Source organism: Mycobacterium genavense ATCC 51234, assembly GCF_000526915.1.
Classification (GTDB): Bacteria; Actinomycetota; Actinomycetes; order Mycobacteriales; family Mycobacteriaceae; genus Mycobacterium; species Mycobacterium genavense.
The window spans coordinates 57,672-102,323 of record NZ_JAGZ01000014.1; the positions used below are offsets into that span (position 1 = coordinate 57,672).

33 protein-coding genes and 12 pseudogenes (1 of these 45 cut by a window edge) are annotated in these 44,652 nt (G+C 65.8%); 25 read left to right on the forward strand and 20 right to left on the reverse strand.

The annotated features are described in order from the left end of the window. The 4 genes and pseudogenes from eccCa to T428_RS31420 form a co-directional block, all read left to right on the forward strand. Positions 1–1,076 (forward strand): annotated as a pseudogene (gene eccCa, locus T428_RS30265) (type VII secretion protein EccCa); it begins 2,922 nt to the left of the window's first position. A gap of 179 nt (positions 1,077–1,255) precedes the next feature. Then, positions 1,256–1,561: a PE domain-containing protein gene (locus tag T428_RS0122260; protein ID WP_211243999.1), complete on the forward strand. Its 306-nt coding sequence runs from the start codon at positions 1,256–1,258 to the stop codon at positions 1,559–1,561. A 6-nt stretch (positions 1,562–1,567) separates the two neighbouring features. Next, positions 1,568–2,368: a PPE domain-containing protein gene (locus T428_RS30270; protein ID WP_051465327.1), complete on the forward strand. Its 801-nt coding sequence runs from the start codon at positions 1,568–1,570 to the stop codon at positions 2,366–2,368. Between the two features lie 3 nt (positions 2,369–2,371). Further along, positions 2,372–2,776, forward strand: coding sequence for a hypothetical protein (locus T428_RS31420; protein WP_051465328.1), 405 nt, complete (start codon positions 2,372–2,374; stop codon positions 2,774–2,776). A gap of 32 nt (positions 2,777–2,808) precedes the next feature. Here T428_RS31420 and T428_RS30275 read toward each other — a convergent pair. Then, positions 2,809–3,114: pseudogene (locus tag T428_RS30275) on the reverse strand (wyosine base formation domain-containing protein); the annotation flags it as partial. Positions 3,115–3,120: 6 nt separating this feature from the next. Next, a pseudogene (locus tag T428_RS32405) lies at positions 3,121–4,039 on the reverse strand (MFS transporter); the annotation flags it as partial. A 143-nt stretch (positions 4,040–4,182) separates the two neighbouring features. Between T428_RS32405 and T428_RS0122280 the strand changes: the two are divergent. Beyond that, positions 4,183–4,788: a YqgE/AlgH family protein gene (locus tag T428_RS0122280; protein WP_036468684.1), complete on the forward strand. Its 606-nt coding sequence runs from the start codon at positions 4,183–4,185 to the stop codon at positions 4,786–4,788. Here the strand turns inward: T428_RS0122280 and T428_RS0122285 are convergent. The 3 genes from T428_RS0122285 to T428_RS0122295 all read right to left on the reverse strand — a co-directional run bounded on the left by T428_RS0122285 (position 4,785) and on the right by T428_RS0122295 (position 7,326). Further along, complete coding sequence (locus tag T428_RS0122285; protein WP_025738197.1) at positions 4,785–5,798, reverse strand: bile acid:sodium symporter family protein; 1,014 nt, start codon at positions 5,796–5,798, stop codon at positions 4,785–4,787. The genes T428_RS0122280 and T428_RS0122285 overlap by 4 nt on opposite strands. Before the next feature lie 38 nt (positions 5,799–5,836). Beyond that, positions 5,837–6,178 (reverse strand): hypothetical protein, encoded by a 342-nt coding sequence (locus tag T428_RS0122290; protein WP_025738198.1) that lies wholly within the window; start codon positions 6,176–6,178, stop codon positions 5,837–5,839. A gap of 68 nt (positions 6,179–6,246) precedes the next feature. Continuing rightward, complete coding sequence (locus tag T428_RS0122295) at positions 6,247–7,326, reverse strand: LpqN/LpqT family lipoprotein (protein WP_025738199.1); 1,080 nt, start codon at positions 7,324–7,326, stop codon at positions 6,247–6,249. A gap of 188 nt (positions 7,327–7,514) precedes the next feature. Here T428_RS0122295 and leuS point away from each other — a divergent pair, with 188 nt between their 5' ends. Next, positions 7,515–10,421, forward strand: coding sequence for a leucine--tRNA ligase (gene leuS / locus T428_RS0122300; protein WP_025738200.1), 2,907 nt, complete (start codon positions 7,515–7,517; stop codon positions 10,419–10,421). Between the two features lie 6 nt (positions 10,422–10,427). Here leuS and T428_RS0122305 read toward each other — a convergent pair whose 3' ends face one another. From T428_RS0122305 to T428_RS30295, 12 genes and pseudogenes are all read right to left on the reverse strand, one after another. Continuing rightward, a complete protein-coding gene (locus T428_RS0122305; RefSeq protein WP_025738201.1) occupies positions 10,428–11,099 on the reverse strand; it encodes an SDR family oxidoreductase in 672 nt (223 codons plus the stop codon). Between the two features lie 47 nt (positions 11,100–11,146). Beyond that, positions 11,147–11,653, reverse strand: a complete 507-nt coding sequence (locus T428_RS0122310) for a MarR family winged helix-turn-helix transcriptional regulator (protein WP_025738202.1) — start codon at positions 11,651–11,653, stop codon at positions 11,147–11,149. Positions 11,654–11,716: 63 nt separating this feature from the next. Then, positions 11,717–12,466: an amino acid ABC transporter ATP-binding protein gene (locus tag T428_RS0122315; protein ID WP_025738203.1), complete on the reverse strand. Its 750-nt coding sequence runs from the start codon at positions 12,464–12,466 to the stop codon at positions 11,717–11,719. Then, entirely contained in the window at positions 12,463–14,271 is a 1,809-nt protein-coding gene (locus tag T428_RS0122320; RefSeq protein WP_025738204.1) for an ABC transporter substrate-binding protein/permease, read from the reverse strand. Before T428_RS0122320 ends, T428_RS0122315 begins: the two co-directional genes overlap by 4 nt. Before the next feature lie 49 nt (positions 14,272–14,320). Beyond that, positions 14,321–15,062, reverse strand: a pseudogene (locus T428_RS30280) (GntR family transcriptional regulator). A 113-nt stretch (positions 15,063–15,175) separates the two neighbouring features. Beyond that, a pseudogene (locus T428_RS30285) lies at positions 15,176–15,983 on the reverse strand (LLM class F420-dependent oxidoreductase). A 26-nt stretch (positions 15,984–16,009) separates the two neighbouring features. Beyond that, positions 16,010–16,705, reverse strand: a pseudogene (locus tag T428_RS0122340) (alpha/beta fold hydrolase); the annotation flags it as partial. Positions 16,706–16,773: 68 nt separating this feature from the next. Next, positions 16,774–17,943 carry a sulfotransferase family protein gene (locus T428_RS0122345; protein WP_025738208.1) on the reverse strand — a complete coding sequence of 390 codons (1,170 nt, stop codon included), beginning with the start codon at positions 17,941–17,943 and terminating at the stop codon, positions 16,774–16,776. After that, a pseudogene (locus T428_RS30290) lies at positions 17,940–19,057 on the reverse strand (LLM class flavin-dependent oxidoreductase). Before T428_RS30290 ends, T428_RS0122345 begins: the two are co-directional and overlap by 4 nt. Before the next feature lie 223 nt (positions 19,058–19,280). Further along, complete coding sequence (locus tag T428_RS0122355) at positions 19,281–20,387, reverse strand: inositol-3-phosphate synthase (RefSeq protein ID WP_025738209.1); 1,107 nt, start codon at positions 20,385–20,387, stop codon at positions 19,281–19,283. 49 nt (positions 20,388–20,436) lie between these two features. Next, on the reverse strand, positions 20,437–20,979 hold the full coding sequence (locus T428_RS0122360) for a PadR family transcriptional regulator (RefSeq protein WP_025738210.1): 543 nt from the start codon (positions 20,977–20,979) through the stop codon (positions 20,437–20,439). A 290-nt stretch (positions 20,980–21,269) separates the two neighbouring features. Then, positions 21,270–21,981, reverse strand: a pseudogene (locus T428_RS30295) (DUF1707 SHOCT-like domain-containing protein). Between the two features lie 99 nt (positions 21,982–22,080). On the opposite strand from T428_RS30295, the gene T428_RS0122370 reads away from it, so the two are divergent. The 10 genes from T428_RS0122370 to T428_RS30300 all read left to right on the forward strand — a co-directional run bounded on the left by T428_RS0122370 (position 22,081) and on the right by T428_RS30300 (position 32,942). Continuing rightward, positions 22,081–22,506, forward strand: a complete 426-nt coding sequence (locus tag T428_RS0122370) for a DUF5318 domain-containing protein (RefSeq protein ID WP_025738211.1) — start codon at positions 22,081–22,083, stop codon at positions 22,504–22,506. 103 nt (positions 22,507–22,609) lie between these two features. Continuing rightward, the gene (locus T428_RS0122375) at positions 22,610–25,066 is read left to right on the forward strand and encodes a transglycosylase domain-containing protein (RefSeq protein WP_036468705.1); all 2,457 of its coding nucleotides are present in this window, start codon (positions 22,610–22,612) and stop codon (positions 25,064–25,066) included. Then, positions 25,063–26,715, forward strand: coding sequence for a glycosyltransferase family 87 protein (locus tag T428_RS0122380; RefSeq protein WP_025738213.1), 1,653 nt, complete (start codon positions 25,063–25,065; stop codon positions 26,713–26,715). Before T428_RS0122375 ends, T428_RS0122380 begins: the two co-directional genes overlap by 4 nt. Then, a complete protein-coding gene (locus T428_RS0122385; protein WP_025738214.1) occupies positions 26,712–27,353 on the forward strand; it encodes a DJ-1/PfpI family protein in 642 nt (213 codons plus the stop codon). Before T428_RS0122380 ends, T428_RS0122385 begins: the two co-directional genes overlap by 4 nt. A 261-nt stretch (positions 27,354–27,614) precedes the next feature. Next, on the forward strand, positions 27,615–27,905 hold the full coding sequence (gene rpsF, locus T428_RS0122390) for a 30S ribosomal protein S6 (protein WP_025738215.1): 291 nt from the start codon (positions 27,615–27,617) through the stop codon (positions 27,903–27,905). Between the two features lie 114 nt (positions 27,906–28,019). Further along, positions 28,020–28,541, forward strand: coding sequence for a single-stranded DNA-binding protein (locus T428_RS0122395; protein ID WP_025738216.1), 522 nt, complete (start codon positions 28,020–28,022; stop codon positions 28,539–28,541). A 52-nt stretch (positions 28,542–28,593) separates the two neighbouring features. Further along, positions 28,594–28,848 carry a 30S ribosomal protein S18 gene (gene rpsR / locus T428_RS0122400; protein ID WP_025738217.1) on the forward strand — a complete coding sequence of 85 codons (255 nt, stop codon included), beginning with the start codon at positions 28,594–28,596 and terminating at the stop codon, positions 28,846–28,848. 42 nt (positions 28,849–28,890) lie between these two features. Then, positions 28,891–29,349, forward strand: coding sequence for a 50S ribosomal protein L9 (rplI, locus tag T428_RS0122405; protein ID WP_025738218.1), 459 nt, complete (start codon positions 28,891–28,893; stop codon positions 29,347–29,349). 535 nt (positions 29,350–29,884) lie between these two features. Beyond that, complete coding sequence (gene dnaB, locus T428_RS0122410) at positions 29,885–32,266, forward strand: replicative DNA helicase (RefSeq protein WP_025738219.1); 2,382 nt, start codon at positions 29,885–29,887, stop codon at positions 32,264–32,266. Positions 32,267–32,624: 358 nt separating this feature from the next. Beyond that, entirely contained in the window at positions 32,625–32,942 is a 318-nt protein-coding gene (locus T428_RS30300) for a DUF4262 domain-containing protein (protein WP_342666366.1), read from the forward strand. Positions 32,943–32,972: 30 nt separating this feature from the next. Here the strand turns inward: T428_RS30300 and T428_RS0122420 are convergent, their stop codons facing one another. From T428_RS0122420 to T428_RS30310, 3 genes and pseudogenes are all read right to left on the reverse strand, one after another. Then, entirely contained in the window at positions 32,973–33,437 is a 465-nt protein-coding gene (locus tag T428_RS0122420; RefSeq protein WP_025738220.1) for a hypothetical protein, read from the reverse strand. Between the two features lie 10 nt (positions 33,438–33,447). Beyond that, positions 33,448–36,356 (reverse strand): annotated as a pseudogene (locus tag T428_RS33770) (MMPL/RND family transporter). Further along, positions 36,353–36,797, reverse strand: a pseudogene (locus tag T428_RS30310) (MmpS family transport accessory protein). Before T428_RS30310 ends, T428_RS33770 begins: the two co-directional pseudogenes overlap by 4 nt. Positions 36,798–36,919: 122 nt before the next feature. On the opposite strand from T428_RS30310, the gene T428_RS30315 reads away from it, so the two are divergent. The 9 genes and pseudogenes from T428_RS30315 to T428_RS35075 all read left to right on the forward strand — a co-directional run. Beyond that, positions 36,920–37,753, forward strand: coding sequence for a TetR family transcriptional regulator (locus tag T428_RS30315; RefSeq protein ID WP_084298841.1), 834 nt, complete (start codon positions 36,920–36,922; stop codon positions 37,751–37,753). 148 nt (positions 37,754–37,901) lie between these two features. Next, positions 37,902–38,762 (forward strand): annotated as a pseudogene (locus tag T428_RS30320) (acyl-CoA thioesterase). Between the two features lie 289 nt (positions 38,763–39,051). After that, positions 39,052–40,125 (forward strand): calcium/proton exchanger, encoded by a 1,074-nt coding sequence (gene cax / locus T428_RS30325; RefSeq protein WP_036468689.1) that lies wholly within the window; start codon positions 39,052–39,054, stop codon positions 40,123–40,125. Between the two features lie 68 nt (positions 40,126–40,193). Next, positions 40,194–41,186, forward strand: coding sequence for a glycoside hydrolase family 6 protein (locus T428_RS0122455; RefSeq protein ID WP_051465329.1), 993 nt, complete (start codon positions 40,194–40,196; stop codon positions 41,184–41,186). Positions 41,187–41,297: 111 nt separating this feature from the next. Continuing rightward, positions 41,298–42,176, forward strand: a complete 879-nt coding sequence (locus T428_RS0122460; RefSeq protein WP_025738223.1) for a formylglycine-generating enzyme family protein — start codon at positions 41,298–41,300, stop codon at positions 42,174–42,176. A gap of 232 nt (positions 42,177–42,408) precedes the next feature. Beyond that, positions 42,409–43,112, forward strand: a pseudogene (locus T428_RS30330) (GntR family transcriptional regulator). Between the two features lie 62 nt (positions 43,113–43,174). Next, positions 43,175–44,158 carry a sulfatase-like hydrolase/transferase gene (locus T428_RS30335; protein WP_245605038.1) on the forward strand — a complete coding sequence of 328 codons (984 nt, stop codon included), beginning with the start codon at positions 43,175–43,177 and terminating at the stop codon, positions 44,156–44,158. An 81-nt stretch (positions 44,159–44,239) separates the two neighbouring features. After that, positions 44,240–44,413: a hypothetical protein gene (locus T428_RS35070; RefSeq protein WP_245605039.1), complete on the forward strand. Its 174-nt coding sequence runs from the start codon at positions 44,240–44,242 to the stop codon at positions 44,411–44,413. A 126-nt stretch (positions 44,414–44,539) separates the two neighbouring features. Then, a partial coding sequence (locus tag T428_RS35075; protein WP_245605041.1) for a hypothetical protein occupies positions 44,540–44,652 on the forward strand: 113 nt, incomplete at its 3' end.

Below are 44,652 nucleotides of genomic sequence, written 5' to 3' on the forward strand. Positions count from 1 at the left end.
TCGCGACCAGCGCCACGGCGTGGCTGGTGGGGCAGAAGCAGGCGTTGGTCAACGTGTCGAATGCGCGAATCCAGCTGCGGCTGAGCAACCCGGACGAGACCCAGATGGGCGAGGGTCTCGAACGGCGCAAGGCCGCCCGCAACACGCTGGACCGGCCCGGGTTCGGCGTCACCCGGGAGGGTCACGAGCTGCTGGTCGGGGTCCCGGAGATCATTTCGGCCAGCGGCGAACGGGTGCCTACCCGCCAGCTCGGCGCGGTCATCGCCGAGATGACCGGCGTCGGCCGGCTGGAGAAGTTGGCGCGCCTGCCCGAGCAGGTTCAGCTCGCCCAGATCATCGCCGCGTTCGCGGAGACCGAGGTGGCGTCGGACCCGTTCAATGTGCCCTTCGCTATCGGCGAAAGCGCTTTGCAGCCAACGTATTTGCCGACCCGAACGGTGCCGAGCATGCTGGTGCTGGGCCGGCACCTGTGCGGCAAGACGACCACGCTGGCTGCCTTCGGGCAGGCGGTGATGAGCCGGTTCGGTCCCGAGCAGGCGCAGATCACGACCATCGATCCCAAGACGTCGCTGATCGGCAAGATTCGGGGACCCCACGTGCGCGCGTACGCCTACACCGCCGACGACATCGACACCGTGCTCGAGGAGTTGGCGGCGATCATGCGTGACCGGCTGCCAACCCTGGGGGCTCAGCCAGGAGGAGTTGCTGAGCCGGCGCACCTGGGAGGGTCCGCACCATTTCGTGTTGATCGACGACGAGCAGGAACTGCGTCCGCACGGTGCGATCGGCAAGGCCGCCGCGAGCGCTCCGCTGTGGGGGTTGATCAAGCGCAGTCGCGAGATCGGCCTGCACGTGATCGCGTCGCGGTTACCCGGAAACTGGGCCGGGGTTCCGTGACGAATCCATTCCTGCAGAAAATGACGAGTTCGCGCGCGCCGACCCTATTTATGGACAACGACCCGGCGACGGTAAAAGTGTTCGCCCGAGTCAGTGCCCAGCAACTGCCGCCCGGGCGCGGCTTGCTCGTCACCACCGACGGCGCGATCGAAGGCGTGCTGGTAGGCACGCCGGAATAGGCCGATCCGCGGCGTCGGCCGAGGTTGCGGAAAAGGTGATATCGACCGCTGCCAGCAACCACCCTAGAATCGGGCCATTCCGCGATCTTTCCGCGGACACAATTTGCCTGGTGGGGAGCCAGCCAAAGGGGGTATCCCCCCCGCGGATGAACCGGGCATTTAGCAAACGGAGGGTCACAATGAGCGGGCTGTTTGAAATGGTGCCGGGCGCCGTCGACTTGTCGTCGGTGACGGAAGGAGCGATCAGCGAGGAGATGGCGGCCACCACCGCCGCCTGGTCGGCGGCCCTGACCGGCGTGCTGCCGATGGCCCCGGACGCCGACTCCGCGGAATTCGCCGCCGCGCTGAACGCAACCGGTGCCGCCTACCTGGCGACCGCGGCCGAGCACGCGGGGCAGCGCGCCGCCTTCTCGGGCGCCCAGGGCCTTGCGTCCGCGACCGGCGTCGTCACCGATGGACTTAACGCGGCCGCGAGCGCGCTCTAACCGACAATGGCCGATCCCAGGTGGACAGGTCCTCCCGAGATCGTCGCCCAGATCTTCGAGGCCGGCAATCCGGCGTCGGTGCTTGCCAACAATGCGGTGTGGGTCGCCGAGACGACGAATCACGAAGTGGCGGCGGGCTTTTCAAACGTCAACGCTTTGGCCACGGCGGCGCATTGGCAGGGCGCGGGCGCGATTGCCTCGATGATCACCAGCACCGGCCTGAACGCCGGACTGCAGACCCTGGTGGGCTGGACCGCGGAGAAGATCGGCGTCACGACGGCGGCAGTGGAGGGCTTCACGATCGCCAGATCGTCGGTGGTCCCGTCGCTGATCTCGCAGACCAACCGGGATGAGTGGACGGTCCTGAACGCCACCAACTTCTTCGGTCAAAATACCCCTGGGATCGTCGAGCGAAACACCGAATACTTTGGCGAGCATTGGCCGCACAACTCGACCATCGGTTGGGCCTACGCCGCGACCCTGGCCACGCTCACAGCGGCGTTGGCTGTTCCCCCACCCGTCGCACCGATGGGCGCCTCGCCGGCCGGGCCGGCCGCGGCCGCCTCGGCCGTGGGGCAGGCGGCGGCGCAAGCCGGTATGAACGGTGCGACGCAGGTGGGTAGCCAAGCCACGCAGGGTGCGGGCCAGGCAGCGGCCGCACCCGCCGAGGGCGGCAGCCAGCTCAGTTCACTGATGCAGCAGCCGCTACAGATGATTTCCGGGCTCACCGAGCCACTCCAGCAGGTCGTCAAGGCCCCGATGGACGCTTTCCAGGGGATGGCCAGCATGCCGCAGGGCCTGCTTTAGTCCATGGCGGGAGCGTTCTCGTCGGCCGGTGCGGGCAACGCCGGTGCGGCCGGTGCGGCCGCCGAGCCCGCGATGCTGGCCGGGGCCACCGGTCCGCTCGGCGGGGCGGCTGGAGGCGGCGGCGTGGGCGGGGCCGGTGGCTTCCCGGGCGCCGGCCTGACCAGCTACACCCGTCCCACCAGCAGCTTCGAGCCGGAGGTCGGCGGCAGGCCGACCAGCCTGCGGGCCGGGGTGCTCAATGCTTCCGAGCTGCGCGGCCCCGCCTCGCCGACCACCACCGCGGTGGGCTGTGCGCCCATGCCGATGTCGTCGGCCGGCATGCTGGCGCAGGGCAAGGAGGGCCAGATCGACAAGGACGTCACCCGCGCGCGTGTCGTCGTGGGCGGCCAGCCGACCGACGAGACCTAGCGGCGGCGTCCTCTTCTCTTATCGATCTTCTCTTATCGATCGGGGCCCGGCGGGCCGGCGAAGGCCTGCGCGATCTCGAGCCAACGCTGCGCGTCGGGACCCTGCGCGGTGAGGTCGAGGGCGCGAAGGGGACGGCGGTGAGTCACCAGGAAGCAGAAGTCCTCGGCGGCGCCGGTAACCGGTTGGGCCGCATCGGCCGGGCCCCAGGACCAGACGTCGCCGCCGGGTGCGCGCAGCTGGACTGCAAACGGCTCGGACGGCGGGGTCAATTCGTTGGCCACGAACACGTAATCGCGCGTGCGCACCCCCAGGTGCGCGATCGAGCGCAGCCGATCGGTGGGCCAGCCCCACCGGCGCACCGTCGGGGGTGTCAGCAGGGTGGCCAGGAAGGACCCCAGGCCCGACGCGGCGAAGAACACCAGCGCAATCCCCAGGCCGCCCACCGCCGGGTTCTGCGCGTGGTGTGCCAGCAGCAGGATCACCAGCGAGTTGATGCCCACCACCATCCGGTGCGACGCCAATCCGGACAGGGCGGCCGCGACCGTCGGCGTGGACACCACCGTGCGCCCCGTGCAACCATCCGGTGATCACCGCGTAGATCGCCGACCCGTGGATGGCGCGCTGGGTGTCGTCCGGCCCGAGTACCCGGGGGCCGAACCGCAGCGACAGCAGCAACGCGACGGACACCGGAATCAGCGTCATGAAGATGATGATCGACGCGCCCCGATCGCTGCCGCCCACGAAAAAACGTGGAATCAGCATGAAGTTGGCGTCGAAGAACGCCGCGATGGCGCCCGAGGCGGTGGCGAGCGAATTCATCGCCACCACCTGTTCGCGCGGCACCACGTGCGGCAGTGACGCCGACAGCCCGGAGGCCACGAACCTGGAAAAGCCGTTGAACAGCAGCGCCCCCAGCAGCAGCGACATCTCGCCGGCGCGCACTGCGAGAATCGTGCCGATCACCATGATCAGGACCAGGCGGAACGAGTTGGCGCCGACCAGCACCCACCGGCGGTCCCACCGGTCCATCAGCGCCCCGGCGAACGGTCCCAGCAGCGAATAGGGCAGGAACAGCACCGCGAACGCGAACGCGATCGACAGGGGGTCGGCCGCCCGGTCCGGATTGAACAGCAGCGCGCCGGCCACCGTCGCCTGGAAGAGCCCGTCCCCGAATTGACTCGCCATGCGCAGCGCTACCACCCGCCGGAAATCCGGCATGGCGCGCACCGACTGCCACAGCTCGATGGGTGCGCGCGAGGGCATCCGGGTTTGGAACACAGAACCGACTTCCATGAGGTGGCTGGACAGAGATCGTCGCACTCGACGCCGCTGTAATAACAGTACAAATACTTACCTGCGGCGTTTGTTTGTGCTGAGCGATGCTACGGGAGTGCGATGATGGACTGATGCCCCAGCCAGAAGATCCCGAGGACTACGTCGCACCCGCTGCGCAGCGGGTGCGGGCGGGTACTTTGCTGCTGGCCAATACCGACCTGCTCGAACCGACGTTTCGGCGCAGCGTCATCTACATTGTCGAGCACAACGACGGCGGCACGCTGGGCGTGGTGCTCAACCGGTCCAGCGAGACCGCGGTCTACAACGTGTTGCCGCAGTGGGCCAAACTCGCCGCCAAGCCGAAGACGATGTTCATCGGTGGGCCGGTAAAGCGCGACGCCGCGCTGTGCCTGGCCGCCTTGCGGATCGGCGCCGACCCGCAGGGGGTGCCGGGTTTGCGACATGTCGCGGGGCGGATCGTGATGGTCGACCTCGACGCCGAGCCCGACCTGATCGCACCGATGATCGAGGGCGTCCGGATCTACGCGGGGTACTCGGGTTGGACCATCGGTCAGCTCGAAGGCGAGATCGAACGCGACGATTGGATTGTGTTGTCCGCGTTGCCATCTGACGTTCTGATCGGGGCGAAGGAAGACCTGTGGGGGCAGGTTCTGCGTCGTCAGCCACTGCCGTTGTCGCTGCTGGCGACCCACCCGATCGACGTCAGCCGAAACTAGCTCTCCTCCCCTACCTCCGAGCGCACCGGCGGCAACGCCGTTTTGTCGGCTTCACGCCCCAGTCTGCTGGCGATCACCGCGCACACCACCAGCTGGATCTGGTGGAAGATCATCAGCGGCAACATGGTCAGGCCCACGATGTTGTCGGGGAAGAACACCAGCGCCATCGGCAGCCCGGATGCCAGACTCTTCTTCGACCCGCAGAACAGCAGCACGATCGCATCCGCGCGGTCCAGCCGTGCCAGTCGGCCGACCACGGTCGTGGCGACCAGCACGACGGCCAGCAGTGCCACCGCGACCAGGGACACCAGGATCAGTCGCCACAAGTCGACACTGACCCAGATGCCCTGCACCACGTCCATTGAGAAGGCCGTGTACACGACCAGCAGGATGGATCCCCGGTCGACGATCTTGAGCACCGCGGCGTAACGACTGACGAACCCCGCGATCCATGGCCGCGCCAGCTGACCGGCAGCGAACGGCAGCAACAGCTGCACCACGATGTCGCGGATCGAATGGGCATCCACGCGGACGACCCCGCTGGTGTTCATCAGCAACACCACCAGCAATGGCGTCAGCACAATGCCGAGAATGTTCGACAACGAGGCACTGACGGTGGCGGCCGAAACATGGCCCCGCGCAATCGAAGTAAAGGCGATCGACGACTGCACCGTGGACGGGACCAGGCAGAGGAACAGCACTCCGTTGTAAAGATCGGTCGTCAGCACCGAGGGTACCAACACCCGTGCGGCCAGCCCCAGCAGCGGGAAGAACAGGAAGGTCATCGACAGCACGAGCAGGTGCAATTTCCATTGCCGGACGCCGTGCCAGGCCTGCTGTGGTGACAGCCGCGCGCCGTACAGGAAGAACAGCAGCGCGATCGCGGACTCCGCGGCGTCCGAAGCCGCGTGCGCGGCGTCGCCGTGGGCGGGGAAGAGCGAGGCGATCGCCACGGTCGAGGCCAGGGCCAGCAGAAACGGATCAAAGATCGTCGGCAAGCGCCTCAGCATGGTGGCCTACCGCACCACTTCGTGTCGGTGACTTTTCGTCAGTGGCAGGACTGTGTGGAGGCGCTGCACTCGCCGGCGCAACTGGGTGCCGCCGCTTGCTGGCGCAGCGCGAAGCGCGCGCTCTGCCACGAGCCTGCGGCCAGCGTGCCGAGGGCGCCGGCCACGCAGACGATCAGCACCACGAGCGCGGTGTGCGCGGATGCGGCCAGTGCCACCACACCGCCGGCGGTCAGCATCACCGCGGCCGCCAGCTGGGTCGGCGCCATGGCGCGCAACGCCAATTGAGTGCCGTCGACGGCGTGGTTATGCGACAGCGACCAAGTCCCGAACCCGGCGGAAGCCACCGCCGCACACATGCACAAGACCCCAGCGATCAGCATTGCCTCACAATACGAGGCCGGTTGTGGATCCGCGCGCCGGGCTCCACAACCCTTATGCCAACACCGAATCAGCGCGCGCCGAGGTTGCTGAAGTTCGGCAGCGGGGGCAGCCCCGGCACCAGGGCCAGCAGGTTGGGCGCCGGCTGGGAAGGCAGTTGTCCCGGCACAGCCGTCTGCGCGGGAAGCCGGGTCGGCGCGGCGACCGGTGCCGGCGACGCGACCGCGGCGGGTGCGGGTGTGGTTGCCGGGGCCGGGAGCCCGACGGGTGCGGCGGTCGGGGCGGGCGCGGCGGGAGCCGGGGTGGCGGAACCGGGGGCGGTCACCCGGAAGCCGTTGATGATCGCGTCGGTGGCGGGTGCGTCGGCGACCGCCACCGCCCGGTCGGTGGTGACCGACAGCGACACCAGGTACGTGTCGTGGCCGGAGGTGGCGAGGATGTGACGGCGTGAGGTGTTCAGCGTCATGTCGCCTTCGCGGTAGGTGCCCTCGATCACCGACGACGGGAAGCCGTCGAAGTCAGCCATCGACGCGTTCGTGGACTGCCAGGCCAGCAGTTTCTGGCTGTCGACGTAGCCGTGCGAGATGGCTTCCCTGGGATCGAACGTACCGACCAGCTTGTAGACCACGACCTGCGCGTTTGACGTGTAGACGCTGCTTCCTTGCCGGTCGGCGATCACCGCGAACGCGTCCGGGACATTGGGGTCGGGCACCTGGGTCCAGCGCGGCGGCACCGGCAGCATGATATCCAGCGCCTTGAATCCCTGGGGCTTTTGCGGCTCGAGCTTGACGCCCTTCGACTTGAAGTAGTCGCGCAGCGTCCCGGAGGCCGCTGGCGTCACCGACGGCGGCTGTGCCGGCGCGACCGCGGCGGCGTTGGGCGTCGCGGCCGGAGCGGCGTTGGGCGCCGAGGCGAGGCTCGGCGGCGCGAACGGATTCGCCGACGGCGGGGTGGGGACAAACCGGCTTCTGGTCGTGCCCGGCGCGGCCGGCGGGTAGTACTGCTGCGCCGGCACCGGAACGATCGGACTGGGCGGGACGGGAGCCACGGGCTCAGCCGAAGCCGTAGCACCCGAAAATAGGGCGAACCCGATCACACCGGCGGCAAAACCGCCGACGACTACGCGCCCGGGGGCGGCGATCTGAGTCATCTCTGTCGGTCCTTCCGAATGGCTGGTCCACCAGCATCCGTCGTATAGTGGCTGACTGTAACCAGAGGCCAAACGCGCTGGACAGGGCCGAAATAGAGCTGGGATGAACCTCTGATCTCTGCGCAACGCAACCTTTATCAACCTGTGGCCGACAGGCCCGCCGGGGCGTCCCTATATACGCTGTTTGGGTGACCCAATCGCCGACCGCCTCGTCTCGGAGCAACCCCACGGGTGCCCAGACCGAGTCCGACGCGCCGCCGTTCCGTTACACCGCGGAGCTCGCCGGCCGCATTGAGGGCACCTGGCAGGACAACTGGGCACGGCTCGGGACGTTCAACGTGCCCAACCCGGTGGGGTCGTTGGCCCCGGCCGATGGTGCACCGGTGCCCGACGACAAGCTGTTCGTCCAGGACATGTTCCCCTACCCGTCGGGCGAGGGGCTGCACGTCGGACATCCCCTCGGCTACATCGCGACCGACGTCTACGCTCGCTACTTTCGCATGATCGGCCGTAACGTGCTGCACGCCTTGGGATTTGACGCGTTCGGTCTGCCCGCCGAGCAGTACGCGGTGCAAACCGGCACCCATCCGCGCACTCGGACCGAGGCCAACATCGTCAACTTCCGCCGGCAGCTGGGCCGGCTGGGCCTGGGGCACGACAGCCGGCGTACCTTCTCCACCACCGACGTCGACTTCTACAAGTGGACGCAATGGATCTTCCTGCAGATCTACAACGCGTGGTTCGACACCGCCGCGGGCAAGGCCCGCCCGATCGCCGAGTTGATCGCCGAATTCGATTCCGGTGCACGTCGTCTCGACGACGGCCGGGACTGGGCGACCTTGTCGGCGGGGGAGCGCGCCGACGTGATCGACGGCCACCGGCTGGTGTACCGCGCCGACTCGATGGTGAACTGGTGTCCCGGGCTGGGCACCGTGCTGGCCAACGAAGAGGTCACCTCCGACAGGCGAAGTGATCGCGGCAACTTTCCGGTGTTCCGGAAACGGTTGCGGCAGTGGATGATGCGCATCACCGCGTACTCCGACCGACTGCTCGACGAGCTGGACGTGCTGGACTGGCCGGACCAGGTCAAGACCATGCAGCGCAACTGGATCGGCCGTTCCACCGGCGCCGAGGCGTTGTTCTCGGCGACGACCTCCAGCGGGGAGAGCGTCGACATCGACGTGTTCACCACCCGGCCCGACACCTTGTTCGGCGCAACGTATCTGGTGCTGGCACCCGAACACGAGCGGGTGGACGACCTGGTCGCCGCCGCCTGGCCGGACGGGGTGGACGCCACGTGGACCTACGGCGCCGCCACCCCCCGCGAAGCCGTCGCGGCGTACCGGCGCGCGATCGGCGCGAAGTCCGACCTCGAGCGCCAGGAAAACAAAGAGAAGACCGGCGTCTTTCTGGGCAGCTACGCGACCAATCCGGCCAACGGAAAACCGGTGCCAATCTTTATCGCCGACTACGTGTTGGTGGGCTACGGCACCAGCGCGATCATGGCGGTGCCGGGCCACGACCAGCGCGACTGGGACTTCGCCACCGCGTTCCACCTGCCGATCGTGGAAGTCATTGCTGGCGGCGATGTTTCGGAGTCTGCCTACGCCGGCGACGGTGTGCTGGTGAACTCGGGATATCTCGACGGAATGGATGTCGCGGCCGCCAAGGAGGCCATCACCGCCCGCCTGGAGGCCGAGGGCCGTGGCCGGGCGCGGATCGAATTCAAGTTGCGCGATTGGCTTTTCGCCCGCCAGCGGTACTGGGGCGAACCGTTCCCCATCGTCTACGACAGCGACGGCCGCCCCCACGCACTGAGCGAGGCCGCGCTACCGGTGGAGCTGCCGGACATCGCCGACTATTCACCGGTGCTGTTCGATCCGGACGACGCCGACAGCGAGCCGTCGCCGCCACTGGGCAAGGCCACCGACTGGGTGCACGTCGAGCTGGATTTGGGCGACGGACTGAAGCCCTACAGCCGCGACACCAATGTGATGCCGCAGTGGGCCGGCAGCTCATGGTACGAGTTGCGCTACACCGATCCGCATAACTCGGAACGGTTCTGCGCCAGGGAAAACGAGGCATATTGGATGGGTCCGCGGCCGGCCGAGCACGGTCCGCAGGACCCCGGCGGCGTGGACCTGTACGTCGGGGGAGCCGAGCACGCGGTGCTGCACCTGCTGTATGCCAGGTTCTGGCACAAGGTTCTCTACGACCTGGGCCACGTCAGTTCGCGGGAGCCCTACCGTCGTCTGGTCAACCAGGGCTACATCCAGGCGTTCGCCTACACCGACGCGCGCGGTTCCTACGTCGCGGCCGACGAGGTGACCGAACGCGGCGACAAATTCTTCTATCCCGAACCCGACGGCGAGATCGAAGTCTTTCAGGAATTCGGCAAAATCGGTAAGAGCCTGAAGAATTCGATCTCCCCCGACACCATCTGCGACGAATACGGCGCGGACACCCTGCGGGTGTACGAGATGTCGATGGGCCCGCTGGAGGCGTCCCGGCCTTGGGCGACCAAGGACGTCATCGGCGCCCACCGTTTCTTGCAGCGGGTGTGGCGGCTGGTGGTCGACGAGAGCACCGGCGAATCCCGGGTGGCCGACGTGGGCGAGCAGCTGGACGCTGAAACGCTGCGCGTCCTGCACCGCACAATCGCGGGAGTCTCGGAAGACTATGCGGCCCTTCGCAATAACACCGCGACCGCCAAGCTGATCCAGTACACCAACCACCTCACGAAGGAGCACCGCGACGCGGTGCCCCGCGCGGCGGTCGAACCGCTGGTGCTGATGCTGGCACCGCTGGCCCCGCACCTGGCCGAGGAGTTGTGGTCGCGGTTGGGGCACACGACGTCGTTGGCGCACGGCCCGTTCCCGGTGGCCGACTCGGCCTACCTTGTCGACGACACCGTGGAGTACCCGGTGCAGGTCAACGGCAAGGTGCGCGGACGGGTGGTGGTAGCCGCCAACGCTGACGACGACACCCTCAAGGCAGCGGCGCTGGCCGATGACAAGGTCCAGGCCTTCCTGGCCGGGGCCACCCCCCGCAAGGTGATCGTGGTGGCCGGCCGGCTGGTGAATCTGGTGGTCTGACGCCGGCTATCGCCGGCCGGGCCGCAGCACCACCTCGTGGACGTGGCCGTCGGGCGGTGTGGCCACCGCCTGGGCGACCGCGGCGGCGACGGATTCGGGCCGCAGGAAGTTGGCGGCGTCGTAGTCACCACCCTCGAACGCGACGAGTTCGCGCTGCATCTGGGTGTCGGTACGGCCCGGGAATATCGTGGTGACCCGCAGGCTCGGTTCATCAATGCGCAGCGAGTCGGCGAACGCGCGCAAGGCGAACTTGCTGGCCGAGTAGGACGCCATGCCCGGCGAAACCGCGCGCCCCGCACCGGAATTGATGAACACCACCTGACCGCGTGCGCTGCGCAGCGCGGGCAACAGTTCCAGCGTAAGAGCCACCGCCCCAAAGACATTCACGCTGAAGGTGGCTCGCCATTCGTCGACGTGCGACTCGGCGACCCGGCCCGGAAGGGACACTCCCGCGTTGTGCACCAGCACATCGAGCTCGTCGACGATTTCGCAGGCGGCCTCGATCTCGTCGACGTCGGTCAGGTCAAATGGGAACGTGGTGGCACCGAGGCGCTCCGCGACGGCGTCGAGCCGGGCGGAGGGTCGACCGGCCAGCAGCAGCGTATGCGTCGGGGCCAGCGCGGTGGCAATGGCGGAGCCGATGCCTCCGCCGGCACCGGTGATGAGCGCGGTTGGCATCTGATCAGTCTACGGACATCACCAATACTGTTGAAAAACAGGTACTTTCACGCGCGCTTGCGCGCGGGCGATTCTCCTCCGGCGGGCCCCGAGGTCGGCTCACCCGATGCCAGGCGCTCCAGCGGCGCCAACGCTTTGGTGAGCATGTTCAGGTCGGACTCGTCGAGTTGGCTGAGCATCGCGGCCAGGGCCGCGTGCCGGTTGGCCAGCGACTCGGCGTGCACGGCGCGCCCGCGCGGGGTGATGTCGACCAGCACGGCCCGCAGGTCGGACGGGTCGCGGGACCGCTTCACCAGCCCGACCTTCTCCAGCCGTCGGATCGCCACCGTCGTGGTGGGGGTCCGCACCCGTTCGTGGGCGGCCAGGTCCGTCATCCGGATCGGTCCTTGATCGAGCAGGGTGACCAAAATCGACAGCTGCGCCAAGGTCAAATCGCCTGCCACCACTCCGCTGGGGTCGCCTCGGCGCAGGATCGAAAACAGCTTGGACAGCGCACGGTGCAAACCTTCCGCAAGCTCGGTTACCTCGGCCGCGGTGGAATCGCTATCCGCCATAAGTCGGCAGTCTAACCCGATATGGGTGTCGTACAAGGTAGCTAAGCCACTATTTTTAGCCCGTCAAAGTACTTGGGACAGGAATCGCTGCAGGCGCTCAGTCGTCGCGGCTTCGAATATCTGCCCAGGTGGCCCGGATTCCACCACCTTGCCTTGATCCATGAACACCACGGTGTCCGATGCCGACCACGCGAAACCCATTTCGTGCGTGACCACGATCATCGTCATGCCGCCCGCCCCGAGGTCGGCGATGAGTTGCAAGGCTCCCTTGACCATCTCCGGGTCCAGCGCCGAGGTCGCCTCGTCGAAGAACATCACCTGCGGCGCCATCGCCAGCGCCCGGGCGATCGCAACCCGTTGCTGCTGGCCACCGGAGAGCATGCCGGGGCGGGCACCGGCCTTGTGCTTCAGCCCAACTCGTGCCAGCTGCGTCATCGCGAGCTCTTTGGCCTCCTCCGTGGACAGCCCGCGCAGCTTCCGCGGGCCCAGCGCGACGTTCTTGAGGATCGTCAGATGCGGAAACAGGTTGTAGTGCTGGAACACCATGCCGATGCGCTGGCGCAACTCATTAGGGTCGTCGCCGAGCACCGACCGTCCGTCGAGCAGGATGTCGCCGCTGTCGGGTTCGTGCAGCCGATTAAGGGCGCGCAGCAACGTGGACTTGCCCGAACCGGACGGCCCGATGACGGCGACTGTGGTGCCCGCGGGGGCTTGGAAGCTGACGCCGCGCAGCACCTTCGTTCCACCCAGTGTCTTGTGAATATCCTTGGCTTCCAACGAGACTGATCCCCGCCCGACGGCATCATCGATCATGTCATCCCCGGCCCGAGTGTGGAAGTGACCATCGTGGCGGATTCGTCGGTGTCGTCGGTGTTGCTGCCGCTGCGCAACCGAGAATCGATGTAATTCACCAAATGTGTTAACGGCACTGTCAATAACAGATAGAAGAGGCCCGCTGCCACCAACGGCGACAAGTTGCCGGTCTGCGCGTTGAGGTCGCGGCCCACTTGGAACAGTTCGCGCTCGTGGGCGACCAGGCCCAGGAAGTACACCAGCGCCGAGCCCTTCAGCAATGCGATCGCCTGATTGACCAGCGCGGGCAGCACCCGTCGGATCCCCTGCGGCACCACCACCAGCCGCATCGCGGCCGGATAGCTGAATCCGAGTGCGCGCGAGGCTTCCAGCTGCCCGCTGTCGACGTTCTGGATTCCCGAGCGCAGAATCTCGCCGATGTAGGCGGCGGCCATCAATCCGAGCGCGGCGATACCCAACGGGTACGGGTTGTTGTGCGTCAGCCCGCCGACGAGCGGACCGATTCCCATCCCGATGATCAGAATGATCACCACCTCGGGAAGGCCACGGAAGATGTCGGTGTAGATCCGCGCCGGCCAACGCAGCCACCAGGCATGCGACATGCCCGCCATCGCCAGCACCATGCCGAGCACCAGCCCGATCACCAATGCGCTGTTGGTCAGGATCAACGTGTTGGGCAGCCCGGTCATCAGCAGCGCGGGGATCGCCTGCATGTAGAGATCCCAATCCAGGAACTGGTCGCGCAGTTGCGCGAGCGTGGATTTGGGAACGGGCGGTCGCTCCGACTGGTGGTGGTTGCTGGCCGCGATCGCGGCGAAGTCCGGTAGGTGCGGAGTCGGGGCGGCCCGCGATCCGGGTTTCCAGCCCGGCGGCAGCGGTCGGGGAACCCAGTCGGAATACAGCCTCGCCCAGGTGCCGTCGGCGATGACGGCGTCCAGCGCGGAGTTCAGCGCGGCGATGAGCGGAGGGTTCTCCTTGGCAACCGCGTACGCGACGAAATCTCCCGGGCTGAACTCGTTGGCAACCACCACCGCCGGATCGCCGGGGTGCATCACCCTGGCGGCCAGAGCTGCCGGCGCTACCCAGGCGTCGATTTGGTGTGTCTTGAGGCTGGCGTACACGGTGGAGAAGCCGGGGTACTTCACCGGCTGCAGGTGCAAGGTGTCGACGACGTAGGCCTCTTCGACGGTGCCCTGGACGACTCCGATGCGTTGCCCCTCGGCCAGATCATCGAAGCCGTCGATGGGCGATCCGGGCGGTACGATCAGTGCGTAGTAGCCGAAGTCGTAGCCGTTGGTGAACCCGACGGTGCGACGACGGGCCGCGGTGGCCTTCACCGAGGCCGAACCGACGTCGAAGCGCCGGGACGCCACTTCGGCCAGCAGCGCCGAGAAGTCCGTACTGGCGAAACGCACTCGCAGGCCCAACTTTTCCGCCATCGCGGTCAGCAGCTGATTGTCGAAACCGCTGAAGGTGCCGGTGGCGTCGACGCAGATCGAGGGCGGGGCATCCGACAGTGTGCCGACGGTCAGGACACCCGGCGAGCTCAGGCCCAACGCGTCGACGTTGATCGAACTGAGCGGCTTGACGGAGGGAGTGGTGTGGTCGTCGTCGCGACCGACGCCGCCGACGGTGGTCAGGTCTTTCGGCAAGGCCGTCGCGCGCTCGGGTCCGCCCGGCGCGCATTGGTTTCGATCGGCGACCGCGGGTGCGGCGAGCACCATTGCGCACACGATCACGATTGTCGTGGCTAGTCCGAACAGCTTGGCTCCGCGCTTTGCGCACGCGCCTCCGCACGAATTCATCACCGTCACCGTATCGACCGGGCGGCAACCCGTCGCGGCGAGAGCCGATTTAGAGCGCCATCGACGGCTCGCCGCGGACCGCCTCGGACCGCGCCAGTACGGGAAGCGGGTTGGAGACAACCTGGCGAACGTCGTCGGGTGCGGCGAAAACCCTGCGCCGGAACAGTTCGGCTAACATGGTCTGTGCCATCAAGTAGGCGCGGCCGCCGCAGGCCGCCCGCGCGGCTTCGGGGTCGCGTCGCTGAATCGCCGCCGTTTCGTCCTCGTAGTAGGGCAGTACGTCGTCGCGGTTGTTCTGGTAGCTCATCCAGAACGCGTGCGGGACGAGGTCCTGCGAGGCGCGAATGGTGGCGTGCAGTCGCGGCCCGGCGTATTCGTCGTTGACCGTGCGCCGGTACTCCGCGGTGAGATCGGAAAACGTGCGGGCGTCTTTTCGCGGTGCGCATCGACCGCATCAGCGCATTGAGCTGCCCGAGGATCCGCGGGGTCGGGTTGCTCGCGGCGCGCGCCGAGGCGATGCCATTGAGCATGCCGTCAAGCTCGTGATGCTCGAGCACGCTGGCTTCGTCGAACCGCTCGACGAACGCGCCCCGGTGGTAGCGGGTCGACACGATGCCATCGTGCTCGACTTGGACCAGGGCCTCTTGGATCGGGACGCGACTGACCCCCAAGCCGATCGCGATCTCGTTGCGGTCGACGCGGTCGCCGCTGCGCAGCTTGCCCGTCAGCACCAGGTTGAGGATGTGGTTGACGACCTGGTCCTTTTCTTTGACTCCGTATTTCTTCGGCATGAGTCTCTTTCAAATCTGTTACAGCTGAGCACCAGCGATCAGCGCAGGAAAGTTTCTCATGTATTCGCGCATTCGTTAAGGTGTTTGCCGGATGAATTAAGCGCGAACACCAATTAACGCGCGTCGCGCCAGTGGCATAATGCCTGCGCTGCGCCGAGGTCGTAATCGGGACCGTTGACGCCGACGGTCAGCAGCGTCACCCCCAATGCGGCAAGGCCGTCGGCGTTGGCGATCAACCCGTCGACCCCCTCGCCGCGGCGAACGCCGCTGTTGGCCTCCACCCCGGCCGACCGCTCGATCGTGGACGGGTCGCGTCCGACGGCCGCGCGGTGTTCGTCCAGCGCCGCGGCGGCGGCCGGGTAGGTGTCGACCGTGGTGAAGCCGTGCCAGATGTCGCCGTACTCGGCAACCAACCGCAGCGTCTTTCGCGGACCCTTGCCGCCGATCAGGATTGGGATGTCGCGGGTCAGTGCGGGATTGAGCTTGGTCAATCGCGACGTGATCCGGGGCAGCGCCGCGGCCAGGTCGTCGAGACGGCTGCCCTTGGTGCCGAATTCGTAGCCGTACTCGCCGTAATCCTTCTCTTTCCAACCGGATCCGATGCCCAGGATCAGCCGGCCCTCGGAAATGTGGTCGACGGTGCGTGCCATGTCGGCCAGCAACTCCGGGTTGCGATACGAGTTGCACGTAACCAGGGCGCCGAACTCGATACGCGACGTCTGCTCGGCCCAGGCCGCCAGGCACGGTCCAGCATTCGAAATACGCCCCGTCCGGATCGCCGTAGAGCGGAAAGAAGTGATCCCAGGTGAACGCGACATCGACGCCCATGTCCTCGCAACGGCGCACGGCGTCGCGGATGTGGCGGTATTCGGGGGCGTGCTGAGGCTGTAGTTGTACACCGATGCGAATGGGATGGGTCATCAGACCACGGTAGGAGCCGCAGCCTCTCAGCGTGCGCCCAGGACCCCGGCCAACAGGTCGATCAGCGCCCGGGGCTGATCGCTTTGCACCGAGTGCCCGGAGTTGTCGACAACGTGGGTCTGACGGAAATGCGTTGCGCGCTGGGTGAGTTCGGCGGCATCTTCGTCGGTGACGAACGGTGACGAGCCACCGCGCACCAGCGTGACGGGTGCGGTCAGCGCGTCGACGTCATTCCATAGATCACCGAAGTCCGGCACTTTGCGGATGGTGTCGTAGTGCGACGCCCAGTTGCCGTTCTCGAGCCGGCGGGAGTTGTGGAACACGCCGCGGCGCAGTGCCTTGACTTCGCGGTGTGGTGCCGCGGCGATGGTGAGGTCCAGCATGGCTTGGAAGCTGGGGAACTCCCGCTCGCCGGAGACCAAGGCGACGGTGCCCTGCTGCTCGGTGGTCATCTCGGCATAGCGGTGCAACGCCGACGGCGTGACGTCGACGAGAACGAGTTCGCGCACCAGCTCCGGTGCTATCGCGCCGATCCGGATCCCGGTCAGCCCGCCCAGCGACATGCCCACGATCAGGTCGGCATCGGGCGCCAAGTCGCGCAGCACCGGCGCCACCGCATCGGCGTTGTGCTGCGGCGAATAGTCGCCGTCCTCGCGCCAGCCGGAATGACCGTGGCCGGGCAGGTCGACCGCCAACGCCGGCTCGCCGAGCCCGACGATGACTTTCCAGCTCGGTCAACGAGGCGCCGTAAAACGTGACATTGCGCACCGACAGCCGTTCGTGCATCGCGTCAGCCTCGATTCTCGATCTCGACGCCGAACCGCTCCCGGAACGGCCGGAATTCGGCGTGCAGCGCGTGGAGGTCTTCGCCGATGTCGATCAACAGCTGTGTGGAGTAGCGGAACTTGCCGTAGCGGTCGCCGTGATTGTTGGCCAGGTAGTCGCGCATCGCGGACTCGGCTTCCGGCGTGACCTGCCGGCCGGCGAACGCGTAGTAGCGCTGCACCGTGCCGACTTGGTCGGCGATGAAGTCGGTGTAGCGGACGTGCAGGATGCGCGGATCGTCCACCATGGGATTGCTCATCGTGTTGGCAACCCCGGCGCGGGTCAACTCCAGGTGCATCTTCGCCAGGGCGTGCAGGTCGACGTGCCCGACCATGCCTTCGGCGATGTCGGCCATCATCATGGTGCGAGACGCCGCGACCTGAACCGGGTCGCGGTGCAGCCAGACCAGGGTGGCGTCGGGGTAGGTCTCGAACATCTCCTTGAGCCGGAAGCCGTGAAAACCCTTCAGCACCCAGTACTTCCGCAGCCGGGCGTATTGCAGCTGTTGCAGCATGGCCTTGTGCAGGCGGTACTGCGCGGCCGCGTCGGTGGCCAGGCCGCCGACCAGTGACTGCATCGGCACCCGCCACCACGTCGTCGGCGTCATCACCCAGAAGTCGAAGGCCCAGGTGCGTTCGTCCTCGGGCAACCCGTCACCGAGCATGTCGTTGTAGGGGTGGCTGTGCAGCCATTTGGGCATCTTCGTGTTGATCTCGCGCCAGTCCGCGTCGGCTTGTTCGCGGCGTGGGTCGTCCGAGGCGGCCAGCCCCGGCGGCGGTGACGGGTACATTACCTCCCAGAAGCGCAACGCCCGCCCGTGTGGGTCCACGGACATCAGGGCGTGCATCAACGTTGTCCCCGAACGTGGTTCGCCGGTCACGAACATCGGCGCCTCGATCACTTCGTCGCCGATCGGGTAGCGGTTGCGGTCTGCGATGAATTCCAGCCGCGAGGTGAGCAGCCAGTGGCACACCCGCGTTGCTTCACGGACTCCGTCGGCGTCCATGCCGAGGCCGTTCAGGTGGCCGGCGGCGACGGTGAAGCGCTCCGGCAGCGTGGGATCGCTGTAGTCGTGCAATCCGGTTTCGGCCTCCGCGGCGCGTAGCAGCTCTGCGGCGTCGAGTTGGGCGCTCACGACAGCTCCCCGCACAACTGCATCAATTCGTCTTCTGCGGCAAGGACATTCGCGGCCGATGCGGCCAAATAGCCCATACCGGCCATGGCGCCGTAGTCGAGGATCTTGGGCACCCGCAGGCCCGTGTCCACGTAGGTCTGATGGTCATGGCCACCTGGCGGGGGGTGCCGTGCGGGACGACGGCAAGCAGCATCTCCGGCTGCACGTCGTCGAGGAACGCCAGGATCCGCTCGCGGGTGAGCACCGCGGGGTCGATGTCCTGGAACCCGCGCCAACTCGGGCCCATCGGGTGTTCAAAGCCAAAGCCGCCCAATGTCTCTGCGGAAACTTGCAACAGGAAGGCCTTGACCAGCGGCGCCAGCAGGATCTCGGCGAGCTCGTCTTCGTTGGCGCCTATCAGGCAGATCTGCATGAAGCCCGGCGTGATCGCCATCGGGTCGCGGCCGGCGTGCTCGGCGGATTTCCTTACCGCCGAGAGCATCTCGGCGTAGTGCTCCGGGGTCCAGGCGCCGGCGGGGCACCCGCCGTCGGCGTGGCGGCCGGCGATGTCGAGCATGCGCGGGCCGCTGGCGCCGATCCAGATCTGCGGCGGTTTCCCGCCATACCGCTCGGTGTCCAAGCGGGCGTGGTGCAGCGTGTAGAACTGTCCGTCGAAGTCGACGGGACCGTCGCTGCACCACAGCAGCTTTATCACCGTCAGGGCTTCCTCGAATCGGCTGACCGGCCGGGAGAAGTCGAAGCCGTACGGCAGCGTGTTCTCGCTCTCGCCGCTGCCCAGGCCCCCGGCGAGGTGGTCGATGGTCAGCGCGGTCTGAGCCAGCAGTGCGGGGTGGCGTCGCACGGTGTCGACGACCGCGCTGACCAGTGGCACCCGGTCGGTCAGCACGGCGGCCGCGGCCGCGGCCGCGACGGACAGGCTGTCGAGGTGGCGATGCGGTGACGGCGACGCCGTGGCGAGGTCGGTGAATTCGGGCGTCCAGATCGAGTCCGGCCAGAAGTTGACCATGTGATCGGGCAGCCAGATCGAGTGGTAGCGCCCGCTGTCGAACTCGGTGAGGTGGGACATGTCCAGGGGCAGGGTGGTGCGCAGGAACGCGGCGGGCCGAACTTTCATCCGTGACTGGGCCTGACTCGTCGAGGGAGGGGCGCTCCGCGTAATGCTAAGCGACTGCACAGCACGCCGTTCGCGTTATGGCCGGCACGCGGCCGTACAAAAAGGAGTGTGCGGTGAGGTCGCCCTTCTGAAAAGCGACCTCACCGCACACTCGATGAGTGAACCGAACCGCCCGGTGTTATCCGGTTCGGCAATGCACCGCACGGCGGCGCACTCGTCAGAACTAATCAGCGGCGATGAACTGCTCGAGCTGCGCGCGCGCGATGTCGTCGGGCAGCTGCTGCGGCGGGCTCTTCATCAGGTAAGCCGACGCCGGGATGACCGGTCCGCCGATGCCGCGATCCTTGGCGATCTTGGCTGCCCGCACCGCGTCGATGATGACACCGGCCGAGTTCGGCGAGTCCCACACCTCGAGCTTGTACTCCAAATTCAGCGGCACGTCACCAAACGCCCGGCCCTCCAGCCGCACGTAGGCCCACTTGCGGTCGTCGAGCCACCCCACGTGGTCGGACGGTCCGATGTGCACGTCCTTGGTCTTGAACTCACGCTGCAGGTTGCTGGTGACGGCCTGCGTCTTGGAGATCTTCTTGGACTCCAGCCGCTCGCGCTCGAGCATGTTGAGGAAGTCCATGTTGCCGCCGACGTTGAGCTGCATGGTGCGGTCCAACTGCACGCCGCGGTCCTCGAACAGCTTGGCCATCACGCGGTGCGTGATCGTCGCGCCGACCTGGCTCTTGATGTCGTCACCGACGATCGGCACACCGGCGTCGGCAAACTTCTTGGCCCACACCGGATCCGACGCGATGAAGACCGGCAACGCGTTGACGAACGCCACACCGGCGTCGATCGCGCACTGCGCGTAGAATTTGTCGGCCTCCTCGGAGCCCACCGGCAGGTAGGACACCAGGACGTCGACCTTGGCCTCCTTGAGCACCTGGACCACGTCGACGGCCTCGGCGTCGGACACCTCGATCGTGTCGGCGTAGTACTTGCCGATGCCGTCGAGCGTCGGTCCGCGCTGCACCGTCACGTTGGTCGGGGGCACGTCGGCGATCTTGATCGTGTTGTTCTCCGACGCGAAGATCGCTTCCGAGAGGTCGAAGCCGACCTTCTTGGCGTCCACGTCGAAGGCGGCCACGAACTTCACGTCGCGGACGTGGTACTGGCCGAACTTCACGTGCATCAGCCCGGGTACGGTCGATGTCTCGTCGGCGTTCTGGTAGTACTGCACGCCCTGAACCAGCGAGGACGCGCAGTTACCGACGCCGACAATGGCGACTCGCACCTCGTCCTGCGCCTCAGGCGCCCGCGAAGGCTGGTGCTGACTCATAGGGCGTTCTCCTAACCTCAATTACCTATGTCTCGAATGTCTTGGTGATCTACGTCTGTTCGGTGAGCCCGCGTGCCGCGCGCTCGGCGGCGATGAGCTCGTTGAGCCACTTGACCTCGCGCTCGCTGGACTCCAGCCCGAGTTGGTGCAGTTGGCGCGTGTAGCGGTCGAGTGAACTGCTGGCCCGTGCGATGGCTTCACGCAGACCCTCCCGGCGTTCCTCGACCTGACGGCGGCGGCCCTCTAGAATCCGCATCCGCGCTTCCGCCGGCGTGCGGTTGAAGAACGCCAGGTGTACTCCGAACCCGTCGTCGGTGTAGTTGTGTGGACCGGTGTCGGCCACCAACTCACCGAATCGCTGACGACCCTTTTCGGTCAGCTCGTAGACCCGCCGGGCCCGCCGGACTGGGGTACCGGCCGGCGCGGCATTCTCGGCAATCAACCCATCCGCCTGCATCCGCCGCAGCGCCGGATAGAGCGAACCGTACGAAAACGCGCGGAACGCACCAAGTAGGCCGGTGAGCCGTTTGCGCAGCTCATAGCCATGCATCGGCGATTCGATCAAGAGCCCAAGGATGGCAAGCTCCAGCATCGAGTCACCTCCTTTGCATAACTGGTTACTTCCGGCCGACGCGTCGCGTAATAGTATCGCGCCGATATATTTGTCACAACACTACCTGGGGTCGGCATATCGCGCCGAGTGTGCGCAGGCTGCCGGGCTTTCGGTGTGCGCCGACGTTTTTCGGTGGGCGTCCAGGGTGGCGACACACCGGGCTCGACAGCCGTGATCGCCCACCGAAAACCGTGACAGCACACGCAATGCCCGGGCGACACAGTCAACGCCGTGAGCGCACACCCACAGTCGTGGGCGCACACCCAGCCTCAGTTGGAGGGGTAATTCACCCGCTTGGGAGTGCCGTCACCGGCGAAATCGATCGAACCGCTGCCGTACTCGCCGGAGACGTACACCGACAGGGTCAGCGTTCCGGGGGCGGTCGGGTCGTCCCAGCCGCCGCGGTAGTCGTAGTCCAGCACCCGTCGGTCGTCGGACGGGTCCGGGCGATAGAAGCTGGCATAAGTGGGGTAGACGAGCAGTCGATAGCCGATGGTGTCGCCGAACTTCTTCCGGGCCTGCTCCAGCAGACCGGTCATTCCGCCCAGCGATTGCAGTTGCTTGGGCGGAGTCAGCACCACGGCCGCGACGCCGTCCGGCTTCGCGCCCGGGTCGCTGGTGAAGTCCAGCGGTGAGCTGGTGTTGCCATACAGCCCCCAGCCCAAACCAATGCCGAACAAAACCGACACCACCAGTGCGGCGATCGCGATGCCGCGCGCGGACCGCCGGCACCGCCTTCGACTTTGCCGCACGCAGCCGCGTCGGGGTACTGCCCTGAAGACCCGACACCAGCAGCGTGAGGTCACCCAGTGTCACGGCATTGGTGGCCTTGCTGACCCGCTCGCGGTGTTCCACGCCGGACAGCTCACCGTCGGCGAGCGCGTTGTCCAGCATCGCGCAGGTATCTTGCCGGTCGGTGTCCTTGGCGCGCGTCGCGGTGGTCACTCCGCCGCCAAGTGGTGCGCCCAGCCATTTCGCCATGGAGTGATCGTAGAAGTCACCTGTTGTTACCGCGGTGCAGCGGTGCCGACAGCCTCGGTTGCGTATCGGCGGTGCCGAGGGAGACGTACTCTGGTCAACGTGCGACTGCAGCGGCAAGTGGTGGATTACGCGCTTCGGCGGCGCTCGTTGCTGGCCGAGGTGTACTCGGGCCGCACGGGCGTGACCGAGGTCTGCGATGCGAACCCCTATTTGCTGCGCGCCGCGAAATTTCACGGCAAAACCAGCCAGGTGATGTGCCCGATCTGCCGAAAGGAACAGCTGACCCTCGTGTCGTGGGTGTTCGGCGATCACCTGGGTCCGGTATCGGGTTCGGCCCGTACCGCCGAAGAGCTGGTGCTGCTGGCGATGAAGTTCACCGAGTTCTCGGTTCACGTGGTCGAGGTCTGCCGAACCTGCAGCTGGAACCACCTAGTCAAGTCGTATGTGCTCGGTGCGGAGCGCCCGCCCAAGGGCACCCGCGGCCCGCGGACCGCACGCAACGGCGCCAGCGCGGCCATTGAATAACGAAGGGCGCCACGATCAGTCGCCCGACGACCCGAGCAGGTCCGCGACTGAACGTTTGAGCAAGCAACCCAACGCCGAGCGTCCGGACGACTCCGAGCGCCCGGTGCAGCGCACCGACGCCGGGACCCGTCGACGTGTTCCTCCCGACGACCGGCAGACGACGATCCTGCCGCCGGTCGGCGACGACGGCGCTGCCCGGCGGTCCGACGCCATCGACGAGGTCAGGGCCGCGCTGGGCGGCCCCGGCTCCAGGGCCCAGCCCCGCGACCCGATCGAGCAGGTGAAGGCCGCCCTCGACGGCCGGCGATCGTCCGGGCCGCCGCGGCGTGATCGTCCGCTGTCGGGTCGCCCACCGGAAGGCCCGCCCCCTCCGGGACGGCCCGGCGACGTCGGCGGCCCCGACGTGCCAAGCCACCGGGCTCGCGGGTCGGGTGTCGACTGGAGCTGGGTCGACCAGATCAACTGGCGGTGGGTGCGGCGCGCGGCCTACCTGTCCGCGGCGGTCCTGGTGCTGTTGCCGATCGTCACCTTCGCGATGGCGTATTTCATCGTCGACATTCCCAAGCCGGGCAACATTCGCACCAACCAGGTGTCGACCATCCTGGCCAGCGACGGTTCGGAGATCGCGAAGATCGTTCCGCCCGAAGGTAATCGGGTTGACGTCAACATCAACCAGGTGCCGGTGCACGTTCGTCAGGCCGTCATCGCCGCCGAAGACCGCAACTTTTATTCGAACCCGGGGTTCGACTTCAGGGGCTTTGTGCGGGCGGTGGAGAACAACCTGTTCGGCAACGGCGATCTGCAGGGCGGGTCGACGATCACGCAGCAGTACGTGAAGAACGCGCTCGTCGGCTCCGCGCAGCACGGGTTCGCCGGCCTGCTGCGTAAGGCCAAGGAACTCGTCATCGCCACCAAGATGTCGGGGGAGTGGTCCAAAGACGAAGTGCTACAGGCCTACCTGAACATCATCTACTTCGGCCGGGGTGCCTATGGGATTTCCGCGGCGTCCAAGGCCTATTTCGACAAACCCGTCGACCAGCTCACCGTGTCCGAGGGTGCGCTGTTGGCGGCGCTGATCCGCCGGCCGTCCTCGCTCGACCCGGCCGTGGATCCCAAGGGCGCCGAGGCGCGGTGGAACTGGGTGCTCGACGGCATGGTGGAAACCAAGGCGCTATCGCCGAGCGATCGTGCGGCACAGCAATTTCCCCAGACCGTCCCGTCCGATCAGGCGCGGGCGCAGAACCAGACCACCGGCCCCAGTGGCCTGATCGAACGTCAGGTCACCAAAGAGCTGATGGAGCTGTTCAACATCGACGAGCAGACCTTGAACACGCAGGGCCTGCAGGTGACGACGACGATCGACCCGAAGGCTCAGCAGGCCGCGGAGAAGGCCGTGTCGAAATATCTTGACGGACAAGACCCCGACATGCGTTCGGCGGTGGTGTCCATCGACCCGCACACCGGCGCCATCCGCGCCTACTACGGGGGTCCGGACGCCAACGGGTTCGACTTCGCTCAGGCCGGGCTGCAGACCGGCTCGTCGTTCAAGGTGTTCGCATTGGTGGCCGCCCTGCAGCAGGGCATCGGGTTGGGCTACCAGGTCGACAGCTCGCCGCTGACCGTAGACGGCATCAAGATCACGAACGTCGACGGCGAGAATTGCGGCACCTGCAATATCGCCGAGGCGCTCAAGATGTCGCTGAACACGGCCTACTACCGGCTGATGCTCAAGCTGAAGAACGGACCTTCCGCCGTCGCCGATGCCGCGCACCAGGCCGGCATCGCCAAGAGCTTCCCCGGTGTTCCGCACACTCTGTCCGAGGACGGCAAGGGCGGGCCGCCGAACAACGGAATCGTGTTGGGCCAGTATCAAAGTCGGCCGATCGACATGGCTTCGGCATACGCCACCCTGGCCGCCTCCGGTGTGTACCATCCGCCGCACCTGGTGCAAAAGGTCGTCAACGCCGAAGGGCAGGTGCTGTTCGACGCCGGCAACTCGGACAAGGGTGCCGAGCAGCGCATCGACAAAGCGGTCGCCGACAACACCACCGCGGCCATGCAGCCGATCGCCGCCTATTCGCGCGGCCACGCCCTGTCTGGCGGCCGCCCGTCGGCGGCCAAGACGGGCACGGTGCAGCTGGGCGACACCCAGGCCAACAAGGACGCGTGGATGGTCGGCTACACCCCGTCGTTGTCGACGGCGGTCTGGGTGGGAACCGTGCAGGACAACGTTCCGCTGGTAACCGCTTCGGGCGCAGAGGTTTACGGCTCGGGCCTGCCGTCGGACATCTGGAAGTCGACGATGGACGGCGCGCTGAAGGGCACGCCCAACGAGTCCTTCCCCAAGCCGACCGAGATCGGTGGTTACGCGGGGGTGCCCGCCCCGCCGCCTCCGCCGCCACCCGCGGTGACCGTCATCCAGCCCACGATCGAGGTGGCCCCGGGCATCACCATCCCGGTGGGTCCGCCGACGACGATCACGGGGGCGCCGCCGCCACCACCGGGACAGGCACCACCGCCTGAACCGGCCCCGCCACCGTTCGGGCAACCGCCACCGTGACCGGCGCTCGGCAGGAGAGCGCCACCATTTCCCCGCGCCCGCTGGCTGACGATCTGCGGAGCGCGGACAATCGCGATTGCCCCAGCTGCACCGACTATTTGGGTGCCGCACTGGCCGATGCCATCGGCGGACCGGTGGGCCGGCATGCGCTGATCGGCCGAGCCCGGCTGATGACGCCGCTGCGAGTGATGTTCGTCTTCGCGCTGGTGTTTCTGGCGCTGGGCTGGTCGACGAAGGCGGCGTGCCTGCAGAGCAGCGGCACCGGAACCGGGGACCAGCGCGTTGCCAACTGGGACAACCAGCGCGCCTACTACGAGTTGTGTTACTCGGATACGGTTCCGCTGTACGGCGCGGAATTGTTGAACCAGGGCAAGTTTCCGTACAAGTCGAGCTGGATCGAAACCGATTCCAGCGGCGCCCCGCAGACCCGCTACGACGGCAAGCCCGCGGTGCGTTACATGGAGTATCCGGTGTTGACCGGGGTCTATCAGTACGCGTCGATGGCGCTGGCCAAGACCTACACCGCGCTGAGCAAGCTGGCGCCGCTTCCGGTGATAGCGGAGGTGGTGGTGTTCTTCGACGTCGCCGCGTTCGGTCTGGCGTTGGCGTGGTTGGCGACCGTGTGGGCGACGGCGGGTCTGTCCGGCCGTCGGATCTGGGACGCGGCGTTGGTGGCCGCCTCACCGCTGCTGATCTTTCAGATCTTCACCAATTTCGACGCGCTGGCAACGGGATTCGCGATGAGCGGGCTGCTGGCTTGGGCGCGGCGCAAACCGGTGCTGGCCGGTGTGCTGATCGGGTTGGGTGCCGCGGCCAAGCTGTATCCACTGCTGTTCCTGGGCCCGATGCTGGTGCTGGCTGTCCGCACGGGCCGTGTCCGAATGCTGGTACGCACGGCGGTGGCCACCGTACTGACTTGGACGCTGGTGAACCTTCCTGTGCTGCTGCTCTTCCCACGCGGCTGGTCGGAGTTCTTCCGGCTCAACACCCGTCGCGGTGACGACATGGACTCGATCTACAACGTGGTCAAGTCCTTCACCGGATGGCCCGGCTTCGATCCGAAGCTGGGTTTCTGGGAACCACCCACGGTGCTCAACACCGTGGTCGCGGTGTTGTTCGTCGCGTGTTGTGCGGCAATCACTTACATTGCGCTCACCGCTGCGCAGCGGCCGCGGGTGGCGCAGCTGCTGTTTTTGGTGACCGCGGCGTTCCTGTTGACGAACAAGGTGTGGAGCCCGCAGTTCTCGCTGTGGCTGGTGCCGCTTGCCGTGCTGGCGGTACCACATCGACGGGTGTTGCTGGCGTGGATGACGATCGATGCGGTGGTGTGGGTGCCGCGGATGTACTACCTGTACGGAAACCCGAATCGTTCTCTGCCGGAACAGTTTTTCACCACCACGGTGCTATTGCGGGACATCGCCGTCGTGGCGTTGTGCGCGTTGGTGATTCGTCAGATCTATCGGCCAGACGAGGATTTGGTGCGCTGGGAGGGACGGGTGGACGATCCGTCCGGCGGGGCCTTCGACCGCGCTCCCGATGCACCGCCCGGCTGGTTGCCGGACTGGTTGCGCCCGGCCCACACCCGACGGACGGGCCCAGCGGTACCTTCGCCGGACGCCGAAAAGGTTAGCGCTCAAGGACACACATGACTCTGGTCGCCATCCCGTTGTTCCCGCGCTTCACCGCGCTCGACGCCGTCGGGCCTTACGAAGTGCTGCAACGCATTCCATCGATCGACGTGACGTTCGTCGGGCACCGTCGCGGCGAGGTGCGCACGGAGAACGGGATGCTGGGGGTGACCTGCGACGCCAGCTTCGACGAAATCGGCGCGCCCGACGTGGTGGTGGTGCCCGGTGGCGTCGGCACCCGCAACCTCATTCACGACGAAGCCATCCGCGACTGGCTGCAGGCGGTACACCCGACCACCACATTCACCACCTCGGTGTGTACCGGCGCACTGTTGCTGGCCGCCGCCGGATTGCTGGACGGTCTCACCGCGACCACGCACTGGCGGGCCGCGGATCTGCTCAACCAGCTGGGCGCACGCTATGTGGCGGACCGCGTCGTCGAACACCTCCCGCAACGCATCATCACCGCGGCGGGGGTGTCCAGCGGCATCGACATGGCACTGCGGTTGACAGAACTCCTCGTGGACCGCGAGGCGGCGCAGGTCGCACAGCTGATGATCGAATACGACCCGCAGCCCCCGTTTGACTCCGGTTCGCTCGCCAAGGCCGACGCGGCGACCAGGGCCCGCGCCGAGGAATACGTGCGACAGCGGCGATAGCGACTCATCGCGGCTACCGTTCGCGCGCCGGTCGGCCCACTTTTGCCCGCCTCGGTTGCTGTCCGGCATTGCCCGCGATTGTCGCTCGAAGGCGGGCATTTCGTGGGCCTTGCCTCCAGAGTCCAATGTTGCTTGCGTTACGCCCGCGATTTTTGGTGGTCAGCAGGTCGTCCGGTACCCTGGGGCGGTTGCCGACGCAGGCGACTCTCCTGCCACGGACAGACCGTGGCCGCTTAGACCAGAGGAGGTGGTGAGGTTTCCATGCGTCCATACGAAATCATGGTCATTCTTGACCCCACACTTGACGAGCGCACCGTTGCTCCGTCCCTGGAGACGTTCCTGAACGTCGTCCGCAAAGACGGCGGGACCGTCGACAAGGTGGACATCTGGGGCAAGCGCCGGCTGGCCTACGAGATCGCCAAGCACGCCGAAGGCATCTACGTAGTCATCGACCTGAAGGCGGCCCCGGCCACGGTGTCCGAGCTCGACCGTCAGCTCAGCCTCAACGAGTCGGTGTTGCGCACCAAAGTGATGCGTACCGACAAACACTGAGCCGGGTAGCGAGCACACTCCCCGCCGTCGGCGCGCTTGCGTAGGCTCAGCGAGACATGCTCATGACCGTCTACCGTCCCCGGGCGAGAGCCAGGATGGATCCAGGAGGACACAGTGGCTGGTGACACCACTATCACCGTCGTCGGAAACCTGACTGCCGACCCTGAACTGCGGTTCACGCCGTCGGGTGCTGCCGTCGCGAATTTCACCGTGGCGTCCACACCCCGGATCTACGACCGCCAAAGTGGGGAATGGAAAGACGGCGAGGCGCTGTTCTTGCGGTGCAACATCTGGCGCGAGGCCGCGGAGAACGTCGCCGAAAGCCTCACCCGCGGATCGCGGGTGATCGTCACGGGACGGCTCAAGCAGCGCTCTTTCGAAACCCGTGAAGGGGAGAAGCGCACCGTCGTCGAGGTTGAGGTCGACGAGATCGGGCCCTCGCTGCGCTACGCCACGGCCAAGGTCAACAAGGCCAGCCGCAGTGGCGGGGGAGGGGGCGGCTTCGGCAGCGGCGGTGGCGGATCCCGGCAGTCAGCGCCCGCTCATTCGGGCGGCGGCGTGCCGGCGGACGACCCGTGGGGCAGTGCCCCGGCATCGGGCTCCTTCGGCGGCGGTGACGAAGAACCTCCGTTCTGACGTCGACCACAAAACCACACAAGACCAATAGCAAACGGAAAGGAACGAGCACATGGCAAAGTCCACGAAACGGCGCCCGGCGCCCGAAAAGCCAATCAAGACCCGCAAATGCGTCTTCTGCGCGAAGAAGGGCCAGTCGATCGACTACAAAGACACCACTCTGCTGCGCACGTACATCAGCGAGCGCGGCAAGATTCGCGCCCGTCGTGTCACCGGTAACTGCGTGCAGCACCAGCGCGACATCGCGCTCGCGGTGAAGAACGCCCGCGAGGTGGCTTTGCTGCCCTTCACGTCGTCGGCGCGATAACCGGCGCGTTTTGTTTACGACCCAACCGAAAGTACGAAAAGGATGAAGCTGATTCTGACGGCCGACGTCGACCACCTCGGCACCGTCGGCGAGACTGTCGAGGTCAAGGACGGGTACGGCCGTAACTTCCTCCTTCCGCGCGGCCTGGCGATCGTCGCCTCGCGCGGTGCGCAAAAGCAGGCCGACGAGATCCGCCGCGCCCGCGAGACCAAGGCCGTGCGCGACCTCGGGCACGCCAACGAGATCAAGACGGCGATCGAGGCGCTCGGCCCGGTTTCGCTGCCGGTGAAGACGGCCGCCGATTCCGGCAAGTTGTTCGGCTCAGTGACCGCCGGCGATGTCGCCGCGGCAATCAAGAAGGCTGGCGGCCCGAATCTGGACAAGCGCATTATTCGGTTGCCCAAGTCGCATATCAAGTCTGTCGGCACCCACTCGGTGGCGGTGCATCTGCACCCCGAGATCAATGTCGACGTTGCGCTCAACGTCGTCGCGGACAGCTAACTCCACACCGCTTGTTCACATCCGGCGGCTGTCGTTAATCGGCGGCCGCCGGATTTTGTCATGCCCTCGGCGCGCCGACGGGCTCCCCTGTGGATGGGCGGACGTGGTCGGGCTGGCGAACTATTTGGGTGACCTCGCCGGGCGCGCCCCTTAACCCGCTCGTAACGCGGCGAAAATACGGCCGAAAGCCAACACGCCCGGCGCAGTAACGTGCGACGACACGCCGAAGAGATTCTTCTCCACACCAGCTAACCGGTGTTGTACTGCCCTCAGCAGCGGGGATGCCGCGGCGCCACGTTTTGTTCCACAGGTTCTCCACACCCCACTCAACACAGGTGTCGACGGATATGCACACACGATGCACAGCCTTATGAACAACGGCCCTTTTACCCGCAGGCCAGCAACGATTACGGTCTTTCCGGCGCGCGGCTTTACGGGCGCATTGGGACCGGAGTGGGAGTGCCCTGAGCGACGTGGTCGAGTGTCGTCTATCGAATGTATGTTCGTCTCATGTTCGTGAGGGAGGTGTGAGTCCTTGGCCGTCGTAGATGACCTGGCGCCGGGAATGGACTCGCCGCCGCCCAGCGAGGAATTCGGGCGTCAACCACCGCAGGATCTGGCTGCCGAGCAGTCCGTGTTGGGCGGGATGCTGCTGAGCAAGGACGCCATCGCCGACGTGCTGGAGCGGGTGCGGCCCGGCGATTTCTATCGCCCGGCACATCAGAGCGTCTACGACGCGATCCTGGATCTGTACGGGCGCGGGGAGCCCGCCGACGCGGTGACGGTGGCCGCCGAACTGGACCGCCGCGGGTTGCTGCGCCGGATCGGCGGGGCACCGTATCTGCATACCCTGATTTCCACGGTGCCGACCGCCGCCAACGCCGGGTACTACGCGGACATCGTGGCCGAGAAGGCGCTGCTGCGCCGGCTCGTGGAGGCCGGAACCCGGGTCGTGCAGTACGGCTACGCGGGCGCCGAGGGTGCCGACGTCGCCGAGGTGGTCGACCGGGCCCAGGCGGAGATTTACGATGTTGCCGACCGGCGGCTGTCGGAGGATTTCGTCCCGCTCGAGGACCTGCTGCAGCCGACGATGGACGAGATCGACGCCATCGCCTCCAACGGTGGAGTGGCGCGTGGCGTGCCGACCGGTTTCACCGAACTCGACGAGGTGACCAACGGCCTGCACCCAGGACAGATGATCATCGTCGCGGCGAGACCTGGAGTCGGCAAAGCCCTTGCCTTGGACACACCGCTGCCTACGCCGACCGGCTGGACGACGATGCGCGATGTCCGGGTTGGCGACGAACTACTTGGCGACGACGGGCGGCCGACGCGGGTGGTGGCCGCTACCGAGGTGATGCTCGGGCGGCCCTGCTATGAGGTCGAGTTCTCGGACGGGACCGTGATCGTCGCCGACGCGGAGCACCAGTGGCTAACCGAAACCCGTGCGTCGCGCAAGTCAGCGCAAGCCGCGGCGACGGGCTACCATCGCACCAAGAATCAGGGCACCTTTGCGGCGGTGCGAACGACGGCCGAGATCGCCGGAACTCTGCGGTGCGCCACCAAGGACCGGCGAGGCAACCACAGCGTGGTCAACGCGCAAGCGCTCAATTTACCGGCTCGCGACTTCTTAGTGCAGCCATACACTTTGGGCGCCTGGCTGGGAGATGGCACCAGTGCCGCAGCCCAGATCACCACGGCCGATCCCGAACTCATCATGCGGATTGAAGCGGACGGATACGTCGCGCAGACATTGCAGGCGCGGCTACGCACGCTGGGAGTTCTTGGTAACAAGCACATTCCGACGGATTATTTGCGGGGGTCCGAGACGCAGCGCCGCGAACTTCTTGCCGGCCTGCTCGACACTGACGGAACCGTGACAGCGGGTGGCGCAGTCCAATTCTGTGTCACCAACCAGCGGCTCGCGATGGATGTCGCCGAGCTAGTCGTCAGCCTCGGCTATCGCTGCCAAACATCGACCAAGCGGGTCCGAGGCCGCAACGAGTTGTCGAGCACCGCCTACACGCTGACTTTCTCCACCGACGACACAGTGTTCGCGCTGCAGCGAAAAGTGCTGCTGCACAAGGAGCGTCGGGCGGCAACCGGTACCGTACGTTCTGGTTCCCGGTTCATCGTGGACGTCCGCCCGATCGAGACGATGCCGGTGCGGTGTGTCGAAGTGGACAACGATAGCCACATGTACCTGGCAAGCAGGGCGATGGTTCCCACTCATAATTCCACACTGGGACTGGATTTCTTGCGCTCGTGCTCGATCAAGCACCGGATGGCCAGCGTCATCTTCTCGCTGGAGATGAGCAAGTCCGAGATCGTGATGCGGCTGCTGTCGGCGGAAGCGAAAATCAAACTCTCCAATATGCGTTCGGGGCGGATGAACGACGACGACTGGACGCGGCTGGCGCGGCGGATGAGTGAAATCAGCGAGGCGCCACTGTATATCGACGACTCGCCGAACCTGACCATGATGGAGATCCGCGCCAAGGCGCGCCGGCTCAAACAGAAGGCCGACCTGCGTCTGGTTGTGGTCGACTATCTGCAGCTGATGTCGTCGGGAAAGAAGGTCGAGTCGCGCCAGCTCGAGGTTTCCGAATTCTCACGCCAATTAAAGCTTTTGGCCAAAGAGCTGGAAGTCCCGGTGGTGGCGATCAGCCAGCTGAACCGCGGCCCTGAGCAGCGCACCGACAAGAAGCCGATGCTGTCGGACCTTCGCGAATCGGGATCGCTGGAGCAAGATGCCGACATGGTCATCCTGCTGAACAGGCCGGACGCCTTCGAGCGCGACGACCCGCGCGGGGGAGAGGCCGACTTCATTCTGGCCAAGCACCGCAACGGCCCCACCAAGACGGTCACCGTCGCCCACCAGCTGCACCTGTCGCGCTTCGCCAACATGGCTCGGTAGGAGCTCGAGCGCTGCGGCGCGATGACTCTAGATACAGGTGAACCCTCATCGAGGTGAAGAGATTGCACCAGCAGCGTTGTCGTGCGATCACGACCGCGACGGCACCCAGGTGCGAGGACCGAGACTATGCAGGAGGTTCTTGTCGGAGGGTGGGTGCATGCCGGTGCTCAACACTACGAAAGGGAGCTGCGATGTGCTGGCAATGCGACAATCCAAGCGCCACAACCGAGGACTACCTGAACGTACTGCGTGCAACCATCCGCCGCGACCACGGTTGGGCGGTTCAGTACGTCGAAAGCGATAACAGGCCCTTCGCCTACACGGTCGGGCTACACAGTCGGGGCTGCCCGAACTGTTGATGACGGGTCTGCCCGCCCACACGAGCTGTCGCGTCCTCAATTCCATTGCGCACATGATCGTCGACGACCGCACGGTGCTCGCACCGGCAATGCATATCGACTACCAAGACAGATTTCTTATCGAAGTGGTCGAGGTCGAGCATCCGGATGTCCACTTGAAGTTCGCGGTCGGGCTCTTCGGCCCACGTGTCCGTGCCCTGCAATTGGTGTGGGCTGATGACAAGGGCCGTTGGCCTTGGGATGCAAGGTGGGGGCATGGCCGTCGTCGGCAGCCGGTGCTCGGCGTCCGTGCGGACCCCCCAGGCGCGGCCGCCTAAACTTTCGCTTAGTTGATTTTGGCGCTATCGCTAAGGCGCGGCTGCCACATCGGGCGACTCGCGCGCTGCCGTATCCACCTCCCGCAGGCGCCCTTTCAGTCGCCTGACCCTGAGCAGCTGCGCGGTCATGTTAGTGGCACTGAACATCGGCAGCACCCCGATGAACGTCCGAATCGAAGGTGTGCCGCCGTGCAGCTGCTGAAGACAGCCGAAGACATAGAAGAATCCCATGGCAAAGATAGTCGCGGGTATCGAGAAGGCAAGCGGGGAGCTGCAGTCGGAGACGATTTCACGTGCATACTCGAGTTCGTCTTGCGACATGGGTTGGCGCTGACGCAGTTTGGCCAGAACCGTCTTGTGGGCGCCTACCGTTTCGCCCAACGCAGCGGGCCGTCGATCCTCTAGCCGCCTGATGAATAGGAACGCGCAGAAGATAAACGTAAGTCCGAGCCCTGCAACGATTATCGTCAACAAGCTCCACAAACCGTAGGCCATCGTCGAGCTCCTATGTCTTAGCGTTGACGGTCTCGTGGGTAACCACTGGGTCGCCGTCCTCCCACAGCAGCAGTTGCCGGACCGCGGATCTCGGCCCGTAGGGCCGCAGCATCGTGCTGGCCGGGCGCGGCCGCACCCGCAATGGCCACCAGAACCAGCGCCCGAGCAGCGCGGCGATGGACGGGGTCATGAACGCGCGCACGATCAGCGTGTCGAACAGCAGACCGAGCGCGATGGTGGTGCCGATTTGACCGAGCACTCGCAGGTCAGCGAACACGAAGGAGGCCATGGTGGCCGCGAACACAAGCCCGGCGGAGGTGACCACCGATCCGCTGCCGGCGATGGCACGAACGATCCCGGTATTGATTCCCGCGTGGACTTCTTCCTTGAACCGGGAGATGAGCAACAGGTTGTAGTCCGAACCCACCGCTAACAGCAGGATGATGGCCAGCGCCAACACGATCCAATACAACTGGATGCCGAGGATGTCCTGCCAGAGCAGCACCGACAGGCCGAACGAGGCACCCAGTGACAGCGCGACCGTGCCCACGATGACGATCGCAGCAACCAGGCTTCGGGTGATGAACAGCATGATCAAGAAAATCAGGCTCGACGCCGCCAGTGCCGCGATCATCAGGTCATAGGTCGCTCCTTGTTGGATGTCCTTGTAGGTCGCGGCGGTTCCGGAGAGGTAGATGTGGGAGCCGGCCAGAATGGTGCCCTTCACCGCGTCTTTGGCCGCATTTCTGATCTGGTCGATGGTGGCGATGCCCCGCGGGGTGGCGGGATCACCTTCGTGGGTGATGATCATCTGGGTGGCCTTGCCGTCCGGGGAGAAGAACAGTTTCAGGCCTCTATGGAACTCGGGGTTGCTGAAGGCCTCGGGCGGTAGGTAGAACGAGTCGTCAATCTTTGCGGCGTCATAAGCCTGACCGAGCGGGGTCGCGGTGTCGGTGTTGGCCCGCGTCTGGGCGTTGATGCCGGCATTGGTGGCGTAGTTGGACAGCGTCAGCTGCAAATTCCTTTCCTGGTCGGCGATTTGCGGCGGCAGCAGCGTCACCAGTTTTTGTTGGCCTGCATCCAGCTTGTCCAGACTCGCTGTGAGGCTGGTGAACTGCTCGCTGAGCTGATCGATACCGTCAATGGCGTCGAAGACGTTCCTGAACGCCGAGCAGGCGGGAATGTCGTAGCAATGCTTTTCCCAATAGAAGTAGCTGCGAATAGGACGCAAGAAGTCATCAAGATTGGCGATCTCGTCGCGCAGATCGTTAATGGTGCCGATGGTGGCATGAAAGCTTTGGGTCTCGTCGTGCGTCGAAGCCGCTAAAGATTTCTGCAGTGTGTACTGCGATTCAAGATGCCGACAGTGTGGCGTATCTGGTCGGCCTGCTCGAGCAGGTCGTCGGCGCGGTCTTTTTCGTATTGCAGGTTCTCGATGCTGCCGACGTTGCCGGCGCTGATCTGGAACGGTATCGAGGTGTGCACGAGTGGCGTCCCCTGCGGTCTGGTGAGGCCCTGTACCTTCTGGATGCCGGGCAAGTGGAAGATGGCCTTGGCAATCCGTTCGATGACGAGCATGTCAGCGGGATTGCGCATATCGTGGTCGGCCTCGACCATCAGCAATTCGGGATTGAGTCGGGCCGAGCCGAAATGTCGCTCGGCGGCGGCGTAGCCCAGATTGGCCGGCGAATCAGCGGACATGTACGTGCGGGCGTCGTAGCTCGTCGTGTACCCGGGTAGGGCGAGCAGGCCGACAAGCGCCACAGCAAGGGTCGCCACGAGGATGGGAGCGGGCCAGCGGACGATGGCGGTGCCGATGCGTCGCCAACCTCGGGTGCGCATGGCGCGTTTGGGATCAAAAAGACCGAAGTGGCGGCCCACGGCCAGGACAGCCGGGGCCAGGGTCAGCGCGGCTGCCAGCGCGACCAGGACGCCGGTCGCGGCAGGAATGGCCATGGTTTGGAAGTAGGGAAGCCTGGTGAAATGTAGGCAGAACACCGCGCTGACGACGGTCAGGCCCGAGCCCAGGATGACATGCGCAGTGCTGCGGTACATCGTGTAGAAGGCTTCCCGACGATCTTGACCGAGATGGCGCGCCTCGTGATAGCGGCCGAGGATGAAGATTGCGTAGTCCGTTCCGGCAGCGATCACCAGCAATGTCAGCAGATTCGTCGAGTACGTGGAGAGCCCGATGATTCCGGAATTCGCAAGCAAGGCAACGACTCCGTGGGACGCGGTCAACTCGATCATCACGGTGAAAAGCACGAGGATCGCGGTGACCAGCGAAGGGTATACCCATAACAACATAACTATGATCACCCCGATGGTGATCAAGGTGACCGTTAACGTACCTTTGCTGCCGACCTCGAATTGGTCGGTGACCAGCGGGGTGGCGCCGGTGACATACACCTTGACCCCGGGCGGTGGCGACGAGTGAGCGACGATGTCGCGCACCGAATCCACGGACTGATTCGACAACGACTGGCCCTGGTTACCGGCGAGATTGACCTGCACCAAGGCCGCCTTGCCGTCGTCGCTCTGGGAGCCCGCGGCGGTCAGCGGATCTCCCCAGAAATCCTGGATGTGCTGAACGTGCATGGTGTCCTGCGCAAGCTTTTTGATCAGGCCGTCGTAGTAGCGGTGTGCGGCTTCGCCGAGTGGCTGATCGCCTTCCAACACGATCATGGTTGCGCTATCGGAATCGAATTGCTTGAACACCTTGCCGATACGTTTACTGGCCAGCAGCGCCGGCGCATCCTGAGGGCTTTGCGATACGTTGTGTGCCTGGGCGACCTTTTCCAGTTGCGGCACATAGACATTGGTGACTACATCCACGGCAAGCCAGAAGGCCGCGATCGGCACCGAGAAACGCAGGAGTAGCCGAGGTACCGAATGCCGCGGCTCGTTGGGGCCGGTCATGCGGACTTCACCAGGCAGAAGGTGTAGGCGTTCACGGTGTTGACGATCCTTTCGTCTTTGACATCACTGTCGACGATGATGCGACACCCGAGCGAGTCGCTATTGCCTTGCGCCACAAGGTTGGTGAAGGCACCGGGCTGCGTAGTCACCATCTGCAACGACCACGGCAGCGGCGCATTCATCACCTTCTGTGGCTGCACGTTGATGTCAAGGTAGTTGATGGTGGCCACCGTGCCGGGATCGCCGAATACCTGCAAGGTGATGTGCTTTGGGTTGTAGTTGACATCGTTTCCGATCGGGCCGGGGAGTGGACGTGTCGTTGTTGGAGCCAAAGATGCGATGCAGTCGGTAGACGCCCGAGCCAGCGGCGGCGATCACGATGAGCGCGACCAGAAACACCCAGCCTCGCATGAGGCGGCGGCCGATCGAAATTCCGTTCATCGCCTCCCCCGGCACCTCAGCTACGCCGCAGCAGCGCCGCGGCAAAGCAACTTCCTGCCGCGTTAATGTATCTGATACAGATAGTAATTGCGATATGTATCTAGTGTCAGGAAAGTTATAGCATGACGCCCGCGCCCGCTGCCCTCGGTAGCCGCTCGAATGCCGACGCGCTTGTGGTCTCCGACGATCTGGTCCAAGCCGCGCTACGGGTCGCCGAGCGGCGCGGCAAGGACGTCGCCGACGTGCCCGTGCTCGCGATCGCGCATGAAGCCGGAATTTCTCGCAGCACACTGCTGCGCCGCCTTGGCGGCACTCGGGCGGCGTTGGACGAGGCTGTCCGCGCCGTCGGGGTGGACCCGGGCGGGCAGTTGCCCGTCCGCATGCGGGCGTTGGACGCGGCTGCCGCGCTCATCAGCGAATCCGGGTTAGCTGCAGCCACATTGGAAGCAATCGCCGCGCGTGCCGACTGTGCGGCCCACAGTCTCTACATCGCATTCGGCAGCCGCGACGCACTGCTGCGGTCCGTGTTCGAACGCTACAGCCCCGTCCCCGAATTCGAGGATGTCCTCGACGTCCCCACCGACGACCTGACCGCTACGGTGCGGCGCCTGTATCAGGCGTTGGCGACAGCGCTGGGCCGCGAACCCCGGGTTGCGCCGGCAATCCTCGCCGAGGTGTTCGCCCGGCCCACCAGCCCGACCGTTCAGACGCTCGCCCAACACGCCGGCCCGCGGATGCTAAATGTGCTTGGCACATGGCTGACTACGCAGGTGCAACGGGGGCGAATACGCAATCTGCCGACGCCCCTGCTCATCCAGCAACTGATAGGCCCGATGGTGCTGCACATGCTGGGCCGACCCGCGCTATCTACCACCGGGGTGATCGAACTGCCTGACATCGACACCACGTGCACAGAGTTCGCTGCGGGCTTTGTGCGAGCCATGGGTGTCGACTGACGCATCGCGCGATCGTCATCACGTTGTTTGCGTCGACGCGCGCTGTGGCGGGCCGCGATGGCGATGACCAGCCTGAACTGGGCCGCAGCGCCTTCGAACTCGGTCCCCCGGGTCGCCGCCTCGGCGAAACGGATGACAAGCTTCCCGGATGAGTTACCCCTGGCCGACCCTGGCCGATGTCATCGACACGCTCAACGTTGCTCGCGTCGACGAGCACCACTTCGTCGCCACCCAATTGGACAACCCGAGCCACCACATCGTGGGGGGGCCATATTGCCGCCGAGGCCTTGATGTCGGCGAGCCTCACCGCGCCGGGCCGCGTCGCGCACAGCGTGCACGTCTACTACGTGCGAGCCGGCGATGCCCGCAAGCCGGTCGACCTGCACGTCGACGTGGCGCGTGACGGCGGCACGTTGTCCACCCGCACGATCACGGCGCGCCAGGACGGGCAGATCCTGCTCGAGGCACTCGCGTCGTTAACGTGCCATTCGAGTCGCTGGACTACCAACAGCCAATGCCCGACATCGCCGGTCCCGATTCGCTGGCGCCGATGCACGAGCAACTGGCCGTGTACGCGGACGAACTGGACGGTCATTGGGTCGCGCCTCGGCCTTTCGAACTGCGCTACGTCGACCCCCCGCCACGGCTTGCCCTCGACCTGCCCGAGCCGGGCCACGGTTGCGAATGTGGTGGCGCGCCAACGGATCTGTTCCGAATGACGAGATGCTGCACGGCTGCCTGCTGACCTACCTCTCCGGAACCACGATGGTCGAGCCGCCCCTCGTCATGCGGCGGGCCACGCCCGTGAGCACGTTCAACGCCCTCATCGACCACGCGCTGTGGTTTCACCGGCCGGTCGACCTGACAGACTGGGTGCTATCGGATCAGGTGTCGACCAGTGGTGTCGCGGGCCGGGGGCTGACGACGTCGACGATGTACAACCGCAAGGGCCATGGTCTGCGTTGCAACCCAAGAGCTCTACTTCGGCCGCGATTCCGCACGCGACTAGACGCGTTCGATCGTTACGGCTTGGCCAACAACACATTGGGGAGCGCAGCATCGCGAAACACGCGATCCTCGGTGGCTCCGCCGTCTCGAGCTACGGGCGTTGTTCGTACCGGTATCGACGACGCTATTTCCGAGGACCGCGCTTGCGCACGAGTGGTCGACTACTCGTCTTGGGTTGCATCGCCGCGACTAATCGGCGGGGAGCATGCGGCCCCGTACTTGTCGGATCCGGACCGGTGGTCAATGCCGCGGCACGACGCCCGCTGCCATGACCCGTTAGGGTTGGGCCCATGTCGGTCGCCGCAACGCCCGTACTGGTCCGGTCCGATCGAATCTTGTTGTTCCTCGCGGTGGCATTGACACTGTGCGCGGGATTCGCCCATTACGGGGGCTGGAACTCGGTGCTCACGTTCATCGTCGCGGCCGCCGCGGTCGGCGTTCTGGCGGCGGTGGTCGGCCACAGCGTGGATCAGCTCGGCGACCGCTTCGGAGCCGGCGCCACCGGCGTGCTCCAGTCAGCGCTCGGCAATTTGCCCGAGCTTTTCATCTGCCTGTTCAGTCTTCGGCACGGCTTGGTCGACGTGGTGCGCGCCGCGCTGGTCGGGTCCATCTTGGCCAACCTCCTGCTGGTGCTGGGACTCGCATTCGTGGCCGGCGGACTGCGTCACGGCCCCCAGCAACTCGGCTCGAACCGGGCGCGCACCGTGACGGTGCTGATGTTGCTCTCGGTCACCGCGCTGTCGATCCCGTCGGTCGCCTACTGGATCCACACCCCGGCGTCCCACCACGAGGATGCGCTGTCGATCGTCGTCTCGGTGCTGTTGCTGGGCCTGTTCGCGCTGTCGCTGCCGGCCTCGCTGCGCCGCGACGACCACGAGGTCGAAAACGCCGGATTTCACGAGCACCCACGCTGGCCGGTCTGGCTCGCGATCGGGATGCTGGCTGTCGCGGGTGTCCTGGCGGCCTTCGTGTCGGAGTGGTTCGTCGACGCGTTGCAGCCGGCGATGCACGCGCTCAATGTCTCCGAGGTGTTCGCCGGGCTGGTCGTGGTGGCGATCGCCGGCAACGCGGTGAAGAACTTCGTCGGCATTCAGCTCGCTGCCAAGGGACAATCCGCCTACGCGTTCTCGGTCGTCCTCAATTCGCCACTGCAGATCTCGCTGGTGCTGGCGCCGGTGCTGGTGCTCGTCTCGCAGTTCGCCGGCATGGCCGGGCTGACCCTGGTTTTCAGTCCGATGTTGGTGGTGGCGCTGCTGCTGGCGGTCGTGCTTGGCGCATTCATCTCGTTCGACGGCGAATCGACCTGGCTCGAGGGCGCGACCCTCGTCGTGCTGTACGGGATCATCGCCGCGTCGTTCTGGTGAGGCTGAGCCGATCGAATCTCGGCCCGGTTGCGTACCCGATGTGTTGACACACTAATTTTCCTGGTGTGATCTCCTCAGCTGTGAGCGCCGTGGTGCGGTGGATTGCTCCCCTGACGACCATTGCCGCCGTCGCCTGCGTCGGTGTTTCCGCCACCCCAGTGCCCGCCCCGACGGTGCGTTTGGCTAGCGACGGGAACCCGTTGGCGGGCGCGCCGTTCTACGTCAATCCCACGTCGGCGGCCATGCGCGCCGCGCAGAGCGCCGATCCGCCGAGTCCCCAGCTGACCGCCATCGCCAACACCCCGCAGGCGTGCTGGATCGTCCCGGGCGGTTCGGCGGCCACCGTCGGAAAGTACGTCGGCGACGCGAACGCCGCCGGCGCCATCCCGGTGCTGTCGATCTATGGCATCCCGCACCGCGACTGTGGCAGCTTCGCCGCCGGCGGGCTGGGGTCGGGCGCCGACTACCGAGGCTGGATCGACGGCATCACCGCCGGCATAGGTGCCTTGCGGGTGGCGATCGTCGTCGAACCCGACGCGCTGGCGATGGCCGATTGTTTGTCGGGTGACGCGCGCCAGGAACGCTTCGACCTGATCCGCTACGCCGTCGACACGCTGACCCGGGATCCGAACGCCGCCGTCTACGTCGACGCGGGGCACCTGCGCTGGCACAGCGCCGAGGACATGGCCGCCCGCCTCAACCAGGCCGGCGTCGGCCACGCTCGGGGTTTCAGTGTCAACACTGCGAACTTCTTCACCACCGAAGACGAAATCGGTTATGGCGAAGCGATTTCGGGGCTCACGAATGGCTCGCACTACGTGATCGACACATCGCGCAACGGTGCCGGGCCGGCGCCCGACGGCGAACTCAACTGGTGCAATCCCAGCGGCCGGGCGCTGGGCACGCCGCCCACCGCGAATACCGCGGGCGCGCACGCCGACGCCTACCTGTGGATCAAGCGTCCCGGCGAATCCGACGGATCGTGCGGCAAGGGCGACCCGCCGGCGGGCACCTTCGTCAATCAGTACGCGATCGATCTGGCCAGCAAGGCTGGCATGTAGACGGCTCGACATCACTAAAATCGTTGTTGCGGTTGGATATTCAGCCGCAATAATGCCAACGGCGCCGGTATGGCCGCGGCGAGAACGTGGGTGTCGGCATAGCCTGTCGTAATGCTGACCGAGTTGATCGCCCTTCCCGGTGGTTCCTTTCCGATGGGATCCAACGATTTCTATCCGGAGGAATCGCGCGTCCACGACGTGACCGTTAAGCCCTTTTCGATCGAGCGTTATCCCGTCACCAATGCGCAGTTCGCCGAATTCGTCGCGGCGACGGGCTATGTCACGGTCGCCGAACAGGCATTGGACCCGGCCGAGTTTCCCGGGCTGCCGGCCGAGGATTTGACCGCTGGTGCGCTCGTGTTCACGCCGACCAACGGACCGGTCGACTTGCGTGCTTGGCGGCAATGGTGGACGTGGACGCCCGGGGCGTTCTGGCGCCAACCTTTCGGGCCGGGGTCCTCGATCGAGGATCGGCTAGATCATCCGGTGGTGCAGGTGGCCTACCCAGATGCGGCTGCGTATGCCCGCTTGGCGGGAAGGACTTTGCTCACCGAGGCGCAGTGGGAGTACGCCGTGCGCGGCGGCGCCGTGTCGATTTATGCGTGGGGCGACGAGGTCGCCCCCGGCGGTCAGATCATGGCCAACACCTGGCACGGGCGATTTCCTTACCGCAACGACGGCGCCGCAGGGTGGGTGGGTACCTCGCCCGTGGGAACCTTCGCGCCCAACGGGTTTGGTCTGGTCGACATGATCGGCAATGTCTGGGAATGGACCACGAACCGCTACAGCGCGAGCCATCGTCCGGAGCACGCGGCGCCGAGTTGCTGCCCGGTGCCGGCGACCGGTGATCCCTCGGCCATGCAGGTGCTCAAAGGTGGCTCGCATCTGTGCGCGCCCGAGTATTGCCACCGATACCGCCCGGCCGCCCGGTCGCCGCAGTCGCAGGACAGCGCCACCACTCACATCGGGTTCCGCTGCATCGCCGACTGACCCGCGGGGGCGAGTGGCGAAACACTACCGGTAACGCCGCGGCATAGGCCCTGGCCTAGGGCTTAACACGGCGGGCAGGTGGCGTAACATCCCGCTAACCGCCACCCAACGTTTCCGGTGGCACAGTGATCGCATGCCGTCGCGTCCGCACGTACCCCCCAAGGCCTTCCCGCGTCCTGTGACCCGGGAGTACGCCGGTACCCGCGCCGACGCCGCGCGGTGGGTTCGCGACGTGTTGCGCAGTCAAATCCTCGAAGGCGCCTACGGCGGCCTGGCCGCGGCGCGACCGGCGTTGCCGTCGGAGTCCGAGCTTGCCGCCGAACTCGGCGTCAGCCGCAACGCAATTCGCGAGGCGCTGGAACTGCTTCGCGGCGAAGCCTGATCACTCGGGTGCAAGGCTCGGGCACCTTCGTCACCGGCGCGAAACTGCGCCAGCATCTCGACCGGCTGGAGGGCTCGGCCGAGTCGTTGGCCGGGCACCGGTTGCCGGTGGACAACCAGGTGCTCTCGGTGCGCGAAGCCATCGCCACCCCGTTCGTGGCGGCCAAATTGCGGCTGCCCGAAAACGCCCCCATTCTGTTCATCGAACGGCTCCGATCGGTCGGCGGTGTACCGCTGTCGCTAGACACCACCTCGTTACGCATCGGCGCCATCCCGGTCGACGCCAAACTCGACCAGCAAGACGTCTTCGCCCTCATCGAGCAGGACCTGGGTGTGCGGCTGGGCTGGGCGGAGATCACGGTCGAGTCCGTGTCGGCAGACACCAAGACCGCGGAGCTGCTGCAGATCCGCCCCGGCGCACCGCTGTTGCTACTGCATCGTTTGACCTATTCGCGCGACGGCACACCCTTCAACCTGGAGACCGTGCGATATCGCGGTGACCGATGCTCGCTGGTCACCACCGCCGCCCGGGAGGACCCGCCGCCCCCGCAGTAGTCGTGCTCAGTTCCGTTCTGTTACAGCGCTTTACCCCAAACCCAAGGAGAGGTAATACAGTCATGCCCGAACAACCCAACATCGTGTATTTCCACGTCGACAACCTCGGGCTCGGGGAGCTCGGTTGCTACGGTGGCGGGATGCTGCGCGGCGCCGACACCACCCGCATCGACGCGTTCGCCGGTGAAGCGCTGAAACTGTCCCACTTCGTCGTCGAACCGCAGTGCACGCCCATCCGCTCCGCGTTGATGGCCGGCCGGTACCCGATCCGGTCGGGCAATCACACGATCGCATTGGGCGGCAACGACGGTGGCCTGGTGGCCTGGGAACGCACCATGGGCGACATCCTGTCCGAGGCCGGTTACGCCACCGCCTGTTTCGGCAAGTGGCACATCGGCGCGGAAAACGGCCGCTGGCCCACGGACCACGGATTCGACGAGTGGTATGGCCCGGCCCGCACCTACGACGAATGTCTGTGGCCGGATGATCCGTGGTACAAGGGCGAGCGCGACGGCTACTCCTACATGTACGAAGGTACCAAGCAGGACGGAGTGCACACCACAGACCAGCAGCTGACAGTCAAACTCAAGGGCGAGGTCGACGCCGAATATGACCGCCGGGCAAAGGCTTTCATGAAACGCAGCGTCGAGGCAGGTAAGCCATTCTATCTGTACCACAACCACTCGCTGATGCACTTCCCGATGGTGGTGCGGGAGGAATTCAAGGGCAAGAGCAGCAACGGCGAATGGGGCGACTCGCTGCTGATGCTCGACCACGACTTCGGCAGCATCCTGGACACCTTGACGGAGCTGGGCATCGAGGACAACACCATCGTGGTGTTCGCCGGCGACAACGGTCCCGAGGATCACCTGCTGGGCCGGGGCACCGCGGGTTTCTTCGACGGTTCGTATTTCAGCGCCGCCGAAGGCGGCATCCGCACATCGTGCCTGATCCGCTGGCCCAACAACGTGCCCGTCCGAGAGAGCAACGAGATGGTGCACGTAACCGACATGTTTCCCACGCTGCTGCGCTGGGCCGGTTGCTAGATCCCTGACGACCGGATCATCAATGGCATCGACCAACACGAGTTCTTCGGCGGGGCAGAGGAATCCGGCCGGGAGGGCTGCATGGTATGGCTCAACGAGGAGCTGCACGCGGTGAAGTGGTCGCAGTTCAAGATCAGCTTCAAACGGCAGCAGCACTTCCACGATCCAGAGATACCGCTCGGCTTCGCACGGATCATCAATCTGCTCGAAGACCCCAAGGAACGCGAAGCCGTCAACCAGACCTTCGCGCGGTGATGGGTGATGCAACACGCGCGCCGTCTGATCCGCGAATTCGAGGACAGCGTGAAGCCGAAGAGCTGATCCCCGCCAACGCGCCCCTGGACTTTGTCCCGGCCCGGACCACTTAGGAGGGAACGAAGGATGGCAGGCAGACGGGCCGCGCAAGACGAATACGGCGCGTCAGCGATCACCGTGCTCGAAGGCCTGGAGGCCGTCCGTAAGCGACCCGGCATGTACATCGGCTCCACCGGCGA

Excerpts from the sequence above, each read along its gene's own strand:
- T428_RS0122260 (WP_211243999.1), top strand. The coding sequence starts at position 1,256 with ATGAGCGGGCTGTTTGAAATGGTGCCGGGCGCCGTCGACTTGTCGTCG.
- T428_RS30270 (WP_051465327.1), top strand. The coding sequence starts at position 1,568 with ATGGCCGATCCCAGGTGGACAGGTCCTCCCGAGATCGTCGCCCAGATC.
- T428_RS31420 (WP_051465328.1), top strand. The coding sequence starts at position 2,372 with ATGGCGGGAGCGTTCTCGTCGGCCGGTGCGGGCAACGCCGGTGCGGCC.
- T428_RS0122280 (WP_036468684.1), top strand. The coding sequence starts at position 4,183 with ATGCCCCAGCCAGAAGATCCCGAGGACTACGTCGCACCCGCTGCGCAG.
- T428_RS0122285 (WP_025738197.1), bottom strand. The coding sequence starts at position 5,798 with ATGCTGAGGCGCTTGCCGACGATCTTTGATCCGTTTCTGCTGGCCCTG.
- T428_RS0122290 (WP_025738198.1), bottom strand. The coding sequence starts at position 6,178 with ATGCTGATCGCTGGGGTCTTGTGCATGTGTGCGGCGGTGGCTTCCGCC.
- T428_RS0122295 (WP_025738199.1), bottom strand. The coding sequence starts at position 7,326 with ATGACTCAGATCGCCGCCCCCGGGCGCGTAGTCGTCGGCGGTTTTGCC.
- T428_RS0122305 (WP_025738201.1), bottom strand. The coding sequence starts at position 11,099 with ATGCCAACCGCGCTCATCACCGGTGCCGGCGGAGGCATCGGCTCCGCC.
- T428_RS0122310 (WP_025738202.1), bottom strand. The coding sequence starts at position 11,653 with ATGGCGGATAGCGATTCCACCGCGGCCGAGGTAACCGAGCTTGCGGAA.
- T428_RS0122315 (WP_025738203.1), bottom strand. The coding sequence starts at position 12,466 with ATGATCGATGATGCCGTCGGGCGGGGATCAGTCTCGTTGGAAGCCAAG.
- T428_RS0122320 (WP_025738204.1), bottom strand. The coding sequence starts at position 14,271 with ATGAATTCGTGCGGAGGCGCGTGCGCAAAGCGCGGAGCCAAGCTGTTC.
- T428_RS0122355 (WP_025738209.1), bottom strand. The coding sequence starts at position 20,387 with ATGAGTCAGCACCAGCCTTCGCGGGCGCCTGAGGCGCAGGACGAGGTG.
- T428_RS0122360 (WP_025738210.1), bottom strand. The coding sequence starts at position 20,979 with ATGCTGGAGCTTGCCATCCTTGGGCTCTTGATCGAATCGCCGATGCAT.
- T428_RS0122385 (WP_025738214.1), top strand. The coding sequence starts at position 26,712 with ATGACTCTGGTCGCCATCCCGTTGTTCCCGCGCTTCACCGCGCTCGAC.
- rpsF (WP_025738215.1), top strand. The coding sequence starts at position 27,615 with ATGCGTCCATACGAAATCATGGTCATTCTTGACCCCACACTTGACGAG.
- rpsR (WP_025738217.1), top strand. The coding sequence starts at position 28,594 with ATGGCAAAGTCCACGAAACGGCGCCCGGCGCCCGAAAAGCCAATCAAG.
- rplI (WP_025738218.1), top strand. The coding sequence starts at position 28,891 with ATGAAGCTGATTCTGACGGCCGACGTCGACCACCTCGGCACCGTCGGC.
- T428_RS30300 (WP_342666366.1), top strand. The coding sequence starts at position 32,625 with ATGACGGGTCTGCCCGCCCACACGAGCTGTCGCGTCCTCAATTCCATT.
- T428_RS0122420 (WP_025738220.1), bottom strand. The coding sequence starts at position 33,437 with ATGGCCTACGGTTTGTGGAGCTTGTTGACGATAATCGTTGCAGGGCTC.
- T428_RS30315 (WP_084298841.1), top strand. The coding sequence starts at position 36,920 with ATGACGCCCGCGCCCGCTGCCCTCGGTAGCCGCTCGAATGCCGACGCG.
- cax (WP_036468689.1), top strand. The coding sequence starts at position 39,052 with ATGTCGGTCGCCGCAACGCCCGTACTGGTCCGGTCCGATCGAATCTTG.
- T428_RS0122460 (WP_025738223.1), top strand. The coding sequence starts at position 41,298 with ATGCTGACCGAGTTGATCGCCCTTCCCGGTGGTTCCTTTCCGATGGGA.
- T428_RS30335 (WP_245605038.1), top strand. The coding sequence starts at position 43,175 with ATGCCCGAACAACCCAACATCGTGTATTTCCACGTCGACAACCTCGGG.
- T428_RS35070 (WP_245605039.1), top strand. The coding sequence starts at position 44,240 with ATGGTATGGCTCAACGAGGAGCTGCACGCGGTGAAGTGGTCGCAGTTC.